Annotated in this window: 59 protein-coding genes and 1 riboswitch (1 of these 60 running past the window's edge); of the genes, 39 read left to right on the top strand and 20 right to left on the bottom strand. The window is 46.7% G+C overall.

Going from position 1 to position 57,671, the window contains the following annotated elements; translation table 11 throughout:
* The 5 genes from DP091_RS21455 to DP091_RS21435 form a co-directional block, all read left to right on the top strand.
* Nucleotides 1-1,445: the 3' portion of an AAA family ATPase gene (locus DP091_RS21455; protein WP_113060185.1), read on the top strand. The gene continues 775 nt to the left of window position 1, outside the view; only the last 1,445 of its 2,220 coding nucleotides appear in the window; its start codon lies beyond the left edge, outside the window; it ends in the stop codon at nt 1,443-1,445.
* Nucleotides 1,446-1,688: 243 nt separating this feature from the next.
* Nucleotides 1,689-2,843: an AI-2E family transporter gene (locus DP091_RS21450; protein WP_113060184.1), complete on the top strand. Its 1,155-nt coding sequence runs from the start codon at nt 1,689-1,691 to the stop codon at nt 2,841-2,843.
* Nucleotides 2,844-3,046: 203 nt separating this feature from the next.
* Nucleotides 3,047-3,532, top strand: a complete 486-nt coding sequence (locus tag DP091_RS21445) for an RrF2 family transcriptional regulator (protein ID WP_113060199.1) — start codon at nt 3,047-3,049, stop codon at nt 3,530-3,532.
* A 169-nt stretch (nt 3,533-3,701) separates the two neighbouring features.
* Nucleotides 3,702-4,616, top strand: coding sequence for a DUF1835 domain-containing protein (locus DP091_RS21440; RefSeq protein WP_258394643.1), 915 nt, complete (start codon nt 3,702-3,704; stop codon nt 4,614-4,616).
* A gap of 165 nt (nt 4,617-4,781) precedes the next feature.
* The gene (locus tag DP091_RS21435) at nt 4,782-5,537 is read left to right on the top strand and encodes an alpha/beta fold hydrolase (protein ID WP_113060182.1); all 756 of its coding nucleotides are present in this window, start codon (nt 4,782-4,784) and stop codon (nt 5,535-5,537) included.
* Nucleotides 5,538-5,701: 164 nt separating this feature from the next.
* Here the strand turns inward: DP091_RS21435 and DP091_RS21430 are convergent, their stop codons facing one another.
* The 4 genes from DP091_RS21430 to DP091_RS21415 form a co-directional block, all read right to left on the bottom strand.
* A complete protein-coding gene (locus tag DP091_RS21430; RefSeq protein ID WP_113060181.1) occupies nt 5,702-6,526 on the bottom strand; it encodes a DJ-1/PfpI family protein in 825 nt (274 codons plus the stop codon).
* Nucleotides 6,523-7,161 (bottom strand): DUF2306 domain-containing protein, encoded by a 639-nt coding sequence (locus DP091_RS21425; RefSeq protein WP_113060180.1) that lies wholly within the window; start codon nt 7,159-7,161, stop codon nt 6,523-6,525. Before DP091_RS21425 ends, DP091_RS21430 begins: the two co-directional genes overlap by 4 nt.
* A gap of 121 nt (nt 7,162-7,282) precedes the next feature.
* Entirely contained in the window at nt 7,283-8,323 is a 1,041-nt protein-coding gene (locus DP091_RS21420) for a DJ-1/PfpI family protein (protein WP_113060179.1), read from the bottom strand.
* Between the two features lie 19 nt (nt 8,324-8,342).
* Entirely contained in the window at nt 8,343-8,561 is a 219-nt protein-coding gene (locus DP091_RS21415; RefSeq protein ID WP_113060178.1) for an SHOCT domain-containing protein, read from the bottom strand.
* Between the two features lie 205 nt (nt 8,562-8,766).
* On the opposite strand from DP091_RS21415, the gene DP091_RS21410 reads away from it, so the two are divergent.
* The 5 genes from DP091_RS21410 (at nt 8,767) to DP091_RS21390 (ending at nt 12,951) form a co-directional block, all read left to right on the top strand.
* Nucleotides 8,767-9,453, top strand: coding sequence for a response regulator transcription factor (locus tag DP091_RS21410; protein WP_113060177.1), 687 nt, complete (start codon nt 8,767-8,769; stop codon nt 9,451-9,453).
* A gap of 1 nt (nt 9,454) precedes the next feature.
* The gene (locus tag DP091_RS21405; RefSeq protein ID WP_113060176.1) at nt 9,455-10,807 is read left to right on the top strand and encodes a sensor histidine kinase; all 1,353 of its coding nucleotides are present in this window, start codon (nt 9,455-9,457) and stop codon (nt 10,805-10,807) included.
* A 187-nt stretch (nt 10,808-10,994) separates the two neighbouring features.
* Nucleotides 10,995-11,366 (top strand): GntR family transcriptional regulator, encoded by a 372-nt coding sequence (locus DP091_RS21400; protein WP_113060175.1) that lies wholly within the window; start codon nt 10,995-10,997, stop codon nt 11,364-11,366.
* Nucleotides 11,363-12,238, top strand: a complete 876-nt coding sequence (locus tag DP091_RS21395) for an ATP-binding cassette domain-containing protein (protein ID WP_113060174.1) — start codon at nt 11,363-11,365, stop codon at nt 12,236-12,238. Before DP091_RS21400 ends, DP091_RS21395 begins: the two co-directional genes overlap by 4 nt.
* Nucleotides 12,235-12,951, top strand: coding sequence for a hypothetical protein (locus DP091_RS21390; protein ID WP_113060173.1), 717 nt, complete (start codon nt 12,235-12,237; stop codon nt 12,949-12,951). The genes DP091_RS21395 and DP091_RS21390 overlap by 4 nt, the downstream gene beginning before the upstream one ends.
* A 121-nt stretch (nt 12,952-13,072) precedes the next feature.
* On the opposite strand, the gene DP091_RS21385 is transcribed toward DP091_RS21390, so the two are convergent.
* The 3 genes from DP091_RS21385 to DP091_RS21375 are packed head-to-tail and all read right to left on the bottom strand — an operon-like array spanning nt 13,073 to nt 17,050.
* Nucleotides 13,073-14,164 carry a GerAB/ArcD/ProY family transporter gene (locus tag DP091_RS21385; protein WP_113060172.1) on the bottom strand — a complete coding sequence of 364 codons (1,092 nt, stop codon included), beginning with the start codon at nt 14,162-14,164 and terminating at the stop codon, nt 13,073-13,075.
* A 38-nt stretch (nt 14,165-14,202) separates the two neighbouring features.
* Nucleotides 14,203-15,417: a Ger(x)C family spore germination protein gene (locus DP091_RS21380; RefSeq protein WP_113060171.1), complete on the bottom strand. Its 1,215-nt coding sequence runs from the start codon at nt 15,415-15,417 to the stop codon at nt 14,203-14,205.
* 34 nt (nt 15,418-15,451) lie between these two features.
* Nucleotides 15,452-17,050: a spore germination protein gene (locus DP091_RS21375; RefSeq protein WP_113060170.1), complete on the bottom strand. Its 1,599-nt coding sequence runs from the start codon at nt 17,048-17,050 to the stop codon at nt 15,452-15,454.
* 253 nt (nt 17,051-17,303) lie between these two features.
* Here DP091_RS21375 and DP091_RS21370 point away from each other — a divergent pair, with 253 nt between their 5' ends.
* Nucleotides 17,304-17,849 carry a glutathione peroxidase gene (locus tag DP091_RS21370; protein WP_113060169.1) on the top strand — a complete coding sequence of 182 codons (546 nt, stop codon included), beginning with the start codon at nt 17,304-17,306 and terminating at the stop codon, nt 17,847-17,849.
* A gap of 127 nt (nt 17,850-17,976) precedes the next feature.
* Here the strand turns inward: DP091_RS21370 and DP091_RS21365 are convergent, their stop codons facing one another.
* Both DP091_RS21365 and DP091_RS21360 read right to left on the bottom strand, forming a co-directional pair.
* On the bottom strand, nt 17,977-18,393 hold the full coding sequence (locus DP091_RS21365) for a DUF5367 family protein (RefSeq protein WP_113060168.1): 417 nt from the start codon (nt 18,391-18,393) through the stop codon (nt 17,977-17,979).
* Nucleotides 18,390-18,962, bottom strand: a complete 573-nt coding sequence (locus DP091_RS21360) for a TetR/AcrR family transcriptional regulator (RefSeq protein WP_113060167.1) — start codon at nt 18,960-18,962, stop codon at nt 18,390-18,392. The genes DP091_RS21365 and DP091_RS21360 overlap by 4 nt, the downstream gene beginning before the upstream one ends.
* Nucleotides 18,963-19,708: 746 nt before the next feature.
* On the opposite strand from DP091_RS21360, the gene DP091_RS21355 reads away from it, so the two are divergent.
* A complete protein-coding gene (locus DP091_RS21355; RefSeq protein ID WP_113060166.1) occupies nt 19,709-20,764 on the top strand; it encodes an AraC family transcriptional regulator in 1,056 nt (351 codons plus the stop codon).
* Nucleotides 20,765-20,908: 144 nt separating this feature from the next.
* Complete coding sequence (locus DP091_RS21350; protein ID WP_113060165.1) at nt 20,909-21,703, top strand: SDR family NAD(P)-dependent oxidoreductase; 795 nt, start codon at nt 20,909-20,911, stop codon at nt 21,701-21,703.
* Between the two features lie 99 nt (nt 21,704-21,802).
* Here DP091_RS21350 and tatC read toward each other — a convergent pair whose 3' ends face one another.
* Genes tatC through DP091_RS21335 form a run of 3 tightly spaced genes read right to left on the bottom strand, consistent with a single transcriptional unit; the run spans nt 21,803 to nt 23,429 of the window.
* A complete protein-coding gene (tatC, locus tag DP091_RS21345; protein WP_113060164.1) occupies nt 21,803-22,546 on the bottom strand; it encodes a twin-arginine translocase subunit TatC in 744 nt (247 codons plus the stop codon).
* Nucleotides 22,543-22,728, bottom strand: a complete 186-nt coding sequence (gene tatA, locus DP091_RS21340) for a twin-arginine translocase TatA/TatE family subunit (RefSeq protein WP_100536978.1) — start codon at nt 22,726-22,728, stop codon at nt 22,543-22,545. The genes tatC and tatA overlap by 4 nt, the downstream gene beginning before the upstream one ends.
* A 17-nt stretch (nt 22,729-22,745) precedes the next feature.
* Nucleotides 22,746-23,429 carry a hypothetical protein gene (locus DP091_RS21335; RefSeq protein ID WP_113060163.1) on the bottom strand — a complete coding sequence of 228 codons (684 nt, stop codon included), beginning with the start codon at nt 23,427-23,429 and terminating at the stop codon, nt 22,746-22,748.
* Between the two features lie 125 nt (nt 23,430-23,554).
* Between DP091_RS21335 and DP091_RS21330 the strand changes: the two genes are divergently transcribed.
* The 5 genes from DP091_RS21330 to DP091_RS21310 all read left to right on the top strand — a co-directional run bounded on the left by DP091_RS21330 (nt 23,555) and on the right by DP091_RS21310 (nt 28,859).
* Nucleotides 23,555-24,316 (top strand): gluconate 2-dehydrogenase subunit 3 family protein, encoded by a 762-nt coding sequence (locus DP091_RS21330; protein WP_071221682.1) that lies wholly within the window; start codon nt 23,555-23,557, stop codon nt 24,314-24,316.
* A gap of 30 nt (nt 24,317-24,346) precedes the next feature.
* The gene (locus tag DP091_RS21325; protein ID WP_113060162.1) at nt 24,347-26,059 is read left to right on the top strand and encodes a GMC family oxidoreductase; all 1,713 of its coding nucleotides are present in this window, start codon (nt 24,347-24,349) and stop codon (nt 26,057-26,059) included.
* Nucleotides 26,060-26,091: 32 nt separating this feature from the next.
* Nucleotides 26,092-26,472, top strand: a complete 381-nt coding sequence (locus DP091_RS21320; RefSeq protein WP_113060161.1) for a c-type cytochrome — start codon at nt 26,092-26,094, stop codon at nt 26,470-26,472.
* Between the two features lie 131 nt (nt 26,473-26,603).
* On the top strand, nt 26,604-27,314 hold the full coding sequence (locus DP091_RS21315; RefSeq protein ID WP_113060160.1) for a lipase family protein: 711 nt from the start codon (nt 26,604-26,606) through the stop codon (nt 27,312-27,314).
* Between the two features lie 192 nt (nt 27,315-27,506).
* Nucleotides 27,507-28,859 (top strand): amino acid permease, encoded by a 1,353-nt coding sequence (locus DP091_RS21310; RefSeq protein ID WP_113060159.1) that lies wholly within the window; start codon nt 27,507-27,509, stop codon nt 28,857-28,859.
* A gap of 290 nt (nt 28,860-29,149) precedes the next feature.
* On the opposite strand, the gene DP091_RS21305 is transcribed toward DP091_RS21310, so the two are convergent.
* The 5 genes from DP091_RS21305 to DP091_RS21285 all read right to left on the bottom strand — a co-directional run bounded on the left by DP091_RS21305 (nt 29,150) and on the right by DP091_RS21285 (nt 32,823).
* On the bottom strand, nt 29,150-29,332 hold the full coding sequence (locus DP091_RS21305) for a DUF2524 domain-containing protein (protein WP_113060158.1): 183 nt from the start codon (nt 29,330-29,332) through the stop codon (nt 29,150-29,152).
* 71 nt (nt 29,333-29,403) lie between these two features.
* Nucleotides 29,404-30,207 carry a phosphonate ABC transporter, permease protein PhnE gene (gene phnE, locus DP091_RS21300; RefSeq protein ID WP_113060157.1) on the bottom strand — a complete coding sequence of 268 codons (804 nt, stop codon included), beginning with the start codon at nt 30,205-30,207 and terminating at the stop codon, nt 29,404-29,406.
* Nucleotides 30,204-31,028 (bottom strand): phosphonate ABC transporter, permease protein PhnE, encoded by an 825-nt coding sequence (gene phnE, locus DP091_RS21295; protein ID WP_113060156.1) that lies wholly within the window; start codon nt 31,026-31,028, stop codon nt 30,204-30,206. Before phnE (DP091_RS21295) ends, phnE (DP091_RS21300) begins: the two co-directional genes overlap by 4 nt.
* Complete coding sequence (phnC, locus tag DP091_RS21290) at nt 31,025-31,798, bottom strand: phosphonate ABC transporter ATP-binding protein (RefSeq protein WP_113060155.1); 774 nt, start codon at nt 31,796-31,798, stop codon at nt 31,025-31,027. The genes phnE (DP091_RS21295) and phnC overlap by 4 nt, the downstream gene beginning before the upstream one ends.
* A 20-nt stretch (nt 31,799-31,818) precedes the next feature.
* Nucleotides 31,819-32,823: a phosphate/phosphite/phosphonate ABC transporter substrate-binding protein gene (locus tag DP091_RS21285; RefSeq protein WP_181469894.1), complete on the bottom strand. Its 1,005-nt coding sequence runs from the start codon at nt 32,821-32,823 to the stop codon at nt 31,819-31,821.
* Nucleotides 32,824-32,983: 160 nt separating this feature from the next.
* On the opposite strand from DP091_RS21285, the gene DP091_RS21280 reads away from it, so the two are divergent.
* From DP091_RS21280 to DP091_RS21250, 7 genes are all read left to right on the top strand, one after another.
* Nucleotides 32,984-34,570 (top strand): bifunctional metallophosphatase/5'-nucleotidase, encoded by a 1,587-nt coding sequence (locus DP091_RS21280; RefSeq protein WP_113060153.1) that lies wholly within the window; start codon nt 32,984-32,986, stop codon nt 34,568-34,570.
* Nucleotides 34,571-34,738: 168 nt separating this feature from the next.
* Nucleotides 34,739-35,566 (top strand): MerR family transcriptional regulator, encoded by an 828-nt coding sequence (locus DP091_RS21275; protein ID WP_113060152.1) that lies wholly within the window; start codon nt 34,739-34,741, stop codon nt 35,564-35,566.
* Entirely contained in the window at nt 35,563-36,735 is a 1,173-nt protein-coding gene (locus tag DP091_RS21270; RefSeq protein WP_113060151.1) for an MFS transporter, read from the top strand. The genes DP091_RS21275 and DP091_RS21270 overlap by 4 nt, the downstream gene beginning before the upstream one ends.
* Nucleotides 36,736-36,820: 85 nt before the next feature.
* Nucleotides 36,821-37,321 carry a DinB family protein gene (locus tag DP091_RS21265; protein WP_113060150.1) on the top strand — a complete coding sequence of 167 codons (501 nt, stop codon included), beginning with the start codon at nt 36,821-36,823 and terminating at the stop codon, nt 37,319-37,321.
* Between the two features lie 244 nt (nt 37,322-37,565).
* On the top strand, nt 37,566-38,720 hold the full coding sequence (yedE, locus tag DP091_RS21260; RefSeq protein ID WP_258394647.1) for a selenium metabolism membrane protein YedE/FdhT: 1,155 nt from the start codon (nt 37,566-37,568) through the stop codon (nt 38,718-38,720).
* A complete protein-coding gene (yedF, locus tag DP091_RS21255) occupies nt 38,710-38,937 on the top strand; it encodes a sulfurtransferase-like selenium metabolism protein YedF (protein WP_015735163.1) in 228 nt (75 codons plus the stop codon). Before yedE ends, yedF begins: the two co-directional genes overlap by 11 nt.
* A 191-nt stretch (nt 38,938-39,128) precedes the next feature.
* Complete coding sequence (locus DP091_RS21250; RefSeq protein WP_113060148.1) at nt 39,129-39,587, top strand: Fur family transcriptional regulator; 459 nt, start codon at nt 39,129-39,131, stop codon at nt 39,585-39,587.
* A gap of 206 nt (nt 39,588-39,793) precedes the next feature.
* Here the strand turns inward: DP091_RS21250 and DP091_RS21245 are convergent, their stop codons facing one another.
* Nucleotides 39,794-40,795, bottom strand: coding sequence for a CobW family GTP-binding protein (locus tag DP091_RS21245; RefSeq protein ID WP_113060147.1), 1,002 nt, complete (start codon nt 40,793-40,795; stop codon nt 39,794-39,796).
* Nucleotides 40,796-41,035: 240 nt separating this feature from the next.
* On the opposite strand from DP091_RS21245, the gene DP091_RS31990 reads away from it, so the two are divergent.
* The 3 genes from DP091_RS31990 to DP091_RS21230 all read left to right on the top strand — a co-directional run bounded on the left by DP091_RS31990 (nt 41,036) and on the right by DP091_RS21230 (nt 42,569).
* Nucleotides 41,036-41,407: a (2Fe-2S) ferredoxin domain-containing protein gene (locus tag DP091_RS31990; RefSeq protein WP_113060146.1), complete on the top strand. Its 372-nt coding sequence runs from the start codon at nt 41,036-41,038 to the stop codon at nt 41,405-41,407.
* A 31-nt stretch (nt 41,408-41,438) separates the two neighbouring features.
* On the top strand, nt 41,439-42,071 hold the full coding sequence (locus DP091_RS21235; RefSeq protein ID WP_113060145.1) for a CobW family GTP-binding protein: 633 nt from the start codon (nt 41,439-41,441) through the stop codon (nt 42,069-42,071).
* 315 nt (nt 42,072-42,386) lie between these two features.
* Nucleotides 42,387-42,569: a hypothetical protein gene (locus tag DP091_RS21230; protein ID WP_113060144.1), complete on the top strand. Its 183-nt coding sequence runs from the start codon at nt 42,387-42,389 to the stop codon at nt 42,567-42,569.
* Nucleotides 42,570-42,707: 138 nt separating this feature from the next.
* Here DP091_RS21230 and DP091_RS21225 read toward each other — a convergent pair whose 3' ends face one another.
* Together DP091_RS21225 and DP091_RS21220 are read right to left on the bottom strand one after the other, a co-directional pair.
* A complete protein-coding gene (locus DP091_RS21225; protein WP_113060143.1) occupies nt 42,708-43,628 on the bottom strand; it encodes a TIGR03943 family putative permease subunit in 921 nt (306 codons plus the stop codon).
* A 16-nt stretch (nt 43,629-43,644) separates the two neighbouring features.
* Nucleotides 43,645-44,658 (bottom strand): permease, encoded by a 1,014-nt coding sequence (locus DP091_RS21220; protein WP_113060142.1) that lies wholly within the window; start codon nt 44,656-44,658, stop codon nt 43,645-43,647.
* Between the two features lie 451 nt (nt 44,659-45,109).
* Between DP091_RS21220 and DP091_RS21215 the strand changes: the two genes are divergently transcribed.
* The 11 genes from DP091_RS21215 to DP091_RS21165 form a co-directional block, all read left to right on the top strand.
* Nucleotides 45,110-45,358, top strand: coding sequence for a type B 50S ribosomal protein L31 (locus DP091_RS21215; protein ID WP_113060141.1), 249 nt, complete (start codon nt 45,110-45,112; stop codon nt 45,356-45,358).
* A gap of 411 nt (nt 45,359-45,769) precedes the next feature.
* A complete protein-coding gene (locus DP091_RS21210) occupies nt 45,770-47,074 on the top strand; it encodes an MATE family efflux transporter (protein ID WP_181469893.1) in 1,305 nt (434 codons plus the stop codon).
* Nucleotides 47,075-47,107: 33 nt separating this feature from the next.
* A complete protein-coding gene (gene nikA, locus DP091_RS21205) occupies nt 47,108-48,691 on the top strand; it encodes a nickel ABC transporter substrate-binding protein (RefSeq protein ID WP_113060139.1) in 1,584 nt (527 codons plus the stop codon).
* Between the two features lie 18 nt (nt 48,692-48,709).
* Nucleotides 48,710-49,642 carry a nickel/cobalt ABC transporter permease gene (gene opp1B / locus DP091_RS21200; protein WP_113060138.1) on the top strand — a complete coding sequence of 311 codons (933 nt, stop codon included), beginning with the start codon at nt 48,710-48,712 and terminating at the stop codon, nt 49,640-49,642.
* On the top strand, nt 49,639-50,541 hold the full coding sequence (opp1C, locus tag DP091_RS21195) for a nickel/cobalt ABC transporter permease (RefSeq protein ID WP_113060137.1): 903 nt from the start codon (nt 49,639-49,641) through the stop codon (nt 50,539-50,541). Before opp1B ends, opp1C begins: the two co-directional genes overlap by 4 nt.
* Nucleotides 50,522-51,373: an ABC transporter ATP-binding protein gene (locus DP091_RS21190; protein ID WP_181469892.1), complete on the top strand. Its 852-nt coding sequence runs from the start codon at nt 50,522-50,524 to the stop codon at nt 51,371-51,373. Before opp1C ends, DP091_RS21190 begins: the two co-directional genes overlap by 20 nt.
* A complete protein-coding gene (locus tag DP091_RS21185) occupies nt 51,339-52,142 on the top strand; it encodes an ABC transporter ATP-binding protein (protein WP_113060136.1) in 804 nt (267 codons plus the stop codon). Before DP091_RS21190 ends, DP091_RS21185 begins: the two co-directional genes overlap by 35 nt.
* A 932-nt stretch (nt 52,143-53,074) precedes the next feature.
* Complete coding sequence (locus tag DP091_RS21180) at nt 53,075-54,112, top strand: methyltransferase (protein WP_113060135.1); 1,038 nt, start codon at nt 53,075-53,077, stop codon at nt 54,110-54,112.
* Between the two features lie 229 nt (nt 54,113-54,341).
* Nucleotides 54,342-54,436: riboswitch (cyclic di-GMP riboswitch) on the top strand.
* A gap of 282 nt (nt 54,437-54,718) precedes the next feature.
* On the top strand, nt 54,719-56,212 hold the full coding sequence (locus DP091_RS21175) for an FAD/NAD(P)-binding protein (RefSeq protein WP_258394646.1): 1,494 nt from the start codon (nt 54,719-54,721) through the stop codon (nt 56,210-56,212).
* A gap of 133 nt (nt 56,213-56,345) precedes the next feature.
* Nucleotides 56,346-57,377, top strand: coding sequence for a methyltransferase (locus DP091_RS21170; protein ID WP_113060133.1), 1,032 nt, complete (start codon nt 56,346-56,348; stop codon nt 57,375-57,377).
* A gap of 103 nt (nt 57,378-57,480) precedes the next feature.
* Nucleotides 57,481-57,671, top strand: a 191-nt coding sequence (locus DP091_RS21165; RefSeq protein ID WP_373456942.1) for a hypothetical protein, incomplete at its 3' end; no start/stop codon positions are given.

Here is a 57,671-nt window from a genome sequence, read left to right as displayed (position 1 = left end):
TGGACCTGCCGACCAAAGAGATTATGATGGAGCGAGCGATGGCCAAAACCGGCTATCAAAACGATGAAATGCTGGATGTGCTGGCAAAGGCCATTATCCTATTGGATAAAACTGCCCGAGCTAACGCCATTAAAGGCGTGGCTGGCATGCGTTCTTATTTCTATTGGGTGGATGCCGTTGCGCAAGGTGCTTGTGCAAGGGAATCGCTTTATCATAAGGTGATTTACAAGATAACAACCGATTCGGAAGAGATCAAACTGCTGGAAGAAGCGCTGAAAGGCGAAGGTTTGTTGGATATGTTGGAGGAAGTCCCGGTTGAAGCGAATAAAAAACGAAGCGCAGAGGCAGTGGAGATCGCGACATGGGAGAGCGATATGGAACTGAATTCCATTCCTGACGGGCAAGCTGAGGAAGAAGGGCTACAGTTAAAAAAGTCCGCTGAAAGCGAAGACAGCACATCCATCCTCGCGAATGAGTCAGCGGATATGGAAAGCACTGATTCGGGGGAGGACGGATCACCGCAATATCATCAGGCCAATCCTGAGCCCATGACAGAGGAGGAGAAACAGAAGGAGCGGGACTTTCGCAAAAAGCTGAATCAAGTCTCCAGGGCCATCGTGTCCGATTCGATTCATCAGGCTGTTAAGCTGATCGTTCACCGTCCTGATGTTGACCCGATCCAGCAGGAGGAATATCGGAGTCTGCGCAAGGGCATTATGCCCATCGTGCGGGAAATCGCCAGACAGACGATGCCGCTGTTGGAGCACGAGATAACCACGGAATATGCCAAGAACCATTACTATGGTTCTAAGTTTCAGGCAGACAGCGTGGCTTACCGTGATTTCAGGTATTTTGCCAAGAAACGTCCTCCGACGGAATCCCCTGGTCTTGTCGTCGGTTTGAGGGTCGATGAATCTGCATCGATGGCTGCTTTCGGGAGACTCGAGGCGGCTAAGCGGGCGGTCATCGCGGTCTATGAATTCTGCCAAATTTGCCATATACCTGTTTTAATTTATGGGGATACTGCGGATGTTTCCCGTTTGGAGCAGATGTCCATCTTCGCTTATGCCGATTACGATCAACCGGATGTCCGCGACCGGTTCAGGCTGATGGGAATCCGGGCCAGAAGTAATAATCGGGATGGTATGGCTTTAAGAATTATGGCGGAACGGTTAGCAAATTCACCGAAACAAACGAAGCTGTTGATTAGCATCAGCGACGGGCAGCCTAAAGCCATGGATGACTATACCGGTAGTCTGGCGATTCAAGACATGCGGCAGACTCTATCCGAATACGAAAGAAAAGGGGTCAAATTTCTGGCGGCAGCCATCGGTCAAGACAAGGATGTCATTAGTCAGATCTATGGTGCCGAGAGGTTTTTGGATATGACCAACCTGAATGAGCTGCCAGCCAAGCTGGTGCGGATCATTTCTCGATACCTGTAATATCATACCGAACAGCGTCAGCCTGCATGTCATTGTGACATGCGGGCTTTGTTTACTACTGATGCCTGTGAATACCCGAACATATCTCCCCGTTCGTTCTAGGTAAACTGGACATGTGCCCCGTTCAAACATTATAGTTAAAAGAATGAAGAGCGCGTCGTTTTATCGGTTTTTTTTCGGTATCGTGAATCGATGCTCAGCTTTACAACTTGAATATGTATACATAAGTAAGGGAGGACATGTATGGAGCAACCCCGTATTTGGCCGGATCGGTTCAAGCGCTTATTCCTGAACAATAAATTTGTGCTTCTATTGCTTGTTCTGTTGCTGGTTGGACTCAATGTGTTGGTTCTGAGCAAAATTTCGTTTGTGCTGCATCCGCTCGCCGTGTTAATCAAGACGATCGTTTTGCCGATCATCTTATCAGGAATACTCTATTATTTGCTGAATCCTCTGGTCGATGTGATGGAGAAATGGAAAATCAAGCGTGGATGGTCCATCCTGATCCTCTATCTGGTTATAGCCGGTATTCTGACAATTGTGGTGCTCGCGGTCATTCCAGTGCTGCGCAACCAGATTATGGGACTGATTGATAACTTTCCGACATATAGCGAAAAGGTTAGACAGCAGTTCGAAGATCTAACGGGCAGCGAGTTGTATAACCAGATTCAAGAAACCATGAACATTAACTCCCAGGAATGGTGGACCACCGTCACGCAGAAGGCAACGGAACTTCTAAACCACACGTGGAGCAAAGTAGGCGGGTTTCTGGGTGCATTTACAGAGGTTGTGTTGTCGATCGTGACGGTACCTTTTGTACTGTTTTATATGCTGAAAGACGGCAAAAAGCTCCCTCTAAAAATATTATCATTCCTGCCGACGAAGAGTCGTTCCGGAATTTTGCATGTGCTCCAGGATATCAATCATCAGATCAGCTCGTTTATCCGCGGTCAGATTATTGTGAGCTTCTGTATTGGTATTCTGCTGTATATCGGTTACATGATCATCGGTCTGGATTACGCGTTGATTCTGGCAATTATTGCATCGTTCACCAGCGTGGTGCCTTATCTGGGACCCGCAATTGCGATTACACCTGCGCTCATCGTGGCTCTGGTCACGTCTCCGGTGATGCTGCTGAAGATGGTGGCGGTATGGACGATCGTGCAATTAATCGAAGGGAAGTTCATCTCACCGCAAATCATGGGTAAAACGCTCAAGATTCACCCCATTACGATTATCTTTGTCATACTGACGGCCGGTAATCTGTTCGGTGTGGTTGGCATTTTGTTAGCCGTTCCCGGCTATGCGGTCCTTAAGGTTTGTGTATCGCATATCTTCGAATGGTTCAAGGACACGTCGGGATTATATGATCCCCGGAATAGCAACACGCCGAAGTAGTCTCTTGGTTTGTCTCAATCCATATGATTAACTTTTAAAGTCGCCATGTTGGCGGCTTTTTTTTCAACCCACTTTCGCAAGGAACAGAAGGTAAGTTTAACCATGCTCCACTATGAAGGGGGGATTCATTGCAAAAACAAATCCAAATTAATATAATGGATATCATAGGTCTATATAATTCGAATTTAAGGGAGGTAACCGCTATACAGTTTTCCAAAAGCGTTGATTATGCTCTGCACGCATTAATCCACTTGGCTCATTCGGAGCGTGATCAGAACATCGGAATCAAGGAGTTATCTGCGACGCTGGGCGTCTCGGAAAGCTACTTATCCAAAATCATGTCCAAGCTGAGGCAGGACGGAATCGTGCGGGCTGTACCGGGTGTGAACGGAGGCTACGAGCTGGCCAAGCAGGCCGAGCAGATTACATTCCTTGAAGTGATACAGGTAATTGAAGGAAGACAGCAGTTGTTTGAATGCTCCAATCTCAATTCGCAGCAGCATCGCCTGCTAGCCGAAGAGAAGGCTGCCAAGATGCACGAGGATAATCCTCGTGAGTGCGTATGCCTGGTCAAACAGGTGATGGACGGCGCCGAAAGGCAATTGTACCAATACTTGGAGGAGCAAACGATCCAGTCGGTATTGGATGCGGCATCGAAGCGTGGCAGCTGTGCGGAAAACAAGAAGTGATGAACTTCTTGTTTTTTTATATGAATAAGCCGAAAGTTAGGGAGGGATCGTAATCGATAAACTTTTTGAGAAATTAAACGGGTTTGGAGAAAGAGAACATTGGCTTTTACTTCGTCAGCTGCTGAATTCTGCAATACACGATTCGACGAATGGTGAGCATGAAAACAGAGTGTTCGGTCAAAGACTGTATAATCTGATGGAAATACACATAGATGCCGTTAACAACCAGCGACTGCAAGAAGAGAAACGTCAAACTCACGTCCATATTGTGTTCAGTCTCTCTGAAGCCGGTTCATTAAAAGTTGCGCTCAGTAAAGTTGGTAAACGGGAGGAATCTCGGGTAGTCGCGTTTAATGATTGGTTTTCAGTTGGTCCCATCACGGAATTGAACACAAAGGAAGGGCAGCTTCGAAGGCGAATGTGGTTGATGGAACATGACAGGGATTCATATTATTTGGATAGTATAAACCAGGAACACCAAATCGAGCGTATGATTGATACGCTAAAGAATATACCGGAGAACAAAACCGTCGTGATCTGGTGCGGGGATAACGCCCATGATCAAACGGGACTTCGTTTTGCAATGCATCTGCTGAGGGAGCGGAAGAGTCCAGTCCATGTGGTCAATGTGACAGAAATACTCACAGAAACGGGGCAGGGTAATGCTCCAATAGCGCAGGCATTGGTCGAACGAGACAATTACATCGATATTGTTAGAAATTATAGTGAGGGGATCCCTCTGAATTCTGATCTAAGGAAGCGATATGAATCAGAATGGATGGAGTTGGCAGGACAGGAAGATTTGCTTCGACTCTGGGAAGAGGGAAAAGTGATGGGCTGCCAAGAGGATAAACTGGACGGGGTTATTGTTAAATCGGTCATGGAGCTGCTAGATAAACACCATCCTGATGATTTGGTTAACGTTGGAGAAGTCGTGACAAAATTATTGGAAATCTCACAGCAACGTATAAGTTATTCCTTCATTATGTACAGAATCTGGTGTTTAGTCAGCGATGGTGTTCTGACGTTCAAGGGTCAACCGGGCTTTCCTTATCAATTCTTGCTAGGATTATCGCATGTTTAAGAAGTCGCCATTGGCGGCTTTTTTGTTTTGATTTTGACTGTTCTTATCCCATCCAAGAAAAGCAGCTCGGATTTCATACAACTTTATATTGACCGAATGTTCAGTCTTAAATTATATTGGAATCATAATCTGGATGAATCATCCATAGGAGAGAGGAGTTTTCAAATGGATTTAGCTTATCAAACTCAAGGCAGTGGGCCACCAGTTGTGTTGGTACACAGTCCAGGTGTCGATTCAAGAGAATGGAACTATATTGGCCCGTATTTAGCCCGGAGCCATCAAGTCATCACGTATGATGGTCGGGGAACGGGAAAATCCCCGGCACCGCAAAAACCAACCAGTTTGGTTGAAGACCTGCGGGCACTGCTCGATCATCTGCAAATTGACAGCGCTTCGCTTGTCGGTCATTCCATGGGAGGGCAGGCCGTCACGGATTTTGCCTTGACTTACCCTTCCAGGGTTGACCATTTAGTATTAATCGCACCATCGCTAACCGGATTCGAGCACGCCCAGCCATTCATCGATTGGATGGCCCAAGTAAATGCATGCGCACCCGATGTCGACCGTCTGGTCGAACAATCGTTGAGCGGGCCTAATTATCGTGTGACGATGTCCAGCTCTGAACGGGACTTTTTGCGCGAGATGCATACGTTGTATATGACCAGAGTGTTTAGTGAGTGGAAGAGTTTCGAGGTGATATGGCCGATACCGCCAGCGATCGAGCGGTTGGAGGAGCTTGCTGCAAGGACGCTGTTTATTCAGGGAACGGTCGAATGGGAGGATATGGAACGAATCGCGGAGCAGTTTAAGCGTGTTCAAGACATCCGTTTCGAGGTAATCGAGGGGGCTGACCATATGGCCACGCTGACGCATGCAGACGAACTTGCTGGTTTGATTACTGCTTTTTTAGCGAGAGGATAATGGAACACATCGCGGCATGTATTGAATAAATAAGTTTTTTGCTCGATAGAGAGGCAATGTATACAGGCAAAAAGCCGCAAAATTGCGGCTTTTTTAATGATATCATGTTACTTAATAACGAGTAGATGAAACGACATGTTTCATTGCGACTTGTGCTCGATTCCTCACATCCCGACTTTTTTCTCCGATGCAGATGGTTGTCCTTTTTTAGACGTTTCCTGGCTCGTTTCAAAGCTAATCGGCGGTATGCCGTTTGCTTTCCACACCGTTCCTCTACGCTCATACTCGAATAACTTCTCTATGGCATTCGCAATCTGTGGTCCGACTTCACGCTCAACCAAATACAAGGCCACATCAAGTCCGGAAGTAACACCTCCTCCAGTTACCAAGCGAGGGCCATCTTCCACGATTCTTGCATCGACCGGAATTGCACCGAGAGCCCCTAACGCACCCATGCCTATCTGATTGGTGACAGCATATCTGTCTTTCAACAATCCATCCATAGCCAGCAGCAACGAACCTCCACACACGGTAGCCACCGTAACGTCCTTATTATTCATAGCTTGTTTCATCATCGTTGTTAAACCCGTATCCTTAGCCTGCCTCAATATGTTGGGAATAGCATCTTCGGTATTCCCCGCTGGCTTCCCCGAGGCTCCGGGAACTACAATAATCCCGGAACGATTAGGGTCTATCACATCTTGCGCTTCGAGGGCAGGTCCATTCAGCCCGCTCGGTACCGAACGCTTACCTTCTGCAGATACTAATTCTACAGTGACTTTTCCACCAGTGTACATTCCGGCAGCAGCAAATACTTCATATGGCGCTAATGCGTCCAGCAGATCAAACCCATCGAATAATACGATTTGTACATGCACGCTTTTACCCTTGGATGGATCTGGGTTCTTGTTTCTTTCTGCGCTTGCTGCGGGGGCTAATAGACATAGAACGAGCGTTAACGACGTGAGTAAGCTAAGTATTTTTTTCATCCGGATACCAATTCCTTTCGATTTGTTCTGATGATGATATCAGGAATAACTAGCAGCAGCGCAATCGAGCCGTAAACGCCGATGGTGTAGCTAGTAGGGTAAACGTACCCGAATCCCTGATGAAAAAGGGAAGTAATGAGATGGATCAACATGTTCGTGAAGCAAAAGGCGTAACTACGAATCATCCAGTTGCGATGTCGAATGATCCTTTTCCTCTTGATTTGAACGAGCGCTGTAATGGTGATAACCAGCCAGATCATATTCAGCAGATTGAATCCCATACTGCTTATTTTGCCGCCTGTGGCGTAGGGTGCCATATATCCGGAAGTTAACACAACCAGCAATACGGATACGATATATACATAGCCGTTTATGCGGTGGAGCCTACGGTTTCTTTCCAATATTCGATTCGAAAAGTTAATCAGTCCCGTTGCCATGGCCACACATGCGAATGCAACATGAACGTACATGACATTAAGCCAAACCGGGAGATTAAGCTCGCGCTTCAGACCGGTCTTATGGCTTAGAAATCCCGAAGCACCTGGATCGATCCAATAGTTTTTCACCAAGGCGTGTAGTATAAATAGAATGCTGACACAGACCAGCAATAGATATAACGATGTTCGTTTCTTCATCCGTTCGCAACTCCCGAAGCTCCTTATTTGATACACACCATTTCTGAATACGGAAAAACACGATCGACATACATACCTGGAAGCCAGAGCGCGTGTATGCCGCGGATTTTCTTTATTACGATTAGGTAACCCGATTTCCTGTTAACTTGGATGCAGGCAGTAAGCCAGCTTTGGCTATACCAACCATGTGATCTCCATCGGCGACAACTTCAAACTTGAGATTCAAGCGCATGGGTTTCGTGATTCGTAGTGACCAGGCCAGCTTGTTATCCTGAAGTACAGGGTTCATAAACTCAATGGTTTCATCCCCCTGCGTTGCCGTGCCCTGGATCAAATCGTCCCTTGTCAATATGGAGAGCTTGACCTCCATCTTACCGACGGGCGTAGCGATAGTGGTCTCCCAATCCCCGTCGAAGACCGATGCCTGTATGCTTTTGCTATGCTGGGAGTTGGGCGTGGGTATCATTGCTGTTTTGTTCACCGCGGCATTTGGTTCGTCGCTCGTCACTGATTTATTAACGTTAGGCTTTATCCCTGTATCCTTCCAAACCGTGCCTCTTCGTTCATATTCGAATAATTGCTCAACCGCGTGAGCGATACGAGGCCCAAGTTCACGTTCCACCAGATACAGCGCTACATCGAGTCCTGAAGTTACACCGCCACCGGTAACCAGATTACCGTCGTCCACGACGCGAGCCGAGACGGGAACTGCTCCAGTTGCACTAAGTAAGGCCATGCCCAGGTGGTTCGTTACCGCAGGTCTGCCTTCCAAGAGGCCTCCCATGGCAAGCACCAGTGAACCGCCGCAGACTGTAGCGACTATCCTGTCTTTGTGCTGAAGAGCCTGCTCGATCATGCCGGTCAATTCGGTATCCATGGCCCGGCCCAGAATAGCCGGAACCGAATCGGGCCCATCTCCCTCAACGTCGCCGGACGCGCCAGGTACGAGAATGATGCCCGCTCGTTCCGGGTCCAGTCTGCCACTCGCTTCAATCCTCAACCCGTTAATGCCGCTAGGCACGGATCTTGGTCCCTCGGCGGTGACCAATTCTACGTTTAACGCATTTTCAGCATTCATGGCTGCAGCGCAGAAGACCTCGTAAGGCGCTATCGCATCCAGAAGGTCGAAGCCGTCAAACAACACAATTTGAACGTTAAGCATCCATAAATCCTCCTAGTCTCTATCTAGTCAAAAGATCTTTAAGCTTACGATATTCCTTCTCATCGATTTCACCATTGGCCATTCGGTTCTTCAGAATCATAGCGATGTCATTCTTTTGATGACCGTTTTTGTAACGATAACGAATCGCGTATACTCGAACCGCCAGAAAAGAAAACAGCGTGAGACAAAACAAAGCGCCGAAAGGAAAGAACGAGAAGGCGTTATTTTCCAAACCCATATGTATACCTCCTTTATCATGGTGTGCGGGACGATCACCCGAAGTATGGGCTGGCCGTGTGCGCAAATAGAAGCATACCAAACGAATATCTCAAACAAAGATGAAAAAAGGTTACAAAAGTATAAACAAATCATCACAATACATAAGCTCGCGTTAGTTCTTGTTAAAAAAAATGATAAACTAGGAAAGCAAAGGTGGGATAAACATGAGCGAATCAAAGACGATTCTGGTTGTAGACGACGACCAGGATATTGTTGAGCTATTAAGGGATTTTCTAGAGAATGACCACTTTCAAGTAAAAACCGCTTGCGATACCGCTCAAGCGTGGAACATATTTAAGGAAAGCTCCGTTCATTGTATTGTTCTTGACATTATGATGCCGGGACAAAATGGGTTTGAGTTTTGCCGTCGGATTCGCGGGGAGAGCAATGTACCGATCCTGTTCTTGAGTGCTCGCAGCGATGATGTGGATAAGATTCGAGGCCTTACCCTCGGAGGCGATGATTACATCGTCAAAACCGCTTCGCCAGGTGAGATCGTTGCCAGAGTAAAAGCCGTATTGCGGCGCTCCGCTTCCCCACAACAATTGGATAACAGGGTCTTGGATTACGGCCGCATCAAGTTAAACCTGTCCACTAGAGAAGTGCTAGTGGATGGAAACAACATCGTGCTCACACCCAGGGAATATGAGCTGCTGCGGTTATTTGCGGAACATCCGAGACATGTTTTCACCTATGAACAATTACTTGCAAAATTTTGGGATGGGGTGGGCGACAGGCATACGATTCGGGTCCATCTTAGTCGGCTTCGCGAGAAAATCGAAGCTGATCCGAACCAACCGATATTCCTGGTCAACGTATGGGGAGTAGGGTATCGCTTTGAGGGAGGGTAATATGAGGTCACTCCGCATCCGAACGTTTACTATGCTTTGCTTCTTCTTTATCCTCTTATTGCCATGGATATTCTTTGTTACTGCGCACTTTATGGAAACCAAGACACTCAGCTTCGAACAAGGTCGGCTGCAAAACGAGACCCTGCAACGAAATATATCGGAAATGACGCAGCGAATTGAATCGGACACAGACCAATGGACAGATCCAGACTGGCAAAACCAATTGTATTCCGCGCTCCGTGAAGCGAAGATGGATGTTCTTATTCAATCCGCAGAAGACCGGGAAATTTATCGATCCAATCCTGACCGACGAGGAACTAATTTATCAACCGAGCGGTTCTCCGTCATCGAGGACGGCCGGTTGCTGGGGAGGGTTATTCTGTACTTACCTAAGTCTAATCAGTTTCAAGTGATGTCGGCTTTTGTCGGGCTGCTGCTTGCGATCTTTGTTGTCGGAATGGAAATGAGGCGATTCGTTCTCAAACCACTCGAGAAGATGGGAAATGCGGCAAGACAAATTGCAACAGGGGATTGGGATGTTCGGTTACCCATGTCCCGGGTCACCGAAATCGCGGAAGTCCGCGATGGATTCGATGTTATGGTCAAGGGACTTGAGCAGTCCTATCGAAAACAGGCTGAACTGGAAGAGGAACGCCGATTCGTCATTGCGGCTGTTGCGCATGATTTACGGACACCGTTATTCGCTTTGCGAGGCTACTTGGATGGTCTGGAGCAAGGGATCGCTCAATCTCCGCAGAAAATGGCCCGATATGTTGCGGTCTGCAAGGACAAATCGGCACAATTGGATCGTTTGGTAGAGGATCTATTCACTTTTACAAAAATGGAGTATGTGGAGTCGCAACTGCATAATACAACGGTGGATTTTAATCAGGTCGTCCGGAATTCGATGGATAGCCTGAGTCCGCTTGCTCGGCAAAAAGGGGTTTCCATCTCGTTTCATGTAACGGATCGGTGCATCATCCATGGAGATATGCATTTATTAGAGCGAGCCATGAACAATCTTCTGGATAATGCCGTAAGACACACATCAGCGGGGGGGAGCATCGAAGTCCTGTGTAATAAAGTTGGCGATAAGGTTAAGTTTACGATACGGGATACCGGGCCGGGCTTCTCTACGGAAGAACTTGAGCGTGTATTTGAACCCCTGTATCGCGGGGAAGAATCCAGAAGTCGTTCAACCGGTGGCAGCGGATTAGGCTTAACCATTTCACAAAGAATTGTTAGGCAGCACGGTGGCGAACTTGCCGCAAGCAACCATCCGGAAGGAGGAGCACTGCTTGAAGGATGGCTACCTGCAGCAGCTTCAGGACAGTTGGAATCAAATGGTTTTTAGTGGTTCATATTTATTGTACATTGAAAAAGCCGTGAAAATGCGGCTTTTTTGTTTTGAAGAGATCAAATGTATGTTAGATCCGGATAATTCTCCCTTTACATTTACAGCACCATGTTGTACAGTTGGTTATACGAGTAATCAACCTAACAACTAAGGGGATGATAACGGTCAGAAAGGAGGCTTCACCTTGAAAGCTTTGTTGGATGAATCCCAGCCCATTTTTCAACAAATTGCTCAAATGATTATCGATGATATTGTGGATAGTGTGTTAAAGGAAGGGGAGCGCGTCCCTTCTGAGAATGAATTGTCCCGATTTTATAACATTAACCGTGCCACGGCGCGTAAAGGGCTTCAAGCCTTGGTTGACCTGGACATCATTTACAAGCAGAGAGGAATAGGAATGTTTGTAAAGGAAGGGGCCAGGAAACAGGTGCTGCGTGACAAACAAAAGCATTATCGGGAGTATTATATTCGTCCGATGCTGGAAGAGGCGAGGCGAATTGGCATGACGGTCGAGGAGGTTATGGAGTGCATAGTGGAGGAGGAGGGGAACTTATGATTTCTTTAAAGCAGGTATCTTTTTCCTACGAAGATGTTCCCGTGATCAAGGAATTGTCATACGTTGAACAAAATCCAGTCATTACGGGATTATGGGGACGGAACGGTGTGGGCAAAACGACGTTGATGAAACTAATTGCGGGGCATCAGATTCCTAGTCAAGGAAACATTGAGGTTATGGGCCACCGGCCATACAATAACCAGGAAGCCCAACGACATTTGTGTTACATGCAGGAAGATCATCCGTTCAGTGATATTTGGACCATACGCGATGCCTTGCGGTTTTATCAATATTTCAAACCGAACTGGAATCAGGAATTGGCAGAAGAGCTGCTGGAAACGTTTAAACTGCCCCAGCATAAAAAAGCCAAGAAGCTGTCGACCGGGATGAAAACGGCATTACAGGTAGTGATCGGTTTGGCCAGCCAGGCGGATGTTACGATCTTGGATGAACCGACCAACGGGCTTGATGCAGGAATGCGAAAAAAGTTCTATGAACGGCTGCTGGATAGCTATGATGCGTTTCCGCGCCTGATCTTGGTGTCGACACATCAAATCGAGGAATTACAACCATTGCTGGAATCCATCGTGGTTGTTCATGACGGAAAGCTGCTGTTACATGAGCCGATGGAAGAGGTGCGGGAACGTGGGATCTGGATAACCGGTGAACACGATCGAGTGAATCAATTAATCGGTAACCAAAAGATCCTGGATGAAAGCACCATCGGTTCCGTGAAGAAAGTTATGATCGATGTCCCATTCTCCGACGAATGGAGAGAGCTGGGCCGCAGTAGTGGAATTTCCGTGGAGAAAGCGCATCTTCAGGATTATTTGCTTCAAATGACGGATAATGTGCAGGAGGGGGTACGATGAGCGCGACGCACGGCACGTTTCGTTTAATCTATGAAGATGCAAGCTGGTTCTTGGGGAAGCTGCTTCTGTTATACATTACCCTGCCATTAACAGCAGCCTGGATTATTATCGGGACATCCTTTGATATGGATAAGACATTCAGTTCTATTTCAAGCCCCGCGTATTTTTTCTTTATCCCGTTCTATGGGGTCATGGGGTTCAAAAGCCTTCTACCTATTGCTGTCAGCCTTGGAGGCACACGAACTCAAATGCTCAAAAGCTTTTATGTCATCGGCGTTTCAAGTGTGTTTGTGTATATGCTAGTCTTAAACCTCTTACAATGTTTATTATGGACATTATACGAGCGCGGGATCAGCTCGGTATCCATTACGCATGCGGGGATGTTTTATTCCAGTGAGTACCAATTCTTGCCTTACTTATGGATCGATCTCATGGTCGGACTAATCTTGTTCGGCGGCGCTTTTTTTATCTACTGCATAACGTATCGTGCGGGCATGACAAGGACATTAATCGGTATTATGATCATTGCCATCGCAGCCATGTTTCTTTACTACTCGGGAGTGCTTGAAGCACCTATAGCATGGTTGTCGACGTTAAATATAAATGCAATGACCGGTTTCACGATAGCCGGAATCGCAGGTTTGGCAGCGCTGTTAGCCACCTATCCGATGATGCGTAACGCTTCACTGCAACCGAAACAAAAGAGAGAGTAACTATCAGTTTCTTGTTTGAACATACATGCATAAGAAGGAGGCCGCGAATAAAAGCGGCTTTTTTCTGTGATCACCAAACTACGATGTTATTCCGATTTCATTGTCCAAAGATCAATTCAAATCAGCCGGATTTGGAGGAGTGAGGTCCTTTGATTAATATAATCAGCGCAAGAATCAGAGGTATCCAAATCTGAAAAATAGGAAAGTGATATTTCAAATTTTGGTGAAATCCGATCCAGATATGATATATGAAGTTTGGAGATAGAAACGAAATGGTATAAATGAAGGCACCCACGATCACTGTTAATTTTTTATGGCTCACTTTGGTTAAACTCGAAAGTCCAAGCACGGCACCAAGGTAGAATGCAGTCATTTTAACGAAAATTCCAATATAAATCAGCATGATAATTAACGGATCCAAACGTTCAAGGAAATTAGCGATTTGAACGAGCCGGACAGATCTAAGCAGCGGAAAAGTCGAAATGCTTGTGATCGAAGGGTCTAGAATTGCAAGGTTTAGAATGTTGAAGATCAATAAGAAGATACCTACGAAAATATATGCAGAAACGGTTGCTTTGGAGAGCCTCTTCTTGTTATCGAGATGTCTCCAAAACATGAGAAATACCACGATTTGGCCGAATGGAAAGCTAATCACCTCCGGTAAGGATGCACGCAGCACCGGAAGAAAGCCATTCTCTAATATGGGCATCAGGCGCTCAAGGTGAATGATATTCGATCCGATGAACATAAAAACGATTAATATATACCCTATAATGGTGAAGGGAAGCAGGAATTCGGTGACACGAAAGAATACTTCAATGCCCTTAGATATCGCATAACCGGACAGCAAGACCATTAAGAGAATGAGGATATACAGCGGTGTGTTGGGGAGGAAGGAGATATTGATGATGTCCGAGAACTCCCGGGTATTCCTCATGGACTCATACGAAAAGTAAATTATATAGGCTAAGGTAATGAACGAACCAAGATACTTGCCCAAGTGTTGATTCAAAATGCCCGGGAGACTGAGATCTGAATTCCTCTTCTGAATAAACAAATAGACGTATAGAAGCAATAATCCAACGAACATTGCAATCAGCACGACCAGCCATGCATCTTGCTTAGCATCGATCCCCAGTTCATACAGAGGGGTGCTGCCGATCATGAACAAGATCGTCATTGCAATGATTTGGTATTTTCCGATTTTCTCCATGTCACAGCCTCCTGTATCAAGGTAGTATTTTCTTAGACTTATTTGGGTTCAATCAAATTCGTGAATGGCTTATTGATCATATTCGTGTGTTCTATGGTCACTTTGATGTTCAGGTTGAGTTTTATTTCCTGAAGCGGTTGTTCAGACTTTGATAATTGCTTGCTTACCGCCGGGTATCTTCTATGAATCATATCCATGAAGCCTACCGGATCGGCATTCATTTCCTTCATCCGTTTCCAAGCCGTCTCAATCTCATCCTTGATTTGCTCAGTGATTACATCTTCAAGTTTTGTTATGACATCCGGCTTTGTTAAATCCAGGGTACAGCTGGTTTCGTCAAGGGCACCTTTCGTTTCAATGTGTATCTTCATGTTTATAGAGCCGTCAACCAGAACTGGCTCTGCCTGGGTCGATGAATGGACTACCCGGTAGCTCGAAAGTAAGGTGTTTTGTCGATCACTGCACGGAAAGACGATGATCAGGTTTTTGACGCTGTTCGAAAGCCATGCCACGCCTCTGCTCTCTTCACGTTTCAGCCATCCAATCAGTTTGTCCCCTCTAAATACCCCCAGATCCCCAAGCCTGATAACCGCTTTATTTCGGGTTGATTTCAGGGCATCCAGGGTAGATTGTTCATCTTGATCACCGGAAACTTTCAGTTCGGGAGCAATGGCACTTCGGTAAGGATTCGCGATCATCGATGCAAAATCAATCAATTTAATATTTTTTACTTGGGACAGATTTTCTTGTCCTTGGGTAATGACCCGTTGAATCGCGTTTCCTGTGATTTTCTCTAACGGAATGAGCACTTCCAATAGATTGGAGGCTTTATCCTTGGTCAGGAGAACCGACATCGTTTCCCGACTTTCCACCGGACGGAGGAAAAAATCAAGGATTTGCCGTACTCCTTCATTCCGAACAACCTCTTCATTGATTATCAAAATGGAGTTATGGGCAAAGAACAGCGTCCGCGGCGCTTCTAGATTGGCATTCTGCATAGCTTCACGAATCGTCTTACCTCTTGTTGAGAAGATAGTGATAGGTGATTGGCTGCCGCCGGATCCACCGCCTGTCTGGGTAGCAATGGACTGCGGGATGACTACTTGGAAGGACATGACCCATTCGTCATCGCTTCGGTCAATGGATGTTGCGGAGACGATGCTCAGCGAGTTAAGCTCCCGACTATCCCAGCAACCGCTTAGCAAAAACGGGAGGAACACGGAGAGAATCAGGAAAGTCAGTTTACGATTCATCTAATTCTTCACCTCCTTGTGTGCCGGTTGTTTCCTAATCCCTGTCTTCTGTAGGAGATGGACGAGGTGTCATTTGCTGGCGTTTGCTGTTGTTACTACTGATTAACGTCGGTCTTGCCAGCATGGCCCACCAGGGAACTCGAACCAATACGTCTTTTTGATCTGACGGAATAAAGGGGGCAAACGGGGTCAGATAAGGCAAGCCGAATGAACGTAAACCGCATAAATGAATTAACATCGCGATTAATCCAGCCATAATGCCAAACAGCCCTAAGGTCGCCGCTAAGATCATAAAACCAAAACGAAGCAATCGGGCCGAGTTGGATATGCTCACGGAAGGGGCCACAAAGCTGGCAATAGCCGTGAATGCAACAATGATGACCATGGCAGCTGATACTAAACCGGCCTGGACAGCCGCTTGTCCCAGCACCAAAGCGCCGACAATAGATATCGCTGAACCCATGGCTCTAGGCATTCGTACGCCCGCTTCCCTCAACACTTCGAACGTAATTTCCATTGCGAGCGCTTCGACAACGGCAGGAAAAGGGATGCCCTCACGCTGGGCTGCAAGGCTAATCAGCAAGGTTGTTGGCAGCATTTCCTGATGAAACGTTGAAATGGCAATATAAAGCGAAGGGAGGAGCATTGATACCACAAAGGAAATAACGCGTAAGAGACGCAAAAAGGTGGCGATATCGAACTTTTGATAGTAATCCTCACTGGATTGAAAAAGCTTAAAAATGGTGATGGGGGCAAGCAGCGCAAAGGGAGTTCCATCAACTAAAATGGCAACTTTCCCTTCGAGGAGCGCCCCTGCGATGGCATCAGGGCGCTCCGTGTTGGTGATGGTAGGAAAGGGGGTAAACGTATTGTCTTGAATAAATTCTTCAATATAGCCACTCTCGAGAATGCTGTCGGTATCTATACGGTCTAATCGATTCAGTATTTCCTGTACTACCTTGTCATTGGCGATACCGTGCAAATACATGACGGCAATATGTGTTTGGGTGACCCGGCCAATCTTTCGATCCACGATCCATAGATTCGGGCTTTTAATCTTCCGACGGATTAAAGCTGTATTCGTGCGGATATTTTCCGTGAATCCTTCCTTTGGACCGCGAACAACGGTTTGAGATTGGGGCTCTTCTACGCCGCGTTCTTCTCCTCCTGTTGAGCTTGCCATAATGCCGTGACAAGATCCGTCTATGAGAATGACGGTATTGCCTTCAAGGACGGCGGAGATGAGTTGTCCCATATCATCCACATCGCTGATGCTGCCGATGGACAAGAATCGGTTTTTGATCATCGATAGGATCTCAGTGGGGTCGGATGTATCCAGCTTTTCATGGGAATCTCTTGGGGTTAAGGATTGCATGATTGAGTTATTAATCGTTAGGGTATCAACCAGCCCATCTACATAAATGACCGCAATGGTTCGGTCGCTTCCGAAAATATGCTGTAACGTACGAATAATGATATCTCGGCTGTTACCGGTTTGCTCCCTGAGCTTATGCAAATTCTGATCCAAGCGATCGGAGAGATGTGTGGGGGCAAGGTTTTGATTCGTTTGATGATTTTGTCGAGAACGATCTGTTTTGGATTTTGTTTGTTTTAATTTTTTGAAAAATGCCATGTGATCAGCTCGCTTTAACAATGATTCATACGATCTAATCGTTCCCTAATTCTGGTTTTATATTCGGTTGGTTTTGATCACTGCGACTTAACCATTCGTCGTGGGAGGGGGCACCATTTTTTACAGAGCAAGGTTTTCGAGATTATGATTTATTGTTTGTATCTATAAGCGTTATTAAAATTATATATTGGACCTATAACTGGATTTGCCTCTATGATCTTTATATTAAAAAAAGCAAGAAGGAGTGTGACCGATGTCTATTTATCAATTTCAAGCCAAATCCATTCTTGGCCAACCTTTAGAATTATCAGCATACCGCAACAAGGTTCTTCTTATCGTTAATACGGCCAGCAGATGCGCTTATTCCCGTCAGTTTGCCGATCTTGAGCAGCTGTATGAGCAATATCGTGAAGAGGGGTTTGAAGTACTCGGTTTCCCATGCAACCAATTCAATGAAAAAGAACCTGGGAGCAGCGTGGAGATTCAACGATTTTGCGAGGGACATTTCGGAGTGACGTTTACTTTGTTTGAAAAAGTCGATGTTCGGGGAGCGTCGGCTCATCCGTTATTTTCCTATCTTACGCATCAAGCGCCGTTCCAAGGCTTCGACACACAAACCTCGAGTGGGCAATGGATGCAAGATTTCCTGCTGGATAAATATCCTGAAATATACGCCGGAAACGGAATCAAGTGGAATTTCACAAAATTTTTAATAGACCGTAACGGTAAAGTAGCCGGTCGATATGAAACTGTGACAGAACCACGAGAGATCGAACCGATTATCGAATCGCTTCTCTGAAACCGATCACACGAAAGACGACGAAAAGACGGCATTAAAAGCCGTCTTTCCGATAACAACTGAAATGCCTATGATCATGTTCTGCTTCATGGCGGCTCTTTATATTCAGCCAAAAATTACTGTGCTTTTATGAGTGGTGGCGGGTAGCCAGCTTGATGGGTCTCATACCTGCCAGGAATATGAAACTGTAAGCCCAAAATAGCCAAGCGATAAGAACGTGGATGCTCTCCACTGGAATTAGCGGGAAAACGAAAGGGTGGAAGAGTAGCGACAGAATGTCTAACAACATGCCTGGTAAAGCAATGTAGATTGAAAGGCGCGCGCGATCTGAATACGGAATACCAAGGGAAGAAAACAATGGAGCGATACATCCGTAAATCAAGGGGATTGCAATAATAAAACTGACAGCGGTTCGAATGGGATGCCTGACATCAATCAGCCAATCTCCCCAGAAATGAAAGATAACCGTAGCTGCAAGCCATAGGACGAATCCCCATGCCAGAAAGAAAACATGACGCTCTATGTTTGTTCTGGTGTTGTTCATTTCCTCACCTCATTGGACATGAAGTCAAAAAACCTCTGCAAAGCGGTAAAAACATCCTCCTTCGGAAACTCTTCGTCCAACAAAGCCTGCACGGCCAGCCCGTCTATTATAGCATTCATTATAATTCCCCACTGATCCATGGATATGTTCCTTATGGGTGATTCCCCCCACCGGGCCGTAAGAATATCAGTCAGATGTTTGTTTTCTTCCTGAATCATGGAACCCATCCGATTGCGGTTCTCTTTGATCTGAAAGCTTGCGGCTAGGGAGGAAAAAAACAATCGATAATAAACAGAATGATAATCGCATCTTTCCTTGGCTTCTTGTATGGCTTCTTCAACAGATCGATTGTTTTGCTCCACTGAAACCCATGAAGCATTACATAGGCTCTCAACGAGTTCAATTATTAATTGCTCTTTGGTTCGAAAATGGTAATAGACTGTTCCCTGGCTGACATTTGCTTGATCGGCCACTGCTTTCAAAGTTAATTTATCCATACCTTTTTCTGCAACACACTTTTGGGCAGCTTCGAGCAGTTCTTGTTTGCTGATGACATTCGGTTTCGCCATGACCGTTTCACCTACCTTATATGTGAGTTATTCAAACAACTAACTCAAATATATAAAAAATAAACTCGATTTGTCAAATGGAGGAATTAGAATGCTCTCTGCCTATTCTTGTTAACAGAATTATTTACATGTGTCCAAATGCGGTAAATTAAGCTATCGTGACATTAGATGGATGATTTGCAGCTGCAAACTGAGGAGTCATTTAATAGCATTAAAGCCATCATGCATGGAAGCCGACTTAATAACCAGCTAGGCTTGGCATTTGCCCAAAGTGCTGCAGATACGAATTAAAGTTGCCGTCTGAAGATTCACTAACTGCATATAAACAAAACAAAAAATTAGATGTTGCTCAAGTTATATTAAATAAAAATCAATCCGAAAGGCTGCTTCGCCTCACATTAGAATTGATTAAACAAAAACACGGTGAGGTGAACTCAAGATCAACTAGGATTGTGGTAGCTCTTGCGAGTTATTAGCTTCGGATTACCGGTACCTTCGGGAGGTATCAATTTTGTATCATGACGATCCACTCGTATATTGTCTGCATTCTTCATTAATTTGCTGTATAATAACGTTTCGAGTATCACTCACGTGGCAAAAGAACATAGCTTACAGCTACCGTGATGATTCCTGCAACTTGGCTGAGTTTTAATATAAGAAGTCCAACACCGGATGACAAACTTCATCCTTTACACGATCGAGAATAGATAACATTACAATAAACAGTAGTCAAAGGAGCATTATATATGAAGCCATATACTTCTGACCGAATTAAAATCCCGCCGGGATTATGGGAAGGAATACAACAATTAGGAATTTCCGCCCATGCCGTGGCTCGCAAAGCGGAATTGCCGCTCGCCGTCATTACTGAGCCGGAAGTCACCACCGCCCAATATTTCGCGATCTGGCAGGCCTATTCCGATCTCATGGGGGACACTGCCCAAGGCATCATCCAGCTTGCGACCGTCTTTGAAACGGCGAAGTACCCGCCGACCGTCTTAGCGCCTTATCATGCTCGTGACTATCGGGATGCTTTAAACCAAATGGCTCGGTATAAGCAGCTATGTCCACCTGAAGGCTTGCTAATCACCGAGGAGGGCGAACGATGTACCATAGAGCTGGAATGGCTGAACCTAAGCGATCAACCTGGTCCGGCGCTGCTTGTTGGTATTACACTGGCATGTCTTCTAGAGCTTGGACGACGGGGCACAGGTCAACCGCTGACCGCACAATTGGTTGAATTTTCGCAGCCTATGGGTGATGTACAAGCACTTGAAGCTTATTTTGGCTGTCGCGTCCGGACGGGCGCAAACCATAATCGATTAACGCTCTATCGAAGAGATCTGGACCGACCTTTTATCTCGTATAACGAAGAATTGCTGGAGATTTTGACTCCCGCTCTGGATCGTTCGCTTGATGAACTTCAGAACAACCGTTCCATTATAGACCTGGTCAAATGGATCCTGAAACGGAGTCTCACAGGAGGGCGCCCTGATATTCAATCAGTGGCGAAGGAGCTCAATATGAGTGATCGTACGTTACAGCGCAGGCTGACGGATGCAAATGCAAGCTTCAAGCAATTGTTGACACAAGCAAGGCATGAGCAGGCCATCGAGTACTTGGCAGACCCCTCGCTCGATATCAAAGAAGTTGCCTTTTTGATTGGATATGAAGATCAGAACTCGTTCTACCGAGCATTCCGTCTTTGGGAAGGAGATACTCCATCCCATTGGCGCACTGAACATTTTAATAGTCTTTCGCTATCCGAACACCGACAGGAAATGTTGACCATAGGTTCATAGCGTTTGGACATCATAACACAGGTTTCTTTTTCAATTATAATTGGCGTGTTATACAAGTACTTTGGCGCGATATGCTAGTTACCCTGCTATCCATACAAGGTAATATGAACACTATCCAGAGCACAAAGGAGATATGTTTATATTATGGATATGGGATTAAACAATAAAACAGCGTTGGTTACAGGATCTACGAAAGGGATAGGCAAGGCTATTGCCATTGAACTTGCCAGAGAAGGTGTCCATGTTCTTATCAACGGACGAAATGATGAAGAGGTACGACGAACCGTTGATGAAATCAAGTCGGATTTCCCGAATACAAGTCCTCAGAATGCTACCGCCGATTTGGTGGATATCGGGCAAAGAGAGGCTATATTTGACAAATACCCTCACGTGGATATTCTGATTAACAATATGGGGATATACGAAATCATGCAGTACGAGGATGTTAACGATGAAGTTTGGGATACCTACTTCCGCACGAATGTGCTGGCTGCCAACGGATTAACCCAATTTTATTTGCCCGGCATGCTAAAGAACGATTTTGGACGTATTATCTTCATGGCGAGTGAAGAAGCCGTGATGCCTTCTGGACAAATGCCGCAGTATGCCATGACAAAATCCATGTTATTATCCTTGGCAAAAAGCTTGTCCAAATTAACGAAAGGTACAGAAGTAACAGTCAATACGATTTTGCCCGGCCCGACTCTCTCCGAGAACGTGCAGGATATTATCGAGGGAATATACGCCAATGAAGATATGACCTTTGCGGAAAAAGAGAAAGCTTTTATGAGTACAAACCTGCCTCAATCGGAAATTCAACGATTTATTAGGCCGATCGAAATCGGTAGACTTGCTGCATTCCTGTGCAGTCCTTATGCATCCGCGTTTAAAGGTTCACCAATCCGTATGGATGGGGGAATGGTGCCTACGATTTTCTAACTTTTATACATCGGCTATATATTAAAAGCTTGGGATCTAAAAGAGATCTCCAAGCTTTTTTAGTATTCATACACAGCGTCCCTGATCCGAAGCTGGTTATTACTCACCTATTAATTCCAGCCTGGTCAGTCTTTTCTGATATACAATTCGAGACAATCCAACGCTGATCTCATATAGAAGGAACAGTGGCACAATGACGAGGATGTCCGACACGATATCCGGCGGTGTAATGGTTACGGCTGCAATCGTCAGCAGCAAATAGGCGATTTTCCGCATTTTTGCTAAGCGGAGCGGATTCAGGATGCCAATCGAGGTCAAGAACATGATTACGACGGGCATTTCGAACAACACACCAAACGGTACGGTCATATGCACCATGAAACGGAAGTATCTCTCGGCGGTATATGCTGTAATGAAATGGTGCGACAGCGAATCCAGGAAGGACAGGACCATGGGGTATATGACAAAGTAGCCAAAGGCCAAACCCAGTAGAAAAAGGGCTCCGATCGCAGGGATGTAAGCCAGGGATGCACGCCGCTCAACAGTACTCAACCCGGGTACGACGAACCGCCATACCTGAAAGCCGGCAACAGGCATCGTCACCGCAAGAGCTATAACGCCTGCAATCATGAAGTATACCCAAATCACGTCTGTTGGTCCCAGTACCTGAAGCTGACCCTCCACGTCGCGAGTCAGCATTTCATACAGCGGTTCAACATATAGAAAAGCGGCACAAAGGGCTACCAAAAAGGTGCCCAATGTGATGAGAATCCGCTTGCGGAGCTCTGTTAAGTGCTCAATTATATGCTGCTCCTGTTCTTGTCCCTGCTCGTGCTGGATCATTTCAATTTGTCTCCATCCTGGATATCTTCGCTCGAAACCAGTTCACGCGTGGAGTTTTTGAACTCGCTCAGTGTTCGACCGAAGGCACGGCCCAGTTCAGGCAGCTTCGAAGGACCGAAAATAATCAAGGCGATCAACAGAATGAGGATCAGCCCTGTCACTCCGATGTTTCCCAGAGGCATATGATCAACTCCTTTATTTATTTTTTATCCGATGCCATATGCAGCAGCTCAGTAATATCTCTGGCGATCGACTCGTCGCGCGGCGCATCATGCAGCTTCGAGGCGATTCGGTCGATCAGCGCAGGAGCTTGAGGATTCGTTACCGTTAGAATTTGCACTTCTTCATTAAACATGTTCTTCACTTGCTCTTTGGCTTGCGACATATTATCATTGTCGACTGCCTTTGCCCCGCTTACTCCTTCATCCGGCTCGCCTTTGCCCGACATTCCTTCCGTCTGACTTAACACCTTTTGCTGCATGTTGTCATAGTGGTTAGAAGAAACTCGTGATTCTGCACGTGCCAGAATAATCGTGTCATTGAGGACAAAAGCTTTCACTCCATCAATGCCTAGACCTGCAAGTCTTGACTGGACATGGGAAGATACGCCGCCTTCATGCAGGCTGGATGAGCCGATCATGCTGTACACGGACATGCCCATACCGCTTGTGGTATTGCCCTGGACATTGGTTGTTTCTGTTTTCGGTCCATGATAGCTAGGGATCACGTCGGTGCTGTGCAAGTGAACGGCATCGGCATTATGCTGCTCCATGGATTGCGCGTTTTGTTGATTGTCGTCGGTTTGATTTAAGCAGCCTGTTAAAGAAAGAAGCAGTACCGAGCCCATAATCGGGCCTTTCCACCTGCTCCACAATTGATTCATGAGCATTCGCCTCCATATCGGTTAGTAATTTTATCATGCCCGGATGGAGAATAATGTATGAATGAAATTTTGATGGGGACAATACCCATTATTCAAAAATGAAGAAGAGTAGGGGTGCTGAGAGTTTGAGCGAACAAGACGAACAACAAACCAAACCATCGAAGCCTGACGGCTCACAGACGATGACACGGCGGAAGTTTCTGAGAAACTCCGGTTATGCCGTGGGAGGTGTCGTGCTGGGCGGTGTACTCGGATATCTTTTGCCGAAGCGTGAAACCCCGCCTGCAGCACCGGCGCCTGAACAGAACGATAACAACTACAACCAAGCATTAATGTTCTTTAACCAGGAGCAATACAGGATCACGGAAGCAGCCGTTGAGCGTATTTTCCCTGCGGATGAGAACGGTCCGGGCGCTAAAGAGCTCGGCGCAGCATTCTTCATCGACCACCAGCTGGCCGGTGATTGGGGGTTCAATGCAAGAGATTATATGCAGCCCCCATTCTATGTTGGAGAGAAAACGCAGGGTTATCAGGGCCGATTAAGACGACGGGAGATATTCTACATTGGTCTGCGCGAGATTCAGAACTACAGCCAAAAGAAGTATCAGAAAGATTTCCCTAGCCTGTCACCAGAGGAACAGGATGCCGTGTTAACTGCCTTCCAGAACGATGAGGTCAAATTGACAACGATCTCGGCCAGCGGGTTCTTTAACCTGCTCCGCAGCAGCACATTGGAAGGGGTCTACAGTGATCCGTTGTATGGCGGAAACAAAAACATGCAGGGCTGGACGATGCGTCAATATCCGGGTAACCAAATGGCGTACACGAATATTATCGAGAAGAATTTCACCGTCATCCCGCCGAAGAGTTTAAAGGATCACCTATAACAGCTCATCTATAGCGAAAGGAGTACGCATATGGCCAAAAAATTACCGAAAACGGATGTTGTCATTATCGGCGTCGGCTGGGCTGGCGGGATCATCGCCTCGGAATTGACCAAGAAGGGTTTATCCGTCGTCGGTTTGGAAAGAGGTAAAGAGAGGGTAACAGAAGACTACTATATGGCTCACGATGAGCTCCGTTACGCGCTTCGCTACGATTTAATGCAGGACCTTTCCAAAGAAACGATTACATTTCGGAGCACCGAAAAAATACGCGCACTGCCGATGAGGCAGTATGGATCGTTTCTGTTAGGGGAGGGACTTGGGGGAGCCGGCGTGCACTGGAACGGGCAAACGTTTCGTTTCCTTCCCTACGACTTTAAAATCCGGAGCATGACGGAAGAACGATATGGGAAAGATAAAATACCGCCGGAAATGACGATCCAGGACTGGGGTATTACCTACGATCAGCTCGAGCCGTTTTTTGATAAGTTCGAGAAGACGACCGGCATCTCCGGCGAGGAAAATCCCTTGGCAGGAAAACGTTCGAATCCTTACCCAACACCGCCTATGCTGCATACGCCATCCATGAAGATGTTTGCGGATGCTGCGAAAAACCTGAAACTCAATCCGTATACGGTTCCTTCAGCCAATCTGTCGGAAAACTATACGAACCCGGATGGCATTTCTCGAGCGGCTTGCCAGTATTGTGGATACTGCGAGCGGTTTGGCTGCGAATACGGAGCGAAAGCGGATCCTGTCGTTACCGTGATACCTGTTGCGAAAAAAACCGGAAAGTTCGAAATCCGCACCCATTCCTATGTTCGTAGAATTCTGCATAAGGGTGGTAAGGCAACGGGCGTCATGTACACGGACCTAACGACCGGGGAGGAAATCGAACAGCCGGCCGATATCGTCGTCTCGACGGGATATGTATTTAACAATACCCGTTTGATGCTTCTCTCGAAAATCGGCAAACCATACGACTCGTCCAGCGGGACGGGCGTGATTGGCAAAAACTATGCCTATCAGGTAATCAAGGGGAATGCCGCCGGATTTTTTGAGGACAAATTCAATCTGTTTGCAGGTGCAGGAAGCCTAGGGATGAGCGTGGACGATTTTAACGGCGACAATTTCGATCACTCGGACCTGAAGTTCATTCATGGGGGGAATATTGCCCATACGGTAACCGGACAAAGGCCTATTCAAAACAACCCTGTTCCGGAGGAATCACCGCGTTGGGGCAAAGAATTTAAGGCGAATTCCTTGAAGTATGCCAACAGTGTACTGACCGTAGGGTCTCAAGGTTCTTCGATGCCTTATCGGCATCATTACCTGGATTTGGATCCCACCTATAAGGACGCATTCGGAGACCCGTTGATTCGAATCACGTTTGATTTCGAAGAGCAGGATCGCCAGTTGGCCAGGTATCTTTCCGATCGCTGCGCGGAGATTGTGCAGGAGATGGGGGGCCAGAATATTATGAAATTAAAGGAACTGGGACCTTACGAAATTACGACATACCAATCGACTCATAATACCGGCGGGGTGATTATGGGAGAGAACCCTGGCAATTCGGCCGTCAACAACTACATGCAAATGTGGGATATGGAAAACTTGTTTGTGGTAGGCGCATCCGCTTTCCCGCATAATAGCGGCTATAATCCGACCGGCACGGTCGGGGCTCTTGCTTATCGCACAGTGGATGGAATTATGGAATACAGCAAAAAGGGCGGGCTGTTAGTATAGCTTGCATTTTACAAAAGGAGGCAGTTTCAACCATGTTCAGAAAAGGATTACTGTTAGTATTGCTATTGACTTTTGCTCTTGCTGTGCTGGCATGTGGTGGTAATGATGCAGCAGATCCGGCTCCGGCTCCTGCAGAAAACGGCGGACAAGCACCAGAGGAAGGAGCAACCGGCGGGGATGCCAACAACGATGCAGCTATGACGCTGTACAATGCCAACTGCATGGCTTGCCATGCTACCGACTTAGGCGGGGGCGGAAATTTCCCCAGCCTTCAAAATGTAGGCTCCAAGCACGACGCTAGCGAAATTGCAGGTATTATTTCAAATGGGCGCAATGGAATGCCGGCATTCCAAGGCAGGCTGACGGAAGACGAAATTAATGTGCTGTCCCAATGGTTGGCTGCCAAAAAATAAGGTGAACCGGATATGAAATTAAGAGGACCCTCATGCTACAATGCAGATATAAATCGCGTTGTGGTCATGGGGGTTTTCTCTCATGGTTACAGCGTAATAATGGAACACTTTTGGAGGTGGATTGTGAATTCATGACAGAGACGTTCGTATCCTCCTATAGCACATGCTCGATAAAGTGCCGGACGGTGGTGTGCTTTTTTGCCGGTGTCCTGACCTATCGAAATAATTTTGAAGATGCTGCAAGCGAGGTTGCCCGAAGATACCCGAATGCCAAAATCTTAATGATCTTTCCTTACGGGATGGCAAACGGCATATCGGTTTCCTCGTTAGTCCGTCTACTGGCCCGGCAGCTTACGCAAGTCGGCTATGATTTGGTTCGAGAGCAGTCTCAGCGGGTTATGGAAGCAGGACAAATCATCCATGAGCATGCAGCTGGTGCGGAGCAGCTGATCCTGATCGGGCACAGTGCCGGAGGCGTGATCGCTTATAAGGCAGGGCTTTATTTGGAGGAGAAGTTTAATTATCGGGGAATCCAAGTGTTTGCTGTAGGTTGTCCAAGGTTTTATTTGAAGGATATTCCTTACAATGACCGGTTTACATATATCACGGGTCAGAATCCGGACAAGATCACTAGAATTGGCAGTTGGCGCAAGCCGGGTTCCAGGGTTTACCGAGGACGGCCGGGGCGTGAGATTCAACTGGATTTTAATCCGGATCATCAAGGATGGCGGTTTCATGCCTCTTATTTTCTGAAATCGGCTTGGACGGATTCTAACGAAGCATTCCATACCAATTCAGTCGATCTTATATCCAAAATCCATGAATTGCACCCTGAAAAATGAATGTTACGTAATAAATATTATGTAAACTATAAGTGTAGCATCCACTGGCAGATAGAGTTAGTCCATGGGTGTATTTCAAGCTGGCCGGGTCGAAAGCACTCGTGGATTATCGAATTTCTTAAGTTGTTTCCTTAGCGGAAAAGGTTATACTTATCAATAGGTTAATTTGAAAGTCATCAGGGGGATATGTTAATGGCAAAACAAGATGAAGTTTCATTACAGAAGAAATTGAGGCCAAGGCATATCAGCTTTATGGCGATGGGCGGTGTAATCGGCACCGGAATATTTAAAGGGAGTTCCGAGACGATCAGTCTCGCCGGTCCGGGCGTTATATTTTCTTATATCTTTGCAGGATTGCTGCTTCTGGTGGTTATGGGAGCAATGACGGAGATGGCTACGGTGTATCCGGGCCGGAACATGAAAGATTTTGTACGGGAAGCCTTTGGGAAACGGGTTTCTTTTGTCATGGGCTGGATGTATTGTTTCATGTGGCTCTCGGTATGCGTAATCGAAGTAATCGCGGCAGGCAGCTTTCTGCAATACTGGTTTCCGGAGGTTCCGCTGTGGCTGCTCAGCCTAGCAAGCGCTGCGCTCATTATTTTAATTAATATGATGAGTGTTGGAAGCTTTGGCGAAGTGGAATTTTGGCTTGCCGGGATCAAAATCGCCATGATTATTAGTTTTATTGTGCTGGGAAGTTTTCTGATGTTTGGCATTATGCCGAGTTCAGACACCCCATACTTTCAAAATTTTACCGCTCACGGCGGTTTCTTACCAAACGGATGGTTCGCCATATTCTCGGCTCTGCTTGTCGTTACCTTTTCGTATGGCGGCTCGGAGCTGATCGGTCTCACATTAACCGAGACTGAGAATGCGGAGAAAATCCTGCCGAAAGTCGTGCGCAATTTTATTTTGCGGGTGATTTTGTTTTTTACGCTGCCGATTCTGATCATATGCGGGTTGATTCCGTGGAATCAGCTCGGGGGAGAGGCAAGTCCCTTCGTTCAAGTGTTGTCCGCTACGGGATTGCAGGGAACAGCCCACATTATGAATTTTATTCTGGTAACGGCTGTGCTGTCGGCAGCCAACTCCGGTATCTATGGTGCGACGCGCATGATCTATTCCATGGCAGCTGCCGGGGAGGCGCCAAGGAGCCTGGCCAAGACCACGAGCAAAGGCATTCCGCTTAATACGCTGAAACTCTGCGCGATCATACTATTAGCGGGTTCCTTGCTTGGATTGATTGCGCAAGACCAGCTGTTTCGGGTTCTGATGGCGGTGCCGGGGTTTGTCGTTGTGCTTGTGTGGATTTGCATTTGCTTCTCGCAGCTGAAGCTGCGCAAAGCTTATCCGATGCAGCCCAGCTTCAAGGTATGGGGGTTCCCTTATATAACCGGGGTAACTGCGCTCTGCCTGTCGGTGATCGCTATTCTGTTTCTGATAGACGGCCAGAACCGGGTCAGCATCAGCGTATGTCTGTCCGTCTTGCTGCTATTGGTTGTCTGGTCCATCATGAAATTCAAAAAAGGGAATAGAAGCGGATAACGGAGGGATGTCGTGCTTCAACTTCACGGTAATCGGACAAACAGAAGAGGTGTCATGATCCGGTTGAAAGCCGCATTGCTGCAATCAAGAAAATGGAATATACAAATCCACAACAAAGCGATTGAAGATTGAGGAATAATAGCGAAACGAAAAAAAACTCGTATCCTTTCACGGATACGGGTTTTTTAATCATGGAGGGATTTCGAAGTCCGTTACCATTCATAATCAATTACGTCATGAAGGTAATAGCGAGATCATTGCAGATCTCGAAGAAGGGAGTAGATTGAACGTTAATGGTTAATATCGCATTTGTTCATAATGAAGGAGATTTGATTCTCCAATCGGTTGAGTTGTTCCTGCGTTTCTTGGTCTTCTGCACCCTGTTCCCGCAGAGCGGCAAGCTCTTGCTTGAGCTGATGAAGATCGTCGCTGGCATTCGCACAGTTATAGTCGCTTTCCAAATTGTCGAGCATCATGGTTCCTCCTTGGTATGTTGTTCTTCACTAGTATGGAGGATACTTCCAAAGTTATTCATGGCCTTCCGTTAAACGAGCCTTTTTCGAATCGCGCCCGAAATCAAGTCGATCAAGGTAATCATGACGATAATCCCAAGCAGAATAATGCCGACGCGGTCCCAATTTCGTGAGCTCAGCGCGAAAATAAGCGGTGTCCCGATACCGCCTGCGCCGATCACGCCCAGGATGGTGGCGGAGCGCAGATTGATTTCGAAACGGTAGAGGATATACGACAGAAAACCGGGCAGCACCTGTGGCAAAACGGCGAACCGGACGATTTGCAACCGTGTCGCGCCAGCAGCGATCAATGCTTCGGTTGGACCCGTATCGATCTGTTCCACCTCTTCGGAGAACAGTTTACCGAGCATGCCTACTGAATGCAGTCCGAGTGCCAGCACACCTGCAAATGAGCCGGGGCCCACTGCCTTGATGAACAACAGTGCCATTACGATTTCAGGAAAGACGCGGACCAGACTGAGCAGCACTTTGCCTGATCCGGAGGCGAATATGGACGCGGTCATGTTGGCCGCGGCCCAAAAAGCGAACGGGATACAGATGACTGCCGAGATGATCGTCCCCAGAATGGATATAGCCAGCGTATCCAGCAAGCCTCGCAGCAAATCCTCTCCACCTGGTAAATAGACAAAATCCCAATCGGGTGAAAGCAAACCTGAGAAAATAGCCTTTGTCACCTGACCTGCCGTTTCTTTAATGCCTGAGTACGGAATGCCGGAGAAGGCCCAGACATAAACGACGGCCAGCATAACGTAGATAAGCCAGCGGAGCCGGCTTTTTTTCGGTTGGGGAACGATGTCGTTCCATGATTGGCTCATAACAACTTCTCCCGCAATTTCGTGCTGAAATAATCGATCAAGAGGACAACAATCAAGGTGAAGATGATGATCATGCATGTCTTGTCGTACTCAAAAAAACCGAGTGTCACTTCATAATAGTGACCGATCCCGCCAGCCCCAACCAGACCGAGCACGGCGGCGGCACGGACATTGATTTCGAACGTGTACAGCGTATAAGAAGCGAAATGCGCTTGAACTTGCGGGACTGCACCGTACACGATCAACTGCGGCAGATTTGCTCCGGCAGCAGTCATTGCCTCCAGCGGACCAGGATCTATCGCTTCCAGCGCTTCATAGGTGAGTTTAGCTATCAGACCCAGTGAAAAGACCGATAAGGCAAAAGTCCCCGGTAACGGACCGAGTCCTACTATGGCAACAAATAAGGCGGCTAGCAAAAGGTCAGGAATCGCGCGGATCAAGTTTAACAGAAAGCGAACCGGATAGGTGATCCATCGATTCTTGACCATATTATCTGCACAGAGCAGCGCCACCGGAACGGCCAGGACGGCGCCCAGCGTGGTCCCGATCAGTGCCATGCGTATCGTCTCCAGCATGGCCTCCCATATGTTGTCGAGGTAGCTCCATCTCGGCGGGAACATATCGCGCAGGAGGTCGAGCATGTTCGGCAGACCTTCCACAAGCTCCATGAAGGAAGCGTCCGTCTGCAGCGCACTGCCCGAGACGAGAAGCAGCAGGAAAGCCGTAGTCATGTAATGCTTCAGTTTGCCAGGTGGTTTCGGGCGAAGGAGGGGAGATTGATCTGATGGTTTGAACGGCGCCGTTTCCATTTCCATCTTCATACAGCCGTTTCCTCCAATACCTCATTCTTGCCGAATGGCCGTCCGTATATTTCCGTAAACCGCTCATCCGTCGCTTCCGATACAGGTCCGTCAAAGACTACCTCCCCGGCGCGCAATCCGATAATCCGAGTAGCATACTGCCGGGCAAGATCGATCGAATGCAGATTCACGATCGTCGTAATTTCGGATTCCGCGTTAATTCGTTTTAAATCATCCATGACCTGCTTCGTAGTCAAAGGATCGAGGGAAGCAACCGGCTCGTCCGCTAGTATGATCTTGGCTTCCTGCGCAAGCACTCGGGCAATCGCGACTCGCTGCTGCTGTCCGCCAGACAGCTCGTCGGCCCGGGCATACGCTTTCTGGACGATGCCTACCCGATCGAGTGCCTGAAAAGCGAGATCTACATCGGCCTTCGGAAATCGGCCGAGCAGGGTGCGCAGGGTGGAGTGGTACCCGACGCGTCCGGCGAGTACATTGCGGAGTACAGAGGAGCGCTTCACAAGGTTGAAGTTTTGAAAGATCATGCCGATATCTCTTCGGATGCGGCGCAGCTCTTTGCCCTTGGCCGCTGTGATCGATTTACCGTCGATCACGATTTCGCCTTCGGTAATGTCGTGAAGCCGGTTCATCGACCGCAGCAGGGTCGACTTACCGGCGCCGGACAGTCCGACGATCGCCACGAATTCGCCGCGGCCGATCGTCAGATTGATATGGTTCAGTCCTTTGGTTCCATTGGCGTAAGTTTTCGAAACGTTGCGAATTACAATCATGGCACCCAGTCCTTTATCGATTACTCAGTCTTAACCTTGTTGCCATATTCACGGACAATCTCGAAATGACTGTCATCGGATTTGACATAGCCTTCATGCGTGTAAATTTCGGAAATAATCTTGTGGCCTTCTTCGTCCTGGCCGATCTCGATAAATGCGGTTTGCAGCTTCTCAATCCATTCCGGGCTCATATCGGAGCGCACGGTGATCGTATCGTTCGGAATTTTCTCCGTATAAGTCAGTACGCGTGTATCTTCAAATACGGTGGGATAATCGTTCTTGACGACATTGCGGGCATCCTGGAAAATGGCAGCTGCATCGATATCGCCGTTCAACACGGCAAGGACAGCTTGGTCATGGCCTTTTACCGTAATCGGCTCGACGTCCTTCATCGGGTCGATCCCGTTATCCATCAGAACCGCCGCAGGCCACACATAACCGGCAGAGGATGAAACGTTTTGGTAGGCAATTTTTTTGCCCTTCAGGTCGGCTACGGATTGGATGGCAGAATCCTTTTTCACGATCATCATTGCCTTGTAGAAATCCACAAGCTCATCCGTAGGCTCGCCGGTTTCATCCTTAACGCCATAACGTTGGGCCTGCAGAATAACCTCAGCAGCGCCTCTCTCTTTGGCAAGAACATACGCGGTTGGCGGCAGGAAGCCAACGTCCACCTTTTTGGATGCCATCGCTTCTACAATCGTGTTATATTCAGTCGATACGCTGACCGCAACAGGGATCCCGATTTTGTCGGACAGCAGCTTTTCGAGCGGCTTGGCTTTGGCTTCAAGGGTATCGGCATTCTGGGAAGGAACGAATTGGACCGTCAGTTTATCAGGGACATACCCGGTTGATTCTGTGGTCGTGCTGCTGTCTGTATTTGTGCCTTGCGATTTCTCCTGACCGGCGTTCGCCGCGGCTTTGCCACCGCTGTCGGTATTACCGCCGCATCCGCTGATAACAGCCACGGACAATAACAGGGGCATGGTGAACTTCATCCATTTTTTCAAAACAATGACCTCCATTTTTAAGTTAATGACATGTCTTACCTGCTCCACTATACGGAGGGAGTGTTAATGGTCTGTCAATGAAATGATAACTCTTTGTAAAGTTTTGGAATTTTAATATAAAACTGCATTTCAGTTGATAGAATGGCTTAAATATGTTGTGAACAGGAGAGATGGTATGAATCCAACGAATAGAATGACGATTACCGTGCTTGCCACCAGCGACTTACACGGACATCTGTACCCTACGGATTACCGGACGCGGGACGAAAGGGATATGGGACTCGGCAAGCTGGCGTCCCTGATCCGTGAAGAGCGGCTTATCCATCCGGATCTGCTGCTGATCGATAACGGAGATTTGATTCAGGGCTCTCCGCTGGCTTCCTATGCAGTTAAAAGCAGAGCGGATATCCATCCGATGATTGGTGCGCTGAATGAGCTGGGCTGCGATGCAGCCGTTCCGGGTAACCATGAATTCAATTACGGTATGGAGACGCTTGAAAAAGCGGTGCAGGATTCCCGGTTTCCTTGGTTGTCAGCCGGAATCCGGTTGCAGGATAGCAAGGAGCCCGCCTTTGGAAAGCCTTATTTAATCAAGCACATCGGTGGCATCCGGGTGGCGGTTATGGGTGTGACGACACACTACATTCCAAGCTGGGAGAATCCGTCCCACATTCAGGGTCTCGAATTCCAAGACGCATTGGAAACCGTGAAGGAATGGGTGCCGCGCATTCGTCTAGAGGAGCAACCTGATGTGATGATCGTGGCGTACCACGGCGGATTTGAGTGCGATTTGGAAACCGGGGAGCCGGCGGAGAGCATCACCGGGGAGAACCAGGCTTATGCCATGTGTGTCGAGGCGAAGGGCATCGATGTGCTCATTACCGGGCATCAGCATCGATTGCTGGCCACGCAGGTGCACGGAGTGACGGTTGTCCAACCCGGCTTCAATGGACAGGCCATCGGCAAGATCCGTGTGGATTTGGTTAAGGAACAGGAACGATGGAAGGTTGTAGAAAAACGGGCCGAGTTGCTGCGACCGGACACAGGGACGACGATTGACACAGTCGTGTTAGCTTCCAGCCGGCAAATGGAGGAACGGACCCAGGCATGGCTCGACGAGCCGATCGGACGAGTCGAGGGGGACATGGGCATATACGATCCTACAGCCTGTCGGCTGGCGGAGCATCCGTTTATCGAGTTTATCCATCGCGTGCAGATGGAATATGCGGGAGTCAACGTTTCATGCGCGTCATTACTCAGTGAAGATTCCAAGGGGTTCGGAGAGGTTATTACAAGACGGGATATCCTTACGAATTTCTTATATCCGAATACGTTGGTCGTTCTTCGTCTGACCGGACGCGACATCCGGGACGCGCTGGAACAGACAGCTTGTTATTTTACGGTCGGCCCGGGTGGGATTCCTGCCGTGAACCCGGCATATGTGAAGCCGAAACCGCAGCACTATAATTACGACATGTGGGAAGGCATTGAATATACATTAAACATTGCATGCGCGCCGGGATCAAGGGTCATCAGTTTAAAATATAACGGTGCAGACTTGCTTGACGAGATGGAGCTGGATGTGGTCCTGAACAGCTACCGGGCCAGAGGAGGAGGGGATTACATAATGTTCCAAGGGAAGAGAGTGATACGGGAGATACTGATCGACACCGCTGAGTTAGTGGAACAGTATATCTCGGAGCGCGGAAGCATCCCAGCAGCTTGTAATGACAATTGGAAAATTGTCATAGAGAGGCAATAGCTTGGTGGTGATTGTTAACTTAAGAAGAGGCTATAAATCGATCAACTTGTGTCGCGGAACAGTCCTTACCATGGCGGCTTGCGTACGAATTTATTTAGCCCTCTTGACTTTATACCTAACTAGAGAGTTTATACTCTAACCAACTAATCAAGATAGAGGGTGAAAGCATTGTTTAAAATCAGCGAGTTTTCCAGGCTGAGCCGAATTCCGTTACAAACGCTTCGCTATTATGATCAGCTCGGAATCCTGAAGCCGGCCATGACCGATGAATCGACGGGATATCGGTATTATTACGCCGAACAACTACTGGAGATCAACCGTATCGTCATATTTAAGGAATTGGGGTTTACATTACAGCAGATCGCAAAGCTCCTTCATGAAGATATATCAACAGAACAGATTCGCGGTATGCTGAGGCTCAAGGAGAGTGAAATTGAACGGCATCTTGATATGGAGCGCTCTAGGCTTGTCCGGGTAAAAGAAAGGATGCAGCTCTTGGAACGTGAAGGAAAAGTAAATAAAAAACAAGAGGTTGTCTTGAAGCGCGCTGAAGCCATGCACATGATCACGTATGCTTCCCATGGCACCGTTGAGGATATCCCAAGCCTTTTCGAAATGTTCGATGGGCTGCATGCTGGCCGATCCAAGTCTCTATTATACGGTCCGCAGACGTTGTTGTGGAACGTATCCGGCAGCAAGGAGCATGTGTTTGAGTTCGAAGCTGGTTATGCCGTGAAATCGAACACCATGAAGCTGCCGGAGCATCTCCAATATCGACTTCTGCCTTCTGAGACCATGGCCACACTGTTATTCCGCTCGGATTCGGTGTACTCCGAATCGGCTTGCCTGGATCTTGCCGAATGGATTGAGCAGCATGGTTATCTTGTTCGAAGCGACCAGCCCGGAAGAGAAACCTATGTGCCCTTATCAGGTGAGCCGGGGGTTTGTCTCATCGAAATTCAATTACCAATTGAATGCGAAGAGGAACGCGCATGAGTAATAAATGGATCGTTTATTTGCTTGCCCTAGCCGTGTTTCTCATTGGGACGATCGAGTACATCATAAGCGGAATTCTTCCCATCGTAGCGGAAGATCTTGGCATTACGACGTCCACCGCTGGATCATTCGTTACGACATTCGCTCTTTCCGCAGCGATAGGCGCACCCGTAGTGATCGCCGCAACCATCCGGGTGAACCGTAAAAAAATGCTGCTTGTCATGCTCGGCATATTTATTTTCAGCAGCTGTCTCGTCTATGTCAGTGACACACTTGAAATGATGCTCCTGACTCGAATAATCCAGGGACTCAGCGGTGGAACTGCCACGGTCATTGCCATGGCCGTAGCCACGCGTATGGTTGAAGAACGGAATCGGGGCCGCGCGATCGGCACCATATTGATGGGACTTAGCAGCTCCCTGGTGCTCGGCGTGCCGATCGGTACGTTCTTGAGCGAAACCATGGGGTGGAGAACCTTATTCATCATCGCTGGCTTGCTGATGGTGATCCCGTTCTTGGCAGTCGTTTCCAAGGTTCCGTCCATTACGGAGCAAAAAGCCATTACTCTTAGAATGCAGCTGTCGATATTAAAAGATAAAAAAATGGTGCTGGCTGTAGTCATTACGCTGTTCTATATCGGAGGATACTCATCGCTATTTACGTTTATATCCCCCTATCTTCAGCGGAATAGTGATTTATCCGCAACAGCGCTTTCCGGTATTCTATTGATATCGGGGATATGCAGCTTTGCTGGCTCCAAATTCGGAGGGGGGATGGCGGATACGAAGGGGTCCAGATTCACGATCTACGCCGGACTGTCCATCCAAGCGGGAACGTTGCTGCTGTTGTCTTGGCTCAGCGGCTCGATCTACGCTGTTGTTCCATTAATCATGTTATGGATGGCCGCCACATGGGCGACATCTCCAGCACAGCAGCTATATTTAGTTACCCTGGTTCCGCAATCGCCGGATATTGCCTTAAGCGTCAACACTTCGTTTATCCAATTTGGCTTCGCCCTCGGCTCAGGAATCGGCGGATTGGTGATCAGCAGTTCCTCCATTGACAATCTGGGTTGGTCCGGGTTTGTCATGGTTATGCTGGCGCTCTTGCTAGCAGTTCGATTGTTCGCTAATGGGAAAAATAACTATGACAACCCTTGTCACTATTAGCAGATATGATGCGTTTAAGGATGATTATCTTACATCCTATCCATCAAATATTGAACTAAATTTCTTAGGAAGGGATGAACCAATCATGTATACAACCGTTTCAGATTTTATTACAGAATGGGAGAAAGAAGCGGAATTAACGCAAAAGGTGTTAGACAGTTTGACGGATGAATCATTACGGCAGCAGGTATATCCTGAAGGCAGGACGCTGGGGAGAATTGCTTGGCATTTCGTAACGAACACCCCTGAATATTTGACTGAATTCGGGCTTGTTCTCGATCAGGTGGAAGCTTCTGATAATGTACCCTCCGCGAAACAAATCGCCGAGACCTTTAGAAAAATAAGGTCAGAAGTAGCGTCGGCTCTTGAAGCACAATGGACGGATGAAACTTTAAAACAAATTCAAAATGCCTTTGGACGTCAGGAATCAAATGCTGCCATCTTTATGGGATTGATTAAGCACATTGCTCATCATAGAGGGCAGGTCACCGTTCTTATGCGTCAGGCGGGATTGAATATCCCTGCGGTATATGGTCCTTCAAAGGAAGGTTGGATACAAATGGGAGTCGCAAACCCGCCGCTTTGAACATGAATGAACTCGTATAACAAGAACATACACGCAATAAAGTCGCGAACATTCGCGGCTTTTTTGGTTTACCGATGTAATTACATGAACAATTTCATCCCTGTATTTCAGTTTTTATAGTAAAATGGAATTTGCGGGTTTTACCATAGATGAGTGTCGTGACTTTATGGAAGAGGAGTTATTGAGGCAAGTGAAAAAGTTATATTCAACATGGTTCGGAAGTTATTGGAGCCCTTATCTGGTTATGGCTCTGGCCGGTATTCTCAGCGCGGTTTACTTTGGAATCACCCATACGGTATGGGCGGTAACCGGTGAGTTTACCCGTCTCGGGGGACATATTCTGGAATTCATCGGGGTGGATGTGTCGGATTGGGCGTATTTCGACCTCGTACATATGAATGGAACGACTTGGACGCGGACCGACGGCTGGATCGTATGGGGCATGTTTATCGGAGCCCTCATTACGATTCTGCTGAGCAGCAATTTCAAGATCCGAATGCCGAGACAGAAACGGCGGTACGTTCAGGGATTTGCCGGAGGAATCATCGCGGGCTTCGGAGCCCGGCTGGCTCTGGGCTGCAATCTCGCAGCCTTTTTTACCGGCGTCCCACAATTCTCCCTTCATTCCTGGATCTTTATCGTTGCAACCGGCGCGGGCACATTCTTAGGTGCTCGGCTGGTTAACACCAGATGGTGGAAAGGGAAGCCCGTCCTGAAAAAGGGCGGTACCGCGTCTTCCGTTAAAACGGGTAAGAACAGGCAACCCCTGTTGGGGGGCCTGCTAGGTCTTGCGTACATCGCGCTGATCGTATACTTCTACGCAACTGGTCGCACTATGCTGGGGACAGCCGCCCTTTTCGGAGCAGCATTCGGTATTCTGATCGAACGGGGGCAGATCTGCTTTACTTCCGCTTTCCGCGATCTGTGGATCAGCGGCCGGGCTACGATGACAAAAGCGATTGCCGTCGGTATGGCGGTCAGCTCAGTCGCTACACTAATCGTTATTCTTGTATACGGTCTGGACCCGATTACAAAAATTGCCGCCCCAAGCACCTTTATCGGCGGATTGCTCTTCGGCCTGGGCATTGTTATGGCCGGCGGTTGCGAGACCGGCATGATGTACCGGCTGATGGAGGGACAAGTTGTCTTTTTACCCGTGTTTATCGGCAATATAATAGGTGCAACCGCTTTGGCATATGCATGGGATCATATGGGGGTATTTAACCTTCTTGTGAAGAGCGGCTCGCCTATCAACCTGATCACCGTCATGGGTCCGGCGGCTGCATTGTTGATTACGCTGCTTGTACTCGGGGGCGGATTCGCTGTCGCCGCATACTGGCAAAAAAACTACCGCTTCGGCGTTGGATTCAAGAAAGGGGATGCAACCCATGTCCGTTGATTTCACACTGGATCTCCGGGGGGAATCTTGTCCTTACCCGGTCATTTACACCCTCGAAACACTCCGTGATATGAAAAAAGGGCAAACGCTTCAGGTTATTTCGGACTGTCCATCCGCTTTTCGGAACGTGCCGGAGGAAGTCGTTAAACACGGCTATACTATGGCACAGGAGCCGGTCAAAAACGGCCAGGAATTCAGCCTGTTTATCCAGGCGTAATACGATGATCATAATTGCGTAAACAGCCTCCCTACTAGAAGGGAGGCTGTTTCGTATTATCAGGGTAGCCGGAATCTTAAGTCACTACATATGACATTTTCCTTCTTTCTTGTTAAAATAAAAAGATAAGTCTTTTTCAAAACGGAGCGACGGTATTTGCTGGATGTTTTGTATACTGAGGAAGGGAACGTATGTTTATGAAGGAGAACAAAACCAAAGTTAAAGATATGTTGAATACCATGGCGCGAAATGGATGGAGAGTGACGGAACAACGAAGAACATTAGCCCAAATCTTCGCCGATCACGATGGCTATTTATCGCCCAAAGATGTCTACGATCAAATGTCCGTTCATTACCCAAGCATGAGTCTGGATACAGTTTATCGTAATCTTCGTATGTTAAGTGAGATGGGGGTTTTGGAACATTTCTACTTTATGGACGGAGGTTTAAAATTCAAAGAGAACTGCCTGACTCACCACCATCATCATCTGATTTGCGTCAATTGTGAAAAAACGCTTCCCTTTGACTACTGCCCAATGGACCATGGTCTTGAATTACCCGGGGACTACAGAGTCTTGCGACACCGGTTTGAGGTCTATGGGATATGTGAAGTATGCCAGGCACTGGAGAAAGAAGTGACTATGGAATAGAAGACATGATATTCATTAAGCATGGTCCCGTCCTAAGGAACCATGCTTTTAAACTTGTTGTGGTGGGGAGTCATTATTCTTATACTGATTAATCACTTTGCGCAAAGCCTGCCATCCCATTAGCGCACAGTTATGCCGAGCTCTAAACGAATGAACCCCTACTAACGAAAGTGACTAAGAGGTCTGTTGTTTAAATCGATTATTTCTTAGGTGGCTACGCAGCCTGCAAACTGTTCATGGAACCAGTTCGCGTCAAGATTACGACCGATCACAACAAATTCGCTGGTTGGCACTTCATCTGGTCTCCAGTCCCTGTCAGGATATGAACTGAACAGCATATGAATGCCCTGAAAAACGACTCGTTTCTTAACTCCCTTAATGTTGAAAACGCCTTTATATCGGAATGTGTCTACGCCGTGGTCTACCAACCATTCATTGAGAAAACGTTCGACTTTCTTGAAATCAAGAGGTCGAGTTTCCCGAAAGAAAATAGAGGTTACTTCATCGTCATGTTCATGATCATGCTCTTCTTCCAGAAATCCAGGTTCGATCTCCAGCTTCTTCTCTAAATCAAAAGCACCTATTCCGAGAATTTGGTTAATGTCAATTTTGGACTGCTGGGTATGATATAGCTTGGCTGCCGAGTTCATTGTACGAAGGCGACGTTCCAGCTTCTGTAGTTCATCTTCAGAAACAAGATCCGTTTTGTTCAGCAAAAGCACGTCTGCAAAGGCGACCTGTTCCTGAGCTTCATGTCCGTCGTCCAAATGCTGCTCAACATGCTTTGCATCCACAACCGTTACAATGGCATCCAACTTGTAAAAATCGGCTATTTCTGGGTCGACAAAGAAAGTCTGAGCAACCGGGCCAGGATCTGCCAAACCTGTCGTCTCGATGAGCACCCGTTCAAAATCTGCTTTGCGATCACCATTTCCCAGCTTCGCATGCCTAAGCTGATTAAGAATACGGATGAGGTCGCCTCGTACCGTACAGCAGATACAGCCATTGTTCATTTCAAAGATTTCTTCATCCGCTCCTACAACAAGTTGGTTGTCGATACCTACTTCGCCGAACTCATTGACAATGACTGCTATTTTTTCGCCATGCTCCGCTGTTAACACATGATTTAGTAAGGTCGTTTTACCGGCTCCGAGAAAACCTGTCAGTACCGTGACGGGAATCCGTGGGTCGGTCTGTTGAATTGACATAAATATCACTCCTCGAGACAGATGTCTTAATTGTAAAAATTACAATTAAGACAAGTATAGAACTCCGTTTTTCTTTTGTCAAACAGCACTTTGAAAACTTCTTCAGATTCACAACAAGATCGAATTAAAGATTGAAACATACTTTATACCTGTGTATAATCGTAATAATTACAATTAAAATGGGAGGGGGAGCTGTTCAACCTCCTCTGTAATATGTATCGATAGACAAGGAGATGTTCTATGACGACTTGGAATTTAAATGAGACTCGCTGTCATTTACTTATATGTAATGGCGGTAGTTGCATGAAGCTGAATGCCGAAGAAGTGACGGAAGCAATCCGGGATGAAATTACTACGCTTGGAGCTGACAATTTCATTCATACTACACGTACTCGATGTAATGGCCGATGTGCGGACGCTTGTGTCGTAATTGCTTACCCAGAAGGGACATGGTATAAATCTATAACCCCTGACCTTGGCAGAGAGCTAGTGCGAAGACATCTTTCGGGAGATTGTTTGGAAGAGCTCATGGTATATTCGTTTGACAGCAAATTCATAGCGTCTGGTCTTTCCGTTAAAGGTAAAGATAAAGCTCCAGCAGCTGGTAGCTAAAAATATAATGACTTTAAGAAGTTGAGTATGGGTGAAAAAGGTTCCTGTTGTTGTTTTGTCTGGTTTTCTGGGGAGCGGTAAAACGACATTGCTATCCAAATTGCTGGATTTTTATGAGAAAAAAGGAGTGCGTCCTGCCATCATCATGAATGAAGTTGGCGATGTCAACCTGGATGGTCAGCTTGTGAATGAGGATGTTCCGTTGCGAGAAATGTTAAGTGGCTGTATCTGCTGCACAATAAGTGGTGATTTGGGAATGGAAATCCAAAAACTGGTGCATGAATCGTCTCCAGATCTAATCATCATTGAAGCTACTGGTGTGGCGAACCCGATCGATATCTTCGAGGCGGTAACAGAGGCAGCACTATTGATTCCAATTGATATCTGCGCGATGATTACAGTGCTAGACGCCGGACATTTCCAACATGGGTATCGGAAAGGGTCTGGAAAGACCTATCATCTCATGAGAGATCAAATCCGATGTGCATCCGTTTTACTGCATAACAAATCGGAGCTTATTAAGATTTCAGACTTGAACGAGCTGAGAAAGATTATTGAATCAATAAATCCTAATGCATTACGGTATGATACCGTTCATTGTCAAATCGATTATTCCGTGCCTGGATACAATCTTTCTAAAAGATACTCTTCCTATTTCTCTTGAGGAATCATATCAAGAGAATACACATCAGCAATCTGTATGTAACCATAGTCACCATGATCAGCATTCTCAAAATGCCGCTCATGTGCATCATCATTCTTATGATCACGTCATGGTTTATACGCATTACAGGCACCGGACAACGTATGATGTTTCAATTCGCATACAGGCAGTGAGAACTTATTCCGACCAATCCGCAAGGAAAGGTTCAAGACTTAGCTGTATTTATAGGAGAGCAGTTTCCTAAGAATGAGCTAAAAGGGCTGTTGGAACAGTGTGTAACATGCAGTGCCAAATAAATAACCAGGAATGGATATTATGACAGCGAATAAAAAAGACGTAATTGCTGAAATGGATGATACGGTGGCCGTTATGCAGAAAGGAGAAGTTGTTGAATTTGCACCTTGCAAACAGCTGTTTGATTCGCCAAAGCATGAATACACCCGTCGTTTATTCCATGTCAGAATAGACTTTAACGCGTGCTCGCATGTTGCTGGATAAAGGCTTAAACGAAACCGGGAAGATATCTCATTCTTTGAAATCATTGCAAATAATGAACGTATAACGAGCTTCGAGATATTCTCTAAGGGCTCGTTTTTTAGTGTATTTCAAATGATATGACTCAGCTTACTTGTATTACTAATCCAGTAGGTTGTTAAAATTGTCCACGTAAGGGTACACATAAGGAGTCTCCGGAGCATCGATCCGCTGAATATATTTTCCATCCACTTTCACGACGTCAAGATTATTGTAGTTTGTTTTTCCGATCGTTCCCGTTATTTGAACCCATGTGTCTTTCTGCAAAGTGGCAGCATCATCATCTTCAACGATGATCCCGTAGGGAGTGGCGTCAGCAGAACAACATTGGACGGCCAGCCTGGAGAGGATAAACTGATTAGCGGCCATATCGGGTTCCCGATAGACAAACCCTGTAAGCTCAACCTTCTTTCCAGTCAGAGCGTCAGCGTATAGACTGAAAGTTGTCAGGTATTCCATAAAACCAGTGTCATTTACGGTGATATAAGGAAGCTCGTTGATTTTCTTGCCGAACTCCGCAAAGTCCTCTAAATGCTCATATTCGGGAAACGGTTCAGGTTCCATTGGAATTTCTTGTTCAGCATCGAACGAATCCTTTCCTTCGGGTTCATCTGACGGAACGTCTTTTTGCAACTCCGCATCCAGTCGAGCGGGGGTTAAATTCATCCCTTTTATCGAAGCGACATTACTGGCCATGATGGTATTGGGAAGGAGAAATCCCAGCAGTAACGGAAAGATGAACAATGAATAAATCCCGACATTCCATTTAAGGGATTTCGGCGGATTGCATTGGCACTCACACATGACGCTGCGTTTTCGGACAGTTTGCATGCCCAGGTATGCTTGACTGACACTGAGAAGAAAAAGCCCGACTGCAGCTAACTGGATAAAGATTTTCATTCTGGGTGCAATATAATACATTAACGTCCCCGTCTTGACGAGATAGACAATATAACATAAAAAGATGAGCAGGATGATCGCCCGTATCCAATAATGGACGGCTTCATTACGCTGGTGTTTCACTTGATATACTCCTCCTTCAGAACATCATTTGTCCAAGCGCAATCGAGAGAATCAAGACGGTAACGCTTGTAAGAACGATCAGAAATATGACAAAGCGTTTCTTGAAGACAGAGAGCAGCATCAATGTGCTCTTGAAATCCACCATAGGCCCGAATACAAGGAAGCTAATGATAGAGGATACGGAGAATGTCTGCAGGAATGATGAAGCTACAAAAGCATCCGAAGTAGAGCAAATCGACAATATAAAGGCAAATGCCATCATGAACAGATGGGAGCTTAACTCACCTTGTCCAAGTTGTATGAGAAGTTCTCTGGGGATAAATGACTGAATAGCTGCCGTTATAATGGAACCGATAATCAAATATTTCCCCATGTCAAAAAACTCGTGAGCGGCATGATCCATCATGGAGAGGAATTTGTTCTGGGAGTGTCCGTGTGAAGCGTCATTTGCATTGGAATGCCGGGCGGTTTGAGCGCTTTTCAATGGATTGCCCGATACAAATTTATAGACGACAAGCCCGATGATCAAACCAACGACCAAAGCCAGGCCCATTCGGGAATAAACGATCTCTGGCTGTAAACGAAAGGCTTGGTACGTTGAGGCATAAACAACAGGGTTAACGATCGGTCCAACCAGTATAAAAACAATCCCGATGTAAAGTGGCATCCCCATCACCATGAGTCTGCGAACAATAGGGATCATGCCGCATTCACAGACCGGGAAGATAATGCCTAGCGTACAGGCGAATATAATGCCTAGGACCGGATTTTTCGGGCAGAACCGAGCGATCCATTGTTCTGACAGGAACAGCTGCATGAGTGACGAGACAAATACACCGATCAGGATATATGGCAATGCCTCCAATACGATGCTGATTAGCATCGTTTTAAATGTCTGGATTTTGTCCATATCGGGGACTGGAAAACTTAAGTTTGAGATGACGTCTGGAAATAATGCAACATAGATGATACTTAGAATGATTACGACAAATGCCAGATTGAGTCCGGACTTTGAAAGCCACTTACGCAAAACAGTTCCTCCTATATATAGACAGCTGCTGGAGAAGTGTGAATAATGTACCGATTTTCAGATATGTATTTTACCTAATACGTAATAATTATCATTAAATCATGAAAGGCAGTCAATTGACAACATCTTTCGTTCCATTTGGGTTTCTCTCGATTTATGGTGGAATAGATAATTTTTGTGGTAAGCGCCGTTTTATGTTGTGTGAAATGAGTGCAAGTTTTTGATACGGCATGTCGTAATTTGCGCTTGTTAAATGAGATGGGGCATCGGAGCATCCTTATTTTCTAGATGGAGAGTTGAAAAATTAAGGTTGATGTTTTCCCATTACCATCGAGCCTGAAAGTTGACAGATATAAATGAATACTTTAATATTCATTCATGATGTATTTCGTAATTCTTACGAATAAAAATTTTCAAGGAGTCAAATGACTCGGAAAGAAGAGGACATCAGATGCAAAAAGGGATACATCCCAACTTTCAGAAAGTCATATTTCTGGACGCGAGCGTAGGCTATACATTTCTTAGCGCCTCCACAAAGACTTCTTCAGAAACCATGGAATGGGAAGACGGTCATACCTATCCTGTGATCCGCGTAGATTCGAGCTCCGCGTCTCACCCTTTCTTCACAGGCAAACAGAAAAATACTGAGATCGGCGGTCGCGTCGATAAGTTCAAGAAACGATTAGGTTATAAAAAGTAGTCGAAAAGGGCTGCCTATATGTGACAGCGTGAAGTGAATTATCACGCTGTCTTTTTTTTACTGAAAATGTACGAATAAAAGGGGATACACTGTTCATTTCCGCTCGTCACGGGAAAAAGGTAACACTTATCGATCGGATTGGGCATTAGACGGATAAGATAAGCAGAGATCCATGCACCGATCAATCTTGTTGTGTTGAAGACTTACATTTTCGCAGCCGGACGATAACAGGAGACCAGGGAATTCATTTTAGTTATTTTATTCCATTGACATTTCAAAGAAAGCTAAATTATAATCCTAATCGTAACAATTACGATAAATATGTATAGTTTCTGGTTGTACGGTTTGCGTAAAAGCTATAGATATTTATCAGTGTTCAATTTCGTAATAATTACATATAAAGGAGCTAAAATGACACACAGGCAGTACCTTAAGCTCTCCATTCCTCTCATTATAACCGGTCTGTCCGTCCCCATGCTGGGAGCGGTTGATACAGCCGTTGCAGGTCGTTTGGGGGATCCGTCCTATATTGGTGGAGTAGCTGTGGGAACATTAATATTTAACAACCTGTATTGGTTATTCGGTTTTTTAAGAGTAAGTACCACGGGGTTTACGGCTCAAGCGGCTGGAGCCAAGCACGACGAGCAGCTTGCATATGCCTTCATCAGACCTCTGCTGATCGCGATTTTGTTAGGCGTGGTGTTCATCACGGCACAAAAGCCCATTTTGCTGGCTGCCATGCACCTCATTGGGGGCAGCGATGCAGTGCTCCAGCAAGCTGGAATCTATTTTGACATACGAATTTGGGGAGCTCCCTTCGCGCTTCTGAATTATACCATTACGGGTTGGCTGATTGGGGTGTCGAAGGTTAAATTGACCTTGGTTTCTCAATTGTTCGCAAATGTGCTAAATATGCTCCTTGGAATATGGTTAGCCGTGCAGTTGGACTGGGGAGTTGCTGGTATTGCAGTTGCCACCTTGGTGTCTGAAATAATCAGCGTAGCAATTGGCTTCGTGATCATTCGATACAGCAAGCAATTCGCACTAGTTCATCTCCAGATAAGAGAACTGTTTGATCTTTGCCATATTAAAAAAATGGTGATTGTGAATCGCGACCTTTTCCTACGTACGATTTGCTTATTGGTGATGACCAGCTTGTTTATGGTTCAAGCGGCTCGAATGGATGAAACAGTATTGGCAGCCAACGCCATATTGCTGCAGCTCCATTATTTGCTAGCCTATGTGTTCAGTGGCTTGGCTAATGCCTCCAGCATTGTTGCTGGACAGGCTGCAGGTGAAGGAAATATCAATGGTTATCGGACTGCGTTGAAATTATCAGCAGTCTGGGGAGCGCTCTTTGCCGTGTTGATGGGGCTTGTGCTCATCGTTGATCCGTTAGACTTTGTGTCATGGTTTACGGGCGACCTACAGGTACAGTTGGCCGTGCGGGAACATATGTTTTGGATCGCGCTATACAGTATAGCCGGTGTATGGGGGTTGCAACTGGAAGGCATATTTTCAGGGGTAACACAGGCTTGGGCCATTCGCAACGGCATCTTTATATCGCTGCTCATCTACATTCCCGTTAACTGGATAGCAGGGTTGTCGTGGGGTAGTCACGGCATATGGCTGTCTTTCGTTATCTTTCATTTGATGCGTACTGTTTGTACCTCCATGTACACCGGGAGAGTACAGCGGTCGATATACTCATCTTAATTACATCTACTACAATTATATTCAGGAGGATTCATGAAAAAGAAACTTTTACTTGCTATGTTTACGTTACTGATTGTATTAACAGGCTGCAGCCAGGCTAGCAAGAATAACCCTGCGGCAGTGGACAAGAACGAACTAGTGTTTGCCAGCACCAAAGATATTCGCGATATTAATCCGCATCTGACGGGTGGCGAACTCGCTGCACAAAATATGGTTTTTGAATCTCTGGTCATGAATACACCGGAGGGCGTTAAACCCAAGCTTGCTGAGAAATGGGAGATCTCGGAGGATGGTTTGACCTATACGTTCCATTTAAGAAAAAACATCAAATTCAGCGATGGTGAACCGTTCAATGCGGAGGCCGTCAAGAAAAATATTGATGTCGTCGTAGCCAACTATGAGAAGAATGCCTGGCTGAATCTGGTGCAGGTTATTGATTCAACTAAAGTTGTCGATGAATATACGTTTTCCTTGACACTAAAAACACCATATTATCCGACGTTGGAGGAGTTGGGGCTTACGCGTCCTTTCCGAATGATCTCCCCTAAATGTTTCATCGACGGAACAACAGCGAATGGCGTCAATGGTTATGCAGGCACGGGACCCTATATATTGGCCGAGCATAAAGACAATCAATACGCGTTGTTTAGTGTCAATGAGAACTATTGGGGAGATAAACCGAAGATTCAGCATGTTCGTTGGAAGGTCATGCCGGATCACCAGACGATTCTACTTGCTCTGCAGAACGGCGAGATTGATCTCATATTTGGCGCGGACGGCGACATGCTAGATGCTAATGCCTTCTCCTCCCTGCAAGACGAGGGCAAGTATGTAACGAAGATCAGTCCGCCATCCGGTTCGCGCTCGATATTGCTGAACAGCAAGCGAGAAGCAACTTCTGACAAACTGGTTCGCGAGGCATTGCAATATGCCATTAACAAACAAACGATCGCGACCGGCATTCTCAACGACACGGAGCAAATTGCGGATGTCCTGATGTCTAAATCCACTCCGTACGCCAACATTGAGCTTAAGGTTCGTTCCTATGACACCCAGAAGGCCGAAGCTTTGCTGGATCAAGCAGGGTGGGCAAAATCAGACGATGGCTACCGTTATAAGGATGGGAAAAGGCTTAACCTGATGCTGTCCTATAATTCTGATAATGCGCAGGAGAAAACGATTGGGGAATCGATGCAAAATGATCTCAAAGCGATTGGCGTTGAGCTTGAACTGTTGGGTGAAGAAAAGCAAGCCTATTTCGACCGTCAAAAATCCGGTGAATTCGATTTGCAATACTCTTTATCCTGGGGCTTGCCTTATGATCCACAAACCTATGTGTCAACCTGGCGTGTGCCTTCGCATGGTGATTATCAGGCTCAGGCAGGTCTGGAAAAGAAGAAATGGCTGGACCAAACGATCAGCGATGTTCTCGTTGAGCAGGACGAAACTGCGCGGGCGGAGAAATATGAGCAAATATTCAGCTATGTGAATGAAGAGGCTGTGTATCTGCCGTTGACTTATTCCGTTGTCAAAGCGATTCATGCCGAACAGCTTAAGGGCGTTTCCTTCAATGTATCGCAATATGAAATCCCGTTTGAGCTCATGTATTTTGAGTAAGCAGAGAGTGAGTCCTTTATGAAACAGTATGTAATAAAACGCATAGCAGGTACCGTTCCGCTCCTGCTGCTGGTTACCTTCTTGGCGTTCATTCTAATTAATTTAAGAACTAGTGATCCGGCAGAGATTGCTCTGCGTGTAAATCAGATTACCCCGACCGAGGAACTGGTCCAGAGCATGCGCGAAGAGCTCGGACTTGACGATCCTTTTCTTATCCGATATAAAAACTGGATTATGGACAGCTTTCAAGGGAATTTGGGTACCAGCTACGTCAATAAAAAGCCTGTATTGGAAGAAATGCGTCAAGCGATTCCTCCAACGCTTGAATTAGCGGGGGCTACACTTATAATTATTGTCCTTTTCAGCGTTTCCATCGGGATAATCTGCAGCATCTTCGAGAATAGATGGCAGGATCGTTTTTTGCGGGGCTTCATCTTTTTGCTGTCAGCGATGCCAAGCTTCTGGATCGGCTTGCTGCTCATGTGGTATTTTTCGGTTTATCTGGGGTGGCTTCCGACAAGCGGGAAGAATGGTCCTTCATCCATTATCTTGCCGGCCGTCACCTTGTCACTAACCTTTTTATCCACCTATGTCAGACTGATACGCAATAATATGATTCAAAATACGCAAGAAAATTTCATTCTTTATGCCAAGCTGCGCGGACTCAAACAGAGCACTGTGATGTGGAAAGTGTTTTCCAATTCGATTCAATCGGCTCTTACCGCGTTCGGCATGTCTATTCCGCGTCTGATTGCTGGGACTGTTGTTGTTGAAAATATATTTGCCTGGCCCGGCATAGGTCGTTTATGCGTCAAGGCTATTTTTAACTCGGATTATCCTGTGATCCAGGCTTATATTCTGATGATGGCCGTTTTATTTATCGTTTGCAATTTATTGGTAGATATTGTGGTCGTGATGATAGATCCACGTTTGCGGAGGGAAGCCAAATGAGTTTTTTCAAGCGTCTTCAACAGGATAAGCTGGGTATCACTTGCTTGATGTTTTTGGGCGTGGTCTCCCTTGCAGGGATCTTCGCCCCTCTAATTGCTCCGCATGATCCGACCTTACTTCAGGTGGATATGAAGCTTGCCATGCCAAGCGCAGAGTACCCGCTCGGGACTGATCATCTGGGAAGATGCTTATATTCACGGATTTTATTCGGCATACGCACCACGTTCTTTTATGCTCTACTCGCTATGAGTGTGACGATTTTTTCCGGGGTCGCATTTGGAATTCTAGCCGGCTATTCGAACGGAAGAGTCCGGGAAGTCATTTTGCGTTTCTGCGACGCTATGCTGTCTTTCCCGTCAGAGGTGATGATTCTAGCTATTATCGGCATATTGGGACCCGGGATTATGAATATCGTGATTGCGAATATTTTGTCCAAGTGGGCCTGGTATACACGGATGATCTATAGCAGCGTTCAGCAGTATCGATCAAAAAACTATGTAAAGTTCGCTCAAGTCCATCAGGCTTCTCCAATCTATATTATGAGAAAGCATATTGTTCCCGGGATCTCCGGTGAAGTAACCACACATTCGACCCTAGAGATGGGCTGGGTGATTCTAAGTATTTCGTCCCTTTCCTTCCTTGGATTGGGCGTGCAACCTCCTGCTCCTGAATGGGGAATGATGCTGAATGAAGCGAAGAATGTGTTGTTCACCCATCCCTGGCAAATGATACCTGCCGGTATTACCATTCTGCTTGTCATCGTCGCGCTAAATTTTCTCGGTGACAGTCTGCAGCAGGCCATGAACTCGAAATCTTACATGGCAAGCCCGAAGCAACAACGCAAGCTATTCCGCTTGGGTGAGGGGAGGAAGATGGTAAGTGACCATACTGACCGTTAAGCATCTTAATATTGTTGATCTCAAGACCCAAAGAAGAATTGTAAAAGATGCTTCCTTCTCGGTGCAAAAAAATTCTTGCCTTGGTATTGTTGGGGAGAGCGGTAGTGGAAAGACGATGACTGTTCGGGAAATTTTGGGTGTGAATCCCCGCTGGATTCAATCTGAAGGAGAGATTATTTTCGAGGGCCGAAATATTTTGAAGGACAACGAAAAACAGCGGAGGTCCATTCGGGGTCTAAAAATCAGTATGATTCTTCAGGATGCAATGACGGCTTTCAATCCCATTGAGAAAATGGGCTTCCAGATGAAACAAACTTTTATGCAGGTATTGGGGGTATCCAGAAGAGAAGCTGAGCGATTGAGTTTGGAAAGTTTGAAAAAATTGAATTTCCCGGATTCGCTTGCCGTTTATAAGAGTTATCCTCATGAGCTGTCCGGTGGGATGCTTCAACGCTGTATGATTGCGATTGCTCTTGTTCTGAAGCCGGACATTATTATTGCGGATGAGCCTACAACAGCTCTAGACTCCATTAATCAATTGGAAGTCGTCAATCAATTTCAGTCCTTAAAGGAAATGACGGGTACCACACTGATCCTCATCTCCCATGACCTGGGAGTGGTGCAGCGGTTGGCCGACAGCGTTATCGTCATGAAAGATGGAGAAGTGTTGGAACAGGGCTCGGTCACTGATGTTTTTAATGAGCCTAAACATGCCTACACCCAATATTTAGTTAGCACGCGCCTGCAGCTTTCAGATAGCTTTATGAACACTTTGCATAGCGGGGGGAACAAAGAGAATGATTACGGTGGAGAATCTCCAGAAAAGCTATAAGGCTGACCGTGGGCTGCGGAATCACACCCAAAAGCATGTACTGACCGGCGTCAGCTTTCATCTGAACGATGGAGACTGTCTGGGCATTGTAGGGGAGAGCGGCAGCGGCAAAAGCACGTTATCCCGGATTCTGCTTGGATTAGAAACCAGTGACGGCGGGACCATTCGGATAGATGGTGTGCCTCATAAAAAGTGGATTAAGCAAAACAAAGGAAAATTCAGTGTCGTGTTCCAGGATTATCGAACCTCCGTCAACCCGAACTGGACCCTGCGGCGAATTATCGAGGAACCGCTTTGTATGCTACGAAGCGGCAAAAACGCTCATGCCGAACATGAAACGATCATTGCAGAGCTGATGGAGCGGGTAGAGCTGCCCCTTGACTATCTAAAGAAGTATCCGCATGAGCTAAGCGGTGGACAGCTGCAACGCGTATGCATTGCGCGTGCCTTGACCACGCGGCCGCGCTATCTTGTTTTGGATGAAGCCATTAGCTCGCTCGACGTTTCTGTGCAATCTCAAATTCTATCCCTTTTAAAGGAGCTCCAGAGGGAGTTTCAATTAACATATTTATTCATAGCGCATGATCTGCAAGCCGTAGCCTATATATGTAATCGCCTAGCCTTTCTGAGGGATGGGGTGATTATTGAGGAGCTTGATTGCAACCATTTTATGTGTGCACAGAGCGAATATGTGAAGTTACTGGTGAACTCGATCCTTCCCTTTCAATCGAGATTCAACCGGACGAGTAGCCACAATGTTAATTCATGATGAAAAGTTTCGATTTCCTATATCTGGGCTGGGATTGACCTTAAGCGTCTAAAGAAATAAGTAGAAGTAACCATGTACCCGATGCTTTCATTGCAGCACACTTGACTCACAAAATATTGAGATAGGTTATTCTTCTGACGTTACATCCAGCATTAGAAGGACTGCGTGGATTTCAAAAAAAGGAAGCTCCTTTTGGGTAGCTTCCTTTTGTTTATTTTGTGTATATGTTCAGATGCTTGCACGGTCTCCAGGACAAAGCTTTATTCATAGTGTTCTCGGTATGAAGATCGCTCAAGGAACACATTAGAGAATGCTTTTGTGTCAATTATGTTTCATGATTTATTGTCGAGGGATAAGAAGAACGTCCCACTGAAAGTTGCTATTTTAGAGGCTTTTTATTTTATCGGTACAAGTTCTTGTCCCGAGCCAATGAAAAGAACTTGTACCGATTGCCGTAGAGGACAAAAACATGTTCCGATTACCTTAGATGAGTATCTAACTATTACCGTTAAGTGCATTATGAACGGTAAATATTTGCCTTGATGCAAAAAGCATGGAGCAGTCCTTATATTGGTTATCAGACGGTACCAGCATGCAATGTACAAGGGTTATCCGTTAATTCTAGTTTCGCAGTTACACATCTTTCACTTCCATTAGATATAGATGAGTTATAAATTAATAGAAATACCCAAAATTGGGTATTTCTATTAATTTATATTCTATCCATAATAATAATAATTAAGTGAGCACTCATAACTATAAGACTCAATAAAATGCTCGATTGAATCACTAAGAAATAAAACTGACTCTAAGGTGGCGACATAAAACTGAGGGGAGGTGATAAAAATCAGAATTTACTTACGGATGCTTTATGACCATGTGTAGCGAGTAATTGGCATCTTTATTTACTAACGAGGAGGTTTGTTAAGAACATGATTGAGCACAAAAATGATACAAAACTTTCCGAAAGTGAAACTGCAGGTCTATTCTTGTTGGAGAGGTCATTGGATTATGTCTACTCGGCCGCGCTTCGGGCTGTAGCTCTCCTTGGCGTTGCGGATCATCTGGTGGACGGGCCGAAGACAGCTGCCGAGCTCGCCCAGCTTACGGAGGCAGATGAGTCGAGTCTTTACCGGGTACTGCGGTTACTCGCTACCAAAGAGGTGTTTCGTCAGAACGAGAGCGGACAGTTCGAGTTGACCGACACAGCCCAACACTTGAGAACGGACGCTCCGTCGTCGCTGCGGTCAGGTGTACTGTGGGTCACCGATGAAGTTATGTGGGGCTCTATCGGCGAGATTGTTCGGAACGTCCGTGGAGATACTTTCAAGAAGATTCATGGTAAGAACTTCTTTGAATACTGGAAAGAGAGGGGGGTGTCGTCTGACGGTTACGATTTCCACTTCGCATATGATTCATTCTCGAATAAAGAGAACGAGTTCCTTGTACGAAATTATGATTTTCCGAATGGCGCAACCGTCGTCGATGTCGGAGGTAATTTAGGCGCCTTGCTGCTGGGGATCTTGCGGAGAAATCCTACGTTGTACGGAATCTTGTTCGATCAGCCGCACGTCGTGAACAGGAACCGGCTCGGGGAGTTGGGCGACGACAAACGTTGGGAAATCGCTCCAGGGGACTTCTTCAAGTCGGTTCCGAATAACGGGGACTTCTACATGCTAAAGTACGTCATACATGACTGGAACGACGAGGATTGCATCCGGATCTTGCGTAACTGCCGAGAGGCGATGGCTCCTGGCGGCCGGGTACTCGTGATGGATCCCGTCATCCCGCCGGGGAATACGCCGCATATAGGTAAATTATTAGACCAACTCCTCATAGGGGTTTGCGAGGGAGGTCGTGAACGAACGGAAGAGGAGTTCCACCGATTGTTCGCCAGGGCCGGCTTACGGCTGAATCGCATCATCGATACCGGCTGCCACATTTCGATCATCGAAGCAGTAGCCGACTGAGGCTCGGGACAGGCTCACTTTAAGGTAGCTCGGATCGGTCATGAAGGTGTGTTTACTTAAATTAGTAGCACACCTTTCCGAGCTGGCTCTGGTAAAACCTTTAGAAGCGTTGCTTAGGACATAGTCTCTTATAATAGATACCCATTTTTGGGTATTTTTTTTGACTGGAATATTGCTTATACTGACTCCAAAGTTGATGTTATTTAATCATTTGACAAAATCATACTTCGTACGATAATAGCAAACCCACCGAAAGGTGGCGACGCAAAGCTAAAGGGGCTAAAGCGGATATCATCATGATCGCGATGCCAGCCAGTTGCCGAATACGACGGAAACCTCCGTCTATTTCAAACACGTTTGACGGGGATTTTTGTGTTTCTACTTTAATCTCGTAAAGGGGGTATGCCGCGCCATATATTATAGTTTACGTTTTAAAAACTAATAGCAACGGAACTGGAACAGGATCGCAGCAGCTAAATGCTCAATAAAACACTTTCCCAAATAGCCATAGCCGGAAAATTGGTATCAGGATAGTTTGGCTCCGTTCGGTACGACATCATCTTTAAAAGATTAGTAGGTGAAATCTACCTTGAGGGGTGATCTCCAATTCGCGTCGCTCTCGTAGGAGGAGGACCGGCAGCAGTATGCATGTTGGAAAGTCTTATTCGTGTCCGTGACCTCCTGAATCCTTATGCATATTTGGACGTAACTGTGTTTGACCCATCGCCAAACCCATGGTGCGGCCCTAATTATGCGCCCGATATGCCCGAGGCCTTAACAAATGTATACACTTCTGACATGTCAGTACGATATTGGGACACGGAGCACGTTGCCGACTGGTTAAAAGCTAACGGCTATGCACACTTTGCAGGCACCATGTTTGCGCCGCGTGCAATAATCGGCAAGTATTTTCAGGATTCAGCGAAAAAATCGATAGCATGCATGAATACTTTCGAATATATACGCGAACAGGCTACTAAAGTGACACTAAGCGACTGTGTTGCCGTAGAAACACCGACACGAAACTACAAGTTTGACTATGTAGTCTTATGCATGGGCGGTGCAACCAGCTCAGATCCCTACGGACTTCAAGGACAAGATAAATTTTTTAGTACACCTTATCCTTTAAAAGAAACCTTGAGTAGCATAGGCGCCGATGAACGCGTAGGAATTATAGGTTCTGGGCTGTCCGCAGTAGATCTTACGCTTGGATTAATGGCAAAGAATCATCGTGGACCTATTACACTCATGTCGCGACGAGGACTTCTTCCTTCGGTACGTCGTCCACCAGTCAAGTACAGTTTGCAGTATTTTACGGTAAAAGGCGTTGAGGATATTGTTGCTGCAAAAGGAAGCTTATCTATCAGGGATCTTATCAAACTAACATACAGGGAGCTTGATCACGCTGGAGCATCAAAACAGGAGATAATCGATGAAGTACTTTCAGAACGCTACGGAATCGATCGATTACGGCTTCAAATGGCACGTTTGGATGACGGCGGGATTGCAAGTCAGCTTTGCATCAAAATACTAGCAACTGCTTGTGAGGACGCGTGGTACTTTCTAAGTTGCGCCGAGAAGAAATTTTTATACAGCAATTTTCGGCACATTGTTTACAGTCTATGTTGTCCCATGCCGAAACATCGTGCAGCTCAAATACTTAGACTTGCCGATTCAGGCCAGCTAAGCATTCTACGGGGACTACGGTCAGTTTCAAAGGATGAACAAGGTCACTTTGTAGCTTTTGCAGAAGGTAACTCAACCATTCGCTTTGATAGAGTATTCTCAGCTATTTCCGGTGAAAGTCGACCCTCTCCGCTGGCTTTGCCACTCATAGAGGGATTGCTGAAAACTGGACAAGCGAGTCCCCATCCCCTTGGCGGTCTCAATGTTGAGCGCACAACCAGTAGACTAATAGATGCCCTCAACCGACCACAGACACAAATATACGCACTTGGTAACACCGTTAGCGGAGCGTTATATATCTTTAACGGGATATTCTTGCTTGCGCGGCGTTCAGCCCATGTTGCCCAATCGATTGTCGAACACCAAAAAGCGACAAAAACAGCACGACACAGCCCCAGGTCGATATACGCATAGCCAAGTCCAGTATCCAGGTCAATGTTGACTATACTTACATCGTGCAATCCATGTGGAAGCAGGTCACGAATTAATCGTGTCACGACAATCTACCGTCTCTCAATAAAAACTTAACTTATAGGAGGTCTTCATAATGCTAGAAACCGAAAAAGACGTTGCAGTTTCTGAAAGTGAAGCGGCGGCACTGTTCTTAATGGAACGGACGGTGGAGTACGCCTACTCAGCAGCACTTCGCGCCGTTGCTCTCTTCGGAGTTGCCGATCATCTGGTTGACGGGCCGAAGTCGGTTGCCGAGCTGGCCGAGGCCACCAAAAGCGACGAGTTGAGGCTCTATCGGATACTGCGGTTGCTTGCTAGTCGGGGGGTGTTCCGTGAGAATGAGAGCGGACAGTACGAATTAACCGCCGCGGCAGAGTTCTTGCGAACGGATGTGCCTCTATCGCTGCGGGCAGGGGTGCTGATGCTCACCGATGAGACATTCTGGCGTCCGAGTGGTGAGATTGACTGGGGTGTCCGTGGTACCCCTCCCTTCAAGCGGATTTATGGAATGTCATTCTTCGACTACTGGGCTCAAAAGGGGGCGTCGGCTGACGATTTCCACGTCGGAATGGCGTCGATGTCGGAGATCGAGAACGAGTTCCTTGCGCGCAGCTATGATTTTCCGGAGGGTGCAACAGTTATTGACGTCGCCGGCGGTTTCGGCCGTTTACTGCTACGGATATTACAAAGAAACCCTACATTGCACGGTATCTTATTTGATAGGCCGCACGTATTGCCTAGGAATCAGCTAGGGGAGCTAGGTGACGACAAACGTTGGGAACTCGTATCAGGAGACTTCTTCGAGTCGGTCCCCCGCGGAGACATCTACGTACTCAAGTACATCTTGCATGACTGGCCCGACGAGCAAGCCACTCGTATCTTACGCAGCTGTCGAGAGGCGATGGCTCCTGGCGGTCGGGTGCTCGTGATGGACCCAGTCATCCCATCGGGGAATACGCCACATACAGGTAAGTACCTGGATCTCCTTTGTATGGCGATCTACGAGGGGGGACGTGAGCGCAGGGAAGAAGAGTTTCGTCGATTGTTAGACGGAGCTGACTTACGGCTGAACCGCGTCATCGATACCGGGTGTTATATTTCGATCGTCGAAGCTGTAGCAAACTGAATTGAAATTCAATGGACTTGCCTAATTGATCAACCTTTGAGAATACGGCCGTGATAAGCGATAACCGCTATCTAATACAGGTATAAGAACGAGGAGGTATTTTATGAATATTTTTGATATCCAAAAAGAGGTAAAGGGATCTGATAGGGAGGCAGCAGGCCTTTCTTTGCTGGAACAGACTCTGGATTTTATCTATCCAGCCACGCTTCGGGCTGCGGCTCTTCTTGGGGTCGCTGACCATCTTGTTGATGGGCCCAAGACGATCGCCGAGTTGGCCCAGGCTACCGAGACTGA

The organism is Paenibacillus sp. MDMC362 (assembly GCF_003269305.1).
In the GTDB taxonomy this organism is placed as follows: Bacteria; Bacillota; Bacilli; order Paenibacillales; family Paenibacillaceae; genus Paenibacillus_AQ.
The sequence above is the reverse complement of the archived record's forward strand: the minus strand, read 5'-3'. Positions and strand labels throughout refer to the sequence as shown.

Excerpts from the sequence above, each read along its gene's own strand:
- DP091_RS21450 (WP_113060184.1), top strand. The coding sequence starts at position 1,689 with ATGGAGCAACCCCGTATTTGGCCGGATCGGTTCAAGCGCTTATTCCTG.
- DP091_RS21435 (WP_113060182.1), top strand. The coding sequence starts at position 4,782 with ATGGATTTAGCTTATCAAACTCAAGGCAGTGGGCCACCAGTTGTGTTG.
- DP091_RS21430 (WP_113060181.1), bottom strand. The coding sequence starts at position 6,526 with ATGAAAAAAATACTTAGCTTACTCACGTCGTTAACGCTCGTTCTATGT.
- DP091_RS21425 (WP_113060180.1), bottom strand. The coding sequence starts at position 7,161 with ATGAAGAAACGAACATCGTTATATCTATTGCTGGTCTGTGTCAGCATT.
- DP091_RS21420 (WP_113060179.1), bottom strand. The coding sequence starts at position 8,323 with ATGCTTAACGTTCAAATTGTGTTGTTTGACGGCTTCGACCTTCTGGAT.
- DP091_RS21415 (WP_113060178.1), bottom strand. The coding sequence starts at position 8,561 with ATGGGTTTGGAAAATAACGCCTTCTCGTTCTTTCCTTTCGGCGCTTTG.
- DP091_RS21410 (WP_113060177.1), top strand. The coding sequence starts at position 8,767 with ATGAGCGAATCAAAGACGATTCTGGTTGTAGACGACGACCAGGATATT.
- DP091_RS21405 (WP_113060176.1), top strand. The coding sequence starts at position 9,455 with ATGAGGTCACTCCGCATCCGAACGTTTACTATGCTTTGCTTCTTCTTT.
- DP091_RS21395 (WP_113060174.1), top strand. The coding sequence starts at position 11,363 with ATGATTTCTTTAAAGCAGGTATCTTTTTCCTACGAAGATGTTCCCGTG.
- DP091_RS21390 (WP_113060173.1), top strand. The coding sequence starts at position 12,235 with ATGAGCGCGACGCACGGCACGTTTCGTTTAATCTATGAAGATGCAAGC.
- DP091_RS21385 (WP_113060172.1), bottom strand. The coding sequence starts at position 14,164 with ATGGAGAAAATCGGAAAATACCAAATCATTGCAATGACGATCTTGTTC.
- DP091_RS21380 (WP_113060171.1), bottom strand. The coding sequence starts at position 15,417 with ATGAATCGTAAACTGACTTTCCTGATTCTCTCCGTGTTCCTCCCGTTT.
- DP091_RS21375 (WP_113060170.1), bottom strand. The coding sequence starts at position 17,050 with ATGGCATTTTTCAAAAAATTAAAACAAACAAAATCCAAAACAGATCGT.
- DP091_RS21370 (WP_113060169.1), top strand. The coding sequence starts at position 17,304 with ATGTCTATTTATCAATTTCAAGCCAAATCCATTCTTGGCCAACCTTTA.
- DP091_RS21365 (WP_113060168.1), bottom strand. The coding sequence starts at position 18,393 with ATGAACAACACCAGAACAAACATAGAGCGTCATGTTTTCTTTCTGGCA.
- DP091_RS21360 (WP_113060167.1), bottom strand. The coding sequence starts at position 18,962 with ATGGCGAAACCGAATGTCATCAGCAAACAAGAACTGCTCGAAGCTGCC.
- DP091_RS21355 (WP_113060166.1), top strand. The coding sequence starts at position 19,709 with ATGAAGCCATATACTTCTGACCGAATTAAAATCCCGCCGGGATTATGG.
- DP091_RS21350 (WP_113060165.1), top strand. The coding sequence starts at position 20,909 with ATGGATATGGGATTAAACAATAAAACAGCGTTGGTTACAGGATCTACG.
- tatC (WP_113060164.1), bottom strand. The coding sequence starts at position 22,546 with ATGATCCAGCACGAGCAGGGACAAGAACAGGAGCAGCATATAATTGAG.
- tatA (WP_100536978.1), bottom strand. The coding sequence starts at position 22,728 with ATGCCTCTGGGAAACATCGGAGTGACAGGGCTGATCCTCATTCTGTTG.
- DP091_RS21335 (WP_113060163.1), bottom strand. The coding sequence starts at position 23,429 with ATGAATCAATTGTGGAGCAGGTGGAAAGGCCCGATTATGGGCTCGGTA.
- DP091_RS21325 (WP_113060162.1), top strand. The coding sequence starts at position 24,347 with ATGGCCAAAAAATTACCGAAAACGGATGTTGTCATTATCGGCGTCGGC.
- DP091_RS21320 (WP_113060161.1), top strand. The coding sequence starts at position 26,092 with ATGTTCAGAAAAGGATTACTGTTAGTATTGCTATTGACTTTTGCTCTT.
- DP091_RS21315 (WP_113060160.1), top strand. The coding sequence starts at position 26,604 with ATGACAGAGACGTTCGTATCCTCCTATAGCACATGCTCGATAAAGTGC.
- DP091_RS21310 (WP_113060159.1), top strand. The coding sequence starts at position 27,507 with ATGGCAAAACAAGATGAAGTTTCATTACAGAAGAAATTGAGGCCAAGG.
- DP091_RS21305 (WP_113060158.1), bottom strand. The coding sequence starts at position 29,332 with ATGCTCGACAATTTGGAAAGCGACTATAACTGTGCGAATGCCAGCGAC.
- phnE (WP_113060157.1), bottom strand. The coding sequence starts at position 30,207 with ATGAGCCAATCATGGAACGACATCGTTCCCCAACCGAAAAAAAGCCGG.
- phnE (WP_113060156.1), bottom strand. The coding sequence starts at position 31,028 with ATGAAGATGGAAATGGAAACGGCGCCGTTCAAACCATCAGATCAATCT.
- phnC (WP_113060155.1), bottom strand. The coding sequence starts at position 31,798 with ATGATTGTAATTCGCAACGTTTCGAAAACTTACGCCAATGGAACCAAA.
- DP091_RS21285 (WP_181469894.1), bottom strand. The coding sequence starts at position 32,823 with ATGGAGGTCATTGTTTTGAAAAAATGGATGAAGTTCACCATGCCCCTG.
- DP091_RS21280 (WP_113060153.1), top strand. The coding sequence starts at position 32,984 with ATGAATCCAACGAATAGAATGACGATTACCGTGCTTGCCACCAGCGAC.
- DP091_RS21270 (WP_113060151.1), top strand. The coding sequence starts at position 35,563 with ATGAGTAATAAATGGATCGTTTATTTGCTTGCCCTAGCCGTGTTTCTC.
- DP091_RS21265 (WP_113060150.1), top strand. The coding sequence starts at position 36,821 with ATGTATACAACCGTTTCAGATTTTATTACAGAATGGGAGAAAGAAGCG.
- yedE (WP_258394647.1), top strand. The coding sequence starts at position 37,566 with ATGGCTCTGGCCGGTATTCTCAGCGCGGTTTACTTTGGAATCACCCAT.
- yedF (WP_015735163.1), top strand. The coding sequence starts at position 38,710 with ATGTCCGTTGATTTCACACTGGATCTCCGGGGGGAATCTTGTCCTTAC.
- DP091_RS21250 (WP_113060148.1), top strand. The coding sequence starts at position 39,129 with ATGTTTATGAAGGAGAACAAAACCAAAGTTAAAGATATGTTGAATACC.
- DP091_RS21245 (WP_113060147.1), bottom strand. The coding sequence starts at position 40,795 with ATGTCAATTCAACAGACCGACCCACGGATTCCCGTCACGGTACTGACA.
- DP091_RS31990 (WP_113060146.1), top strand. The coding sequence starts at position 41,036 with ATGACGACTTGGAATTTAAATGAGACTCGCTGTCATTTACTTATATGT.
- DP091_RS21230 (WP_113060144.1), top strand. The coding sequence starts at position 42,387 with ATGACAGCGAATAAAAAAGACGTAATTGCTGAAATGGATGATACGGTG.
- DP091_RS21215 (WP_113060141.1), top strand. The coding sequence starts at position 45,110 with ATGCAAAAAGGGATACATCCCAACTTTCAGAAAGTCATATTTCTGGAC.
- DP091_RS21210 (WP_181469893.1), top strand. The coding sequence starts at position 45,770 with ATGACACACAGGCAGTACCTTAAGCTCTCCATTCCTCTCATTATAACC.
- nikA (WP_113060139.1), top strand. The coding sequence starts at position 47,108 with ATGAAAAAGAAACTTTTACTTGCTATGTTTACGTTACTGATTGTATTA.
- opp1B (WP_113060138.1), top strand. The coding sequence starts at position 48,710 with ATGAAACAGTATGTAATAAAACGCATAGCAGGTACCGTTCCGCTCCTG.
- opp1C (WP_113060137.1), top strand. The coding sequence starts at position 49,639 with ATGAGTTTTTTCAAGCGTCTTCAACAGGATAAGCTGGGTATCACTTGC.
- DP091_RS21185 (WP_113060136.1), top strand. The coding sequence starts at position 51,339 with ATGATTACGGTGGAGAATCTCCAGAAAAGCTATAAGGCTGACCGTGGG.
- DP091_RS21180 (WP_113060135.1), top strand. The coding sequence starts at position 53,075 with ATGATTGAGCACAAAAATGATACAAAACTTTCCGAAAGTGAAACTGCA.
- DP091_RS21170 (WP_113060133.1), top strand. The coding sequence starts at position 56,346 with ATGCTAGAAACCGAAAAAGACGTTGCAGTTTCTGAAAGTGAAGCGGCG.